This window comes from Rhizobium sp. BK491 (assembly GCF_014194925.1).
GTDB lineage: Bacteria > Pseudomonadota > Alphaproteobacteria > Rhizobiales > Rhizobiaceae > Rhizobium.
Genome location: NZ_JACIAR010000001.1, coordinates 905336 through 962093 on the forward strand (window position 1 = coordinate 905336; position 56758 = coordinate 962093).

Here is a 56758-nt window from a genome sequence, read left to right on the forward strand (position 1 = left end):
ATCGCGTCGTCCATTTCGTTAACCGCGAACCCGGCATGACGGTTGCGGACCTTCTGGAAACATTGCAGATCACAAAACAGAGTCTGGCGCGGGTTCTCAAACAATTGATCGATTCGGGTTATATTCGCCAGGTCGCAGGTCCGGAGGACCGGCGGCAGCGCAAGCTGTACCCGACGCAAGCCGGCAGAGACTTGGCGCTGGCTTTGGCCGAGCCCCAATCGCGCCGCATTGAAAGGGCATTCGAAGGCGCGTCCGAAGCGACGCGCGAAAGCGTGAAGCGTTTCCTGAGAGGAATGCAGACCGTAAAATGACAGCACTCCAGTCTGCGGGGCCGGAATGGAATGCGTCAACGAAACCGACGGGTAGGACAGGATCGAGATTGATCGAATGACGACAAAAGCAGCAATTTCGGATGATGCAGCACATCTTCTGGTAGTGGACGACGATACCCGTATCCGCGCCCTCCTCAACCGCTACCTTATGGAGAAGGGCTTCCGCGTCACGGCCGCCGCCGATGGCGCCGAAGCGCGCCGCAAGCTGGAAGGGCTCGATTTCGATCTCATCATCATGGACGTGATGATGCCCGGCGAATCCGGTATTGCGCTGACGTCGAGCCTGCGCGCCATCAAGAACATTCCGATCATCATGCTGACGGCGCTGGCCGAAGCCGATTCCCGCATAGCCGGCCTTGAGGCCGGCGCGGATGACTATCTGCCGAAACCCTTCGACCCGCGTGAGCTGGTGCTGCGCATCAACAATATCCTGCGGCGCAATGCGCCCGCCGATTCCCCGAAGATCGAACTGGTCATGTTCGGGCCGTACACCTTTTCGCTCACCCGCAAGGAGCTCAAGAAGGCCGCGGAACTCATCCGGCTTACCGATCGCGAGCAGGAAATCATGCTGCTCTTTGCCAAGCGCGCCGGCGAGACGATCCCGCGCCATGAACTCATCGGCAGTGACGCCGAAGTGGGAGAGCGGACGATCGACGTGCAGATCAACCGGCTGCGTCGCAAGATTGAAGATGACCCCGCCAACCCTATCTGGCTGCAGACGGTGCGTGGTATCGGCTATCGCCTGAGCATAGATTGAGATCGGCCCGCGGGACCAGATTATGGTGACATTCGATTCCATCAGACGCGACCAGGATCACACGCCATCCAACGGATTGCGGTGGCTTTCGCGCTGGATGCGTCGCTATATCCTGCCGACCGGCCTCTACGCCCGCTCATTGCTGATCTTCATCCTGCCGATGATCATTCTGCAGGCGGTTGTTACCGTCGTCTTCATGGAGCGCCACTGGCAGATGGTGACGCAGCGGCTGTCGATGGCCACCACGCGCGACATCGCCGCCATCATCACCATCATCCAGACCTATCCGCAGGATGCCGACTATTCCGCCATAACGCAGATGGCGCGGCAAAAGCTCGACCTCAGCATATCGATCGAACCCGGGGGCGAATTGCCGCCGCCGCGCGAAAAGCCCTTCTTTTCGATCCTCGATGGCATTTTGAGCGACGAGATAAAGGAACAGATCAATCTACCCTTCTGGATCGATACCGTCGGCAACTCCAGTCTGGTCGAAATCCGCATCAAACTGCCGGACAAGGTGCTGCGCGTCTTCGCCAAGCGCAGCCAGACCTATGCCTCGAACACCCATATCTTCATTCTATGGATGGTCGGCACCTCGCTGGTACTGATCGGCATCGCCGTTCTGTTCCTTCGCGGCCAGATCCGCCCGATCCTGGCGCTGGCTCAGGCGGCGGAAAGCTTCGGCAAGGGCCAGCGCCTGGAAAACTACTCTCCCCGCGGTGCGGACGAAATACGCCGCGCGGGCCTTGCCTTCATCCTGATGCGCGAGCGCATCGAACGGCAGATCGAGCAGCGCACGGCGATGCTTTCCGGCGTCAGTCACGACCTACGCACCGTTCTCACCCGCTTCAAGCTGCAGCTCGCCCTTGTGGGCGAAAATCCGGATCTTGTCGGCCTAAGCGAAGACGTGGAGGACATGCAAAGCATGCTCGAGGGCTACATGGCCTTCGCGCGCGGCGAAGCCGAAGAAGATGTCGGGCAATTCAAGCTCAGCGATATCCTCGAAAAGATCCGGCAGGACTTCACGCTGCATGACAAGTCCATGAGCTTCTCCATTGAAGGGGATGACGAAATCTCCGTCCGGCCGAATGCATTCAACCGTCTGGTGACGAACCTCGCCACCAACGCACGACGCTATGCCAACAGCCTCCGCGTGGAAGCCAGGCACAGCGCCAAATGGCTGACGATCATTTTCGATGATGACGGCCCCGGCATTCCCGTCGCCGCGCGAGACGACGTCTTCAAACCGTTCTTCCGGCTGGATTCAGCCCGCAATCTCGATAAATCGGGCACAGGTCTCGGCCTTGCCATCGCGCGCGACATCGCCCGCAGCCATGGCGGCAACGTCACGCTCGGCGACAGCCCGCTTGGGGGCTTGCGCGCCACCATCCGCATTCCTGCCTGAGGGAGAGAGCATATGCCGATCGATATCGAGGGCATGCACTGGTTGAACACGCCGCCTATGTGGGAAGTGAACCAGGGACGCCTGCTCGTTCAATCCGGCAACAAGACCGATTTCTGGCAGGAAACCTATTACGGCTTCCACCGCGACGACGGTCATTTTCTTGGGGTGCCCCGCCGGGGCGATTTTACCGCCGAAGTCACCTTCGTCGGGCATTATCGCGAGCTTTACGATCAGGCCGGCCTGATGGTCCGCCATGATGCCAGGCACTGGATGAAATGCGGGATAGAATATACCGACGGCGCCAGGCATTTCAGCGTCGTCGTCACCAATGGCAATTCCGATTGGTCCGCCTTCCGCCTCGATCACGAGTTCGATGCCATGTCGGCACGGGTCACCCGCAACGGCGACGCCCTCTTTATCCAGTACCGCACCGACCGCATGAGCGAATGGCGCATGGCAAGGCTCGCCTGGTTCGATCCGACGCTCGAGGAAGTGTTGGTTGGCCCGGCCTTCTGCTCGCCGCAACGCGAAGGCTTCGAAGCGGAATTCCTCGACTTTAGCCTAACCGACCCGGTATCACGGGATATTCACTGACGCCTTCCCCTCCTATTGCGAAAGGGAAAGGCTCACATCATCCTTTTGCCATTCGGCACCGGCTGGGTCACCGCGGCCAGAACGATCGCGCCGGATTCGTCTTCGAAGCCCAGGGTCAGCACTTCGGAGCGCACCGGACCGATCTGACGCGGCGGAAAATTGACGACCGCCAGCACCTGCCGGCCGACAAGGGTTTCCGGCGTATAGTGCGCGGTGATCTGCGCGGAGGAACGCTTGATGCCGATCTCCGGCCCGAAATCGATCCTGAGCTTGTAAGCGGGCTTGCGCGCTTCCGGAAAAGTCTCCGCTTCGATGATGGTCCCGACACGGATGTCCACCCGCTCGAAATCGCCGTAAGTGATCTCTTCCGCCATATCCTGCCTTTTTAGAAAACTCAGCCGGCCAATTCCTGTGCCCGCTTGCGCGCCGCTTCGAGGGCCGCATCAAACAGCGGCTGCATGCCATCCTCCGCCATCAGGACGCCCAGCGCCGCAGCTGTGGTGCCGCCGGGAGAGGTCACGTTCTGGCGCAGGCGCGAAGCGTCGTCGGGAGACTGGTGCAACAGTTCACCAGCCCCCGCGACGGTCTCCCGTGCGAGCCGCATGGCGAGGTCCGCCTGCAGGCCAAGCTTTCGGCCCGCCTCCGCCATGCATTCCACGAGATAGAAGACATAGGCCGGGCCGCTGCCGGAAACGGCGGTTACCGAATCGATATCGGCTTCGCCGGGCACCCATTCGACCGGACCGGATACCTTCAACAGGTTTTGAACCAGCTGCCGCTGGCCGTCGTTCACGCGTGCATTGGCAAAAGCGCCCGTCACACCACGCCCGACCATAGCGGGCGTGTTCGGCATGGCGCGCACCATGGCCGCTTTTCCCAGATGCGTTTCAAGCGCGGACAGCGTCTTGCCGGCCGCGATGGAGACGACGACTGTCGTCTCGCCCACAAGCGGCTTGAACGGCGGCAGGACTGCGTCCATCAGTTGCGGTTTGACGGCGATGAAGAGAACCCCCGCCGTCACGCCTTTCGGCACTTCGGTGACGTGGCTTGCGCCGGCATCCGCAATCATTTTCCGCATCGCTTCGGCAGGGTTTGGATCGACAACGATGACGGATGATCCCGGCACGCCGTTTTTCAGCCACCCCGTCAGCAATGCCCCGCCCATGTTACCGGCGCCGATCAGGACGATCGGCCCGGAGGCTGCAAATGCATTGGCGGATTGTTCGCCTGTCATGTCACGCTTCGCCTACCGTTTCAAAAAGTACGGCTTCCATGGCGCGGTTCGCGTCAAGGCCGGACCATACAACGAATTGGAAAGCCTGATAGTAAGCTTCGCAGGTGTCAAGCGCGTTGGAAAGCAGCACTTCCACCTGACGGTTGGTGGGCTCCGCCCCACCCGACAAGAGAAGCGATTGGCGGAAGATAACGATGTCTTCCTGACGCCATAGATCGAAGTGACCCATCAGCACCTGCCCATTGATGCAGGACAGGAGCTTGATCACCTCGTTGACCCGGGGATCCGGAACCTTGACGTCGAACGCGCAGGCTATGTGCAGCGCCTCGAACTCCTCCATCCAGGAGAACGAGACGTGATAGTCGGTCCATCGTCCCTCGACGGTCATGGCGAGTTCGTCCTCGCCGGACCGTTCGAACGACCAATCGTTATTGGCAGCGACGAATTCGATCATGTCGACCGGGTTCGATTGTCGTTCGGCTTCCATTTCCATAAGGCTCATGCAGCACCTTCTTGACCGGATCGGTTGCAGTTTTCCCGTGGCTCGACACTGAAAGAACGCAAACAATTTTACTCCGGAAACATCCTCGGGATGATGTTGAACGGCTGCCAGACTAACGCTTCCACCATGCCCGGGGCTTACCAAGTCCGTTTCGAATCATCATTTAAAATCAGTGTATAGCGGCATGCCCGGCATGCCAGCCCCTGAACGGTGATTTTGGAAACGGCACTGTGGAAAGCTCTTCCGACGCCTATTCAGAAGGGAGTCATAACCGACTCTGGCGATTGGCTTTTTTGCCTATGTCCACAGGTGGAAAAACAAACGCAAATTTTCAGAGGAAAAAGGCACGGCAAACGGGTGCCGTGCCGATCTGCAAACGTAAGACCGGGCTTATTTGCCCTTGGAAGCAAGCTTGGTTTCAAGCGCTTCGATTCTCGCCAGCAGCGCCTCGTTTTCGTCGCGCGCCTTGATCGCCATTTCGCGGACGGCTTCGAATTCCTCGCGCTTGACGATATCCATGCTGTTCAGCCAGCGCTCGGCATGGGCATTGAAGGCGGTCTCGATTTCACGGCGCACGCCTTGGGCAGCACCGGCGGCATCGGTCATCAGCTTGGCGAATTCATCCAAGATTCGGTTCGGTCCAGTGCTCATGGCAATCTCCTTGCAGCCGTCGGCCCTCAACGGTCAGGCATCGATATGGGCCAGATAGTGCTGAGGTAGGATTTCCAAGGGGCCGATGCAAGCAAATTGAGATAGGACTGGACAACCGGAGCCCCATCTCGGCCGGATCAACAATCGACTTGACCGTTTCGACAGCGAACGCCATGTTCCGCGCACATTTAGCTATATAGCATGATCCCCGTTCCGGAATGGCACGGTGCTTTCGGGAACATGCTGAAACGGGCCTGACGATCTTGCTGACATCCGCCAATCTCGCCGCCATCCTGCCGTTCCCGGACATCAACCCCATCGCCGTATCCCTCGGCCCGATCTCAGTGCATTGGTATGGGCTTGCCTATGTCGCAGGCATCCTGCTCGGCTGGTTCTATGCAAGGCGGCTGGTCGACAATGGCAAACTCTGGCTGAACGATACTGCACCGATGACGCGCCAGCATCTGGATGACTTTATTCTCTGGGTCGCCTTCGGCATCGTTCTCGGCGGCCGCATCGGCTACATCCTTTTCTACGATCTCGACCCGGTGCTCGCCAATCCGATCCGCGCTATCGAGGTCTGGAATGGCGGCATGTCCTTCCACGGCGGATTAATAGGCACGACTATCGCCATGATCTTGTTCGCAAGGCGCAACCAGATCCCCACCTGGAGCCTGTTCGATATCGTCGCCGCCGTCGCGCCGATCGGCCTATTCTTCGGCCGTATCGCCAATTTCATCAACGGCGAACTTTGGGGTCGGGCCAGCGACGTTCCTTGGGCGATGGTCTTCTGCAGCCCACATGTGATCGCCGCCCATAATGGCGTATGCCCTGCAGGCCCAGACCCGCGGCACCCGAGCCAACTTTATGAAGCCGGCATCGAAGGCATCATCCTCTTCCTTATTCTCTTTGTGCTTACGCGCTGGGCGCTGGCATTGAAAAAGCCGGGTACGGTCAGCGGTATTTTCGTCATCGGCTATGCCTTCTCGCGTATTTTTGTCGAATTCTTCCGTCAGCCTGACCAGCAGCTCGGCTATCTGCTCGGCACGAACTGGCTTACGATGGGCATGGTGCTGTCGCTTCCGATGGTCGCCATCGGCCTATGGGCTGTCATCCGCGCCCGGCAGGCCGCGGCAAGGCAGATGGCTTGAGGTGGAGTTCAATACGCGGGATCCTTTCAGGATCACGCATTAGCGAAAGCAAAGAATGACGACGGCGCTCGGGGAAAAAATCAAAGCCATCATCCGCACCAACGGACCATTGAGCATCACGGATTATTTTTCGTTGTGTCTCGCCGACCCCGTGCATGGTTACTACAAGACACGTGAACCCTTCGGCCAATCCGGCGACTTCGTCACCGCACCCGAGATAAGCCAGTTGTTCGGCGAAATGATCGGCGTCTTCATGGTGCATGCCTGGCAGCGGCATGGCATGCCGGCCCAGGTACGCCTTGTCGAGATCGGCCCCGGCCGCGGCACGATGATGTCCGACATGTTGCGCGTCATCGGCAAGCTGGCGCCGCCGCTTTACGATGTCATGACAGTGCATCTCGTCGAGACCAGTGAACGCCTGCAGGGCTTCCAGCGGCAAAACCTGGAAGCGTATGGCGCCAAAATTTCCTGGCATACCGATTTCGGCGAGGTGCCTGAGGGTTTCACCCTGCTCGCCGCCAACGAGCTTTTCGACGCCATTCCGATCCGCCAGTTCGTGCGCACCGCCAATGGTTTTCGCGAGCGGATGGTCGGTCTCGACATCAGCGACGAGCTGACCTTCACGACAGGCGTCGCGACTCTCGACCCCTCGCTTCTTCCCGACGGTGGCCCGCCGCCGATCGGCACGATCTTTGAGATTGCGCCCGCCCGTCAGGCCGTCATGACGACGATCTGCGACAGGCTTGCCGCCCATGGCGGCACGGCGCTTGCCATCGACTACGGTCATATGGCGACAAGCTTCGGCGATACGCTGCAGGCCGTCCGCATGCATGAATACGATTCGCCGCTGGAGCACCCCGGCGAAGCCGACCTGACCAGCCATGTCGATTTCCAGCATCTGGCCCAGACGGCGCTCGCCTCCGGCCTCCATATCAACGGCTGTTGTCATCAGGGCGATTTTCTTGTCGGGCTCGGTCTGCTGGAGCGTGCAGCCGCCCTCGGCCGCGACCAGGATGCAGCAACACAGGAGAATATCAGCGTCGCCGTAGAGCGGCTTGCCGGCGCCGGCGAAGGCAAGATGGGGGAGCTTTTCAAGGTGCTGGCAGTCTCCAGCCCTGCGATCGATCTCCTGCCCTTTCGTCCCGTCAGCTGAGACTTGACCATCATGGCTGCGGATTGACAGCGCGCGGCGGACTGGGCCAACATTCCTCAACGATCGAACTGCTTCGCCGCGACTGCGTTATCTCAAGCACGATAGGTCAATCAAGATTATCAAGGGACATCTCGTTGCCGACACCACTTGCAAGCACATTGCTGAGCGCCGCCGAGGCTGCGGGCATTCGCCACGGCTATTTCACCCGCGCCGGCGGCGTGTCGGAGGGCCTTTATCGCGGGCTGAACGTTGGGCTCGGTTCGCATGACGATCGCGAGCGCGTGCAGGAAAACCGGCGCCGTGTTGCCGGCTGGTTCGGCTTGCCGGTCGAGCGGCTCGCCACCGTGCATCAGATACATTCGCCCGATGTCGTGACCATCGGTGCGCATTACGACGGCAGCCGGCCGCAGGCCGATGCGATGGTGACGGCCACACCGGGCATCGCAATCGGCGTGCTCGCCGCCGATTGCGGCCCGATCCTTTTTGCCGATCCCGAAAACCGGGTTATCGGCGCAGCCCACGCCGGTTGGAAGGGCGCGCTGACCGGCGTGCTTGAAAACACCATCGACGCGATGGTGGCGCTCGGCGCAAGGCGTGACGCCATCATTGCCGGTCTCGGCCCATCGATCAGCCAGGCGAGCTATGAGGTCGGCCCCGAATTCGTCGAACGCTTCCTTGCTCACGATCCCGGTTATGCCAAATATTTCACCTCTTCGGAGCGCGACGGCCATGCCATGTTCGATCTGCCGTCCCTCACGGTCGATCGCCTGCGCAAGGCGGGCGTCACCGCCGAAAGCCTGAACCTCTGCACCTATCCGGACGCGGAGCGTTTCTTCTCCTACCGCCGCACGACGCATGCGAAGGAGCCGGATTACGGGCGTCAGATTTCCGCCATCGCTATCGGGGAGGCAAGTTAATATGGCCCTGCATTTCGAACGCAGCGAATTCGATGCTCGTCTGGCACGCCTGCTGGCGAGAATGCAGGAAGAAAAACTCGATGCCATGCTGCTCTTCGCACAGGAGAGCATGTATTGGCTCACCGGCTACGATACGTTCGGCTTTTGCTTTTTCCAGACACTGGTCGTCAAGGCGGATGGATCTCTGACGCTGATGACGCGCTCGGCCGATCTGCGCCAGGCGCAGCTGACTTCCGTCATCACCGACATCCGCATCTGGGTCGATCGCGTCAACGCTGATCCGACACTCGATCTCAAGGAACTATTGTCGGATCTCGATCTTCTCGGTGCCCGTATCGGCATCGAATATGACACCCATGGCATGACCGGACGCATCGCCCGGCTGCTTGACCAGCAATTGGCGAGCTTCGGCCAGATCGTCGACGCCTCCTATCTCGTCAGCCGCCTGCGTCTGACGAAGAGCCCGGCGGAAATCGTCTATGTCGAACGCGCCGCAGCATTGGCCGACGACGCCTTGGACGCTGCCCTGTCTCTGGTTAAGGCGGGCGCGGATGAGTCAGACATTCTGGAAGCCATGCAGGGTGCCGTCTTTGCCGGCGGCGGCGATTATCCCGCCAATGCATTCATTATCGGCTCTGGCGCGGAGGCCCTCCTCTGCCGCTATAAGTCCGGCCGTCGCAAGCTCGATGCGGACGACCAGCTGACGCTCGAATGGGCCGGTGTCGATGCCCATTATCACGCAGCCATGATGCGCACAGTCGTCATCGGCACTCCCAGCCATCGCCATCGCGAGCTTTACAGCGCCTGCCTTGAAACCCTGCAGGCGATCGAGACAATCCTGATGCCGGGGCACACCTTTGGCGACGTCTTCGACATGCACGCCATGATCATGGACGAGCGCGGCCTTAGCCGCCACCGGCTGAACGCCTGTGGCTACTCTCTCGGCGCCCGCTTCTCGCCTTCATGGATGGAGCACGAGATGTTCCACATGGGCAATCCGCTTGAGATCCAGGAGAACATGTCGCTCTTCGTGCATATGATCATCATGGATTCCGACAGCGGCACCGCCATGACACTCGGTCAGACCTATCTGACGACCTCGCAGGCCCCAAAAGCCCTTTCCCGCCACCCTCTCGAATTTCTTAACCGTTAGGGGCGTAAGATAGCGATCCTGGACGGTCAGACCGTCGGGAGAAAGGATCGCGTCAATGGGAGTGGTCAGGATAACGTTGATTGTCGCCGGCTTTTGCCTGGCGCTCTCCGCCTGCAACACCACGGACGCCCTGACGCCGCCCGAAGCCATCGGTGATGCCGGCTCCAGCCCGGTAACCCAACGGGATGTCGAGCGTATGGCTTCGACGCCTCAGCGCCGCCAAACCTTTCAAAGCGCGCAGGAGAGCTACGGCTATCAGCAGCAGACCTCGCAGCAGGCCTATCAGCCGCAAAACTACGGCGGCAGCGGCACGCTCGACGACCAGGCCTCGGCGCTGAGATCGAACGGCACCAATCCCTATGCGTCTCGCCCGCTCGACGGTTCCCGCACCGCCTCCATCGCTCCATCTAACAATCAATTTTCGGAAGCCGACGAGCAGCGCGAGGCCGACCGGCGCCTGTCGGACGATCCACAACCGCAGCAGCAGCAACAACAGACTGCCGACGACCCGCAGCCAGATCAACAGCAGCCGGATCAACAGGCGTCGCTGCCGCCCACAGCCGCAGCCGGCGGCAACAGCGTCCGCTTCTTGCCGATCATCGGCGCTCCAGTGGAAGCCGTCACGCCGCTGTCGCGCCAGCTTGGTGTCGACGCTCGCTCGCTCGGCCTGACGATCAAGAGCTCAAGCGATTCCAGTGCCGCCTATATCCTCAAGGGCTATCTTTCCGCCTTTGAAGATGGCCCGCAGATTTCCGTGACCTACGTCTGGGATGTATTGGACAGCAATGGCAACCGCGTCCACCGCATCCAGGGCTCGGAAAGCGCGCCTCTGAAGCGTGGCGATCCTTGGTCGGCCGTTCCTCCAACGGTTATGCAGAAAATTGCCACCAAAACCATGTCGGATTTCAATTCCTGGCGCGAATCCAACGGTGGATAGCTAAAAGCTTTTCAGAAATATGAAGCTAACGGGCCTCCCCCTCTTGCATTCGAGAGCAAGGCGGTTAAAAGCGCGGCTATCAGGTTGGTAATAGGCGGGCCACAATGAAGGTTTTCGCAGGCAATTCGAACCGGCATCTTGCCGAAGCGATCTGCAATTATCTCAACGTTCCCTTGGGAAGAGCTAGCGTCCGCCGGTTCGCCGACCAGGAGATTTTCGTAGAGATCCAGGAAAATGTACGCGGCGAGGATGTGTTCCTCGTGCAGCCGACGTCGTTTCCGACCAACGATCACCTTATGGAACTGCTGATCATGATCGATGCGATGCGCCGCTCGTCGGCGCGGCGCATAACGGCGGTCCTCCCCTATTTCGGCTATGCCCGTCAAGATCGCCGCGCCTCGGGGCGCACGCCGATCTCGGCAAAGCTCGTCGCCAATCTGATCACCGAGGCAGGTGCGGACCGCGTTCTTACGCTCGACCTGCATGCCGGCCAGATTCAGGGCTTCTTCGATATCCCGACGGATAATCTCTACGCACTGCCGATCCTGACGCGCGATATCAAGGCGAACTACGATATCGGCAATGTCATGGTCGTTTCTCCTGATGTCGGCGGCGTCGTACGTGCCCGCGCGCTCGCCAAGCGCCTCGACTGTCTGCTGGCAATCGTGGACAAGCGCCGTGATCGCCCCGGCGAATCCGAAGTCATGAACGTCATTGGTGACGTCTCCGGCAAGGATTGCCTCCTGATCGACGATATCGTCGATTCCGGCGGTACGCTCTGCAACGCTGCCGATGCCCTGCTCGCACGAGGCGCGGCAAGCGTCACCGCCTATATCACCCACGGCGTTCTCTCCGGCGGAGCCGTAACCCGCGTCGCAAACTCGCAACTGAAGGAACTGGTGATTACCGATTCCATCCAGCCGACGACCGCAGTGCTATCGGCTCCGAATATTCGCGTCATCACGACGGCTGGCCTCATCGGCGAAGCGATCAACCGCACCAGCCAGGAAGAATCGGTTTCGAGCCTCTTCGACTGAGCCTTCGGCCTGCCTCAGGTGGCCTTTGCTCCCGCAGGATGCGCCTGTTTCCATGCGAGCAGGCCAATGCCCAACAGCCCCGAGATGAAGACAGCCGCGCCCGATCCCATGATCGAAGGCCCGATGCCGAACCGCGCAAACAGCGTTGGCGACATCAGATAGGCCAGAAGCAGGCCGGTGAAGATCGCGCACATCGATAAGCGATAGACCTGCGCCAGACGATGCGGCTCGCTGCGCGTCTGCATCAGATGGAGCATGGCAAGGTTCTCGAAAGGTCCGTTGATCGCCGCAAAGCAGGCAACGATCATCAGCCCGATCCGATCATGCATCAGCGGCAACAGGAAAACGCCAGATCCGAAAATGAGCTTCGCCACGATAATCCAGACCACCGGCCGGCGCGGCTTGACGCTTCCGAGGATCAGATTGGTGGTCAGGTTGCCGACACCGTAAGCCGTCATCATCAGACTGTAGTCGGTCAGCGGGTCGGCGCTGGTTTCGCGCAAATGCAGGATCATGCCGAGCAGAATCCCCATCGCCCAGGCGACATTTCCCATCAGGTTGGCGAAGAGGCCATAGAGAATTGCCGCATGGCCACGCGCCGCGCGCCATCCGCCAAGAATGCCGTCCACGACGGCCGCCATTCCGGAGAAATTGCGGCGCCGCGACGCCGTCGGGAGTTTCGCCACTGCCAACCACACGGCAAGCGCTGAGAGTGTGAAGGCGGCGGCCGTGACCATGAAGAACTGAGATTTCGGCAGAAACCCGTTCACGAGCGCGATCAGGCTCGGACCGAGGATGCGCGCCATGCGGCGGGTTGCGTCAAACAAGCCGTTGGTCGCGTGCCGGACTTCGGCATCGACCGCAATCACCGATAGCGTCGCCTGCAACGAAGGGTCGAACGTTGACGTCAACAACGCGATGCTTCCTGCAAGCACCACCAACAACGGCAAGCTCATCAGATGCTGAAGACTTGCCAACGACAGCATCAGCAATAGAGCCGCACGCATCAGATCGGCCGTGATCATCGTCCTGCTGTGCCGCCAGCGATCCGTGACGATACCGCCGAACAGGCTGCCGAACAGCAGCGCGCCGGACTGCAATGCGGAAACATATCCCGCATTGCTGCCGATGAAATCAGCCGCAATCCAGACGACTGCGACCATGTAGAATTCGGAGCCTGTAGCCGCCAGCACCTGGCCGGCCCATAGGAGAGAGATCGAGCGCTGGCTCAGCGGCTTCAGGACAAACATGATCGCATTCTGATTTCAAATTGGCTTACTTCAGGGCCTGACCGTTGACCGACACGTGACCATCGTCTGAAAGATCGATATCCCAGCGCGAGCGCCCATCTGCATCCGTCTTGGCAAAGCCCTTGGCCATCATCAGGCCAAAGGAGAGCTGAGACAGATCCTCCTTGGTCTTTGCTGCCTCCTGGATGGCGGCGATCGTCTTGTCGAGATCGCGAGCAAGAACCGTCATCTTCATAGCGACGCGGTCCTTCTCGTTCAGCCAGCCGCGCAGGCTACCGGATGCCTCGACATCATAGAGACCCGATACGGCGCTGATCTTCGGGAAGTTGACGGTCATCGTCCCGTCCGGGAACATGGCCTTCTGCAGCTTCTCGTCCATGGCTGTGTCGCTCTCAGGATTCTTCAAATCGGCCTGCTGAAAAATATCCACGAGAGCGGAGAAATTCAGATTCGGCACTTGCACCTGGATATCGGCCGTATCGGGAATGAAGGCGACAAAGTCTTCGGGGATCAGGCCCGTTTCCAGTGCGAGCTTCTCGGCATTCAGCCCGAAGTCCGCATTCATGGCATTGGCTGGCCCGGCTACCTTGAAGAAATAGCCCATCTTCTGCAGGCTGCCATTACCGAAAGGCGTCGTGATCGCGATATCCTTGATGGCGACGGACTCGTCAAAGGAACCGACGATCGGCATGGCATCCATCAGCAAGGCCTTGATCGCCTTGCTATCGGCATCGGAAAGCGTCTTCTCATCCTTGTGTTCGGAGACGAACTGCAGCAGCGAATTCAGTGCCTTCAAGGGCAGCTTCGTCGCCCCCATGCTGAAATCAATCGCTGCAATCTTGACTTCCCCGAGCGTCGCATCGTCGGCCGAAATCTTGTCATAGAGCGATTGCAGGCTGCCGTTCATCTTGAGATCGAGCCTGCCCGGCTCGCCGCTGTCTGCCGACGACACGGTATAGGTGATGCTGTCGGCGGTCGCGTCATTCTTCTGGACGCTCTTATCTTCGTCGGTGGTCTTTGTCGCGATGGTGATGCCGTTGCCCTTCATATCCATGGAACGCAGATAATGAAGTGCCGGATCGAAAACGCCCTGAAAGGTCGATGATGCCAAGGCATAGCGAAATTCGGTATCGGGGCCGCTGCCAGGCTTCGAACGGGCCGTCACATCGAAGGCGTTGTTGCCTTCAATGTTCCAAAGGCCGCTATCAAGCGGCGTTGCCAGCATCATCAGCGGCTTGAGGCCACTGATGTCGAAACCGCTCACATTCAACTTATCGAGCAGCTTCTGCAAATCATAGGTGACTTCGTAGTGTGGGCTGACCGGCTTGACCGCGATCGCACCGCTCTTGGCGATATCATCGGGCAAGAAATAGGTCAGATTGCCGTAAAGGTCCTTGGCACCTTGCTCGCTGACGTCAGCCGCCTGCACAACGCCGGCCACGCCGACAGCGAGAACAGCCGCCGTGGCAACCGCTTTGAAACGCATAACTCACCCCCAAATATGATGGAAAAGAAACGTGGAAACCTGGAAGGCGCCGACCGGCCTTTTACATGGAACTTTATCATGGCCCTGATACATGGGCTTACCCTCAAACTTCAAGGCTTCTTCATCACCTGTCCGTTGACCGTCACCGTTCGGTCTTCATCCATGGTGACGTCCCAGCGCAGGCGGCCGTCCGGGTCGGTCTTGGCAAAACCCTTTGCAGCAATCAGGCTAAAGGAAACGCTGTTCAAGCGAGGCTGGGTCTTGGCAGCCTCTTGCATGGCAGCGACCGTCTTGTCGAAGTCGCGCGCCAGGATCGTCGCCTGCAGCGAAAAGCCGGAATGTGGCTTGGTCGAGGCCTTCAGCTCACCGGAAACTTCGACGTCGTAGACATCGGATTTTGCACTGATCTTCGGAAACTCCAGCGTTCCATAACCGCTCGGGAACATCGTGCGTTTCAGAGCCTCGCCGGAAACCGGCGTCGCCCGCGCGACAATTGAATCGAGACCAGCATCGATGAGGCCGGCGAAATTGATATTGGGCACGCCGAGCTGAACATCCACCATCGCAGGCAGGAAGGGCATAAAAGCAACCGGCACAAGACCCGCATCGGGCGTAAACTGCTCGGCCCTAAGCTCCAGATTGACATTGGACGCCTTGGTTAGGCCGTCCATCTTGAAACTGTAATCGATACGCTTGACGCCGACGTTGCCTTTCTCCGTTGCCACCAGCGCGTTGTTCACGGTCACGGTCTTGCCGAGCGAGCCGAAAACCGGCAGAGCTTGATGGACCAGCTGCTCGAACTTTTCGCTGCCACTTTGCGAAAGTTGCTTGGCCTTGACGTGTTGAACGAAGAACCGGATGAGCGCGCGCAGATCCTTCACCGGCAAGCTGGTGGCAGTAAGGTTGGTATCGACGCTGTCGGCGCTGAAAGTGATCGGCGCCGCATCCGGCCGCAGGGTCACCTGCTCATGCAAGCGCTGCAGCGTACCTTGCAATTGCAGATCGACCTTACCCGCTTCGCTGCTGTCGGGGACCGTGTGAGCGAATGAGGCGCTGTCGATGGTCGCATCGATCTTGCGCCCGCTTTTCTGACCGCCGCCGGCGCTCGAAAATTTCAGGCCGCTGCTCTTGATACCCATCGACCGCATCATTTCGATGGCAGGATCGAAAACACCGTCAAAAGAGCTGGAAGCGATGGAATAGGCAATGTCCGAGGTCGGCGAATGCAAGGCGACATCGAGACTGTTGTCGCCCGTCAGATGCCACCTTCCCTGCTCGACGGGCTGTGCGAAAAGGGAGAGCGGCTTGAAACCCGTCACCGAAAACGCGCTCGAATTGATCTTGTCGAAGAATTTCGCAAGATCATAGGTGATCTCATATTGATCGCCGGCCGGTTTTACGGTCACGAAATCGCTGCGGGCAAGGTCCTGCGAAAGCGAATGCGTCAGAACATTGCGGAGTTCCTTGGCACCTTGCTCGTTCACGTCGGCTGCGTGTGAGACACCAGCAAGACCCATGGAAAAAACCGCGGCGGCGATAACCCTGGAACGCATGCCCGATCTCTCCTTTTGATCCGGAACGATTGCATTCGACTGTTGATGGGGCTGAGGATATATGTCAAGCCGTTGATAGAGGCCCAGTCGCAGGCTTGTCGGCGGCAGTTGCAATGTCATCACAAGGCCCCGATTCCAGGGGTGCTTGCACCTTCGGCCGCTTTGTATTATACGCCACGCGTCCGCGTAGACACCCTTGGAGGCAACGCGGATGAGGCAGGGCATGCCCTCCTCCAGTTCAATCGATGCGGCGTAGGCCGACCGACTGAACTCTCCAAATAACCTCGAAAGGAATAGCTATGAGCCACGAAAGCTACGAGCTCAAGGCCGAGGCGCGCGAACGGGTTGGTAAGGGGTCCGCCCGTGAACTTCGCCGCAATGGTCTGATCCCCGCTGTCATCTATGGTGACAAGCAGGCCCCCGTTTCCATCGCCCTCAACACCAATGAGGTGACGAAGCGCATCCACGCCGGTGGTTTCCTCACGACGATCGCCACGATCGACGTCGACGGCAAGAAGATCAAGGTTCTGCCGAAGGACTACCAGCTCGATCCGGTCCGCGACTTCACGCTTCACGTCGATTTCCTGCGCGTTTCCGGCAACACGGCGGTTACCGTCGAAATCCCGGTTCACTTCGAAAACCACGAGAAGTCGCCTGGCCTCAAGGCTGGCGGCGTGCTGAACATCGTTCGCCACGAAGTCGAAGTTCATTGCCCGGCCGATGCGATCCCGGAATTCTTCACCGTTGACCTCACGGGCCTGAAGAGCGGCGACAGCATCCACATCTCCGCCATCAAGCTGCCGAAGAACGTGACCCCGGTCATCACCGACCGCGACTTCACGATTGCAACGATCGTTGCCCCGGCTGCCGGCCTTGCTGAAGACGAAGCTGAAGGCGGCGAAGAAGCCAGCGCCTGATTGGCATCTTCAAGCCCGCACATTGAGACCCGCCGCCCTCCGGGACGGCGGGTTTTTTATGCCTAGAAATAAATATTAGAGAAAGTAAAACTAAGAACGATTTGGAATCTATACTATTGGTTGATTTCCATTAACCCCACAGTTTCAGCAACATTTAACGGATTCATGAAAACCTACGCGAAAGAGTTGTAGAATGCGGCCCCAAGATCTGCTGGTCTATGGCTGGGGAGCTAACGGAATTATGAGTCATTCGGTCGAAAACAGGTTTTTCGCGATCGTCTGCGGTGCGCTACTGATTTTCGTGGCGCCACTCTTCGTCCTATTCCTTTTTCTGTCGTCTGAACGCGCGGAAAAGGAAATCAAGGATCACATAACCGTTCTCCTCGTCGCCAATGCCCAAGCCCTTGCAAAACCGCTATGGGATCTGGACGAAGACAGCGTGACCCAGATCAGTGCGACGACCGTTGCGGAAGGCGCGATCGTCCGTGTCAATGTCCGCGATCTTTCCGGCCAGCTCGACGTCACGCAATCGACCATTCCGAAATCATACAAGGGCGATCTCGAGTCCATTGACCGGCCGATCATCTATAACGGCATCGATGGTGCGAAACGGCTTGGGACCATCACGGTCTATTATCCTAAGCTCGGCCTCTTCGACGGCCTGAAGAGCGAGGAGATCGTCTTCATCTCCATCTTCATCTTCGCCGTCCTGACTGTGTTCGGCGCGGCGCTGATCGGCAATCGCATCTTCGTCATCCAGCCGCTGATGCGGTTGACGCATGCCATCGAGGCGACGCGAAGGCTCGGCTCGCGCCATCATGTCGACTGGCAGTCGAATGATGAAATGGGCCGGCTTGCAAGCAGTTTCAACGACATGCAGAGCAAGCTGCAACGAGAGGAAAACGAACTTAAGCTTGCCCACCGCCGGGCAACCGACACCTATAATCTAACGCCCGCCATGCTCTTTTCGCTCGACAAGGACGAGTGCATCGCGGCCGTCAGCGACTATTGGCTTGCCACCACGGGCTATGATCGTGCCGAAGTGATCGGACGCGAGTTTGCGAGCCTGGTCTCGCTGGATTCGCGCACGCAATATGTCGAGCGCAAACGCGGCAACACCCACAGCGCCGCCCGCATCGACGTCACGGTAAAATTCCTCTGCCGGGATGGGAGGGTCATGGATGTCCTTATCCTTGAGACAACAGCGATCCAGGATGGCCTGTCGCTCTCCGTCATGACCGACGTCACCGAACTCAAGCAATCCGAAGACCGTATTCTGCGGCAGGCGATTACCGACCATCTGACCGGCCTTCTCAACCGCCAGGGCTTCGAGAGCGCGCTGGATGCCAAGATCAACGAAGCCGACCTGCGCAAGCGCGAACTCGCCTGCCTCTTCGTCGATCTCGACCGTTTCAAATGGATCAACGACAATATGGGCCATGCTGCCGGCGACGCTGCACTGCGCGAATTGGTATCGCGCCTGCAGAAATGCATGACGCCGGGCGATATTGCCGCCCGCCTCGGCGGCGATGAATTTGCCATGCTGCTTCTGGCCGAGAATGCCGAAGCAAGAGCAATCGAAATGACCGCCCTCATCGCCGAGGTCTTCGAGGCGCCCTTCGTCGGCGATGCGCGCCTCAGCGCCAGCATCGGGATCGCGATCTACCCGCGTCAAGCCGCCAATGCGGCCGAACTGCTGTTGAAATCCGATATCGCCATGTATGCCAAGAAGCGCGATGGCAAGAATGGCGCACAGATTTTCGACAGCGGCATGCTGGACGACTCCCGCCGCCGCGCCGAACTCGAGAGCCATATCGAAACCGGCCTCAACGAAGACTGGTTCGAGGCCTATCTGCAGCCCGTGGTGAATATAGATGACCGCTCTATCGCCGGCTTCGAGGCGCTGATGCGCCTGCATCACCCGCAGAAAGGTATCCTGCCCCCTGGCCGCATCATCGAGGTCGCAGAAGAGACCGGCTCGATCATTCGCATCGGCAACCGCATCATGGAGAAGGCTATCGCCGATTTTGCCCGTCTCTCGCGGATCGAGGGCATGCAGGATACCTATCTCGCCATCAACTTCTCGCCGCTGCAATTCGAATCCGAATTGCCGCTGCGCATGGCGGCTCTGTTGTCACGCTACGAAATCGCACCCCGGCGCATCGTCGTGGAAATCACCGAGGCCGTGCTCATGGACGACAATCCCGAGACACGCATGGTCATCAACGAGATTTGCCACTATGGCTGCCGCATCGCGCTCGACGACTTCGGCACGGGTTATTCCTCGCTGAGCTATATCAACCGTTTCCCGGTCGATATCATCAAGATCGACCAATCCTTCATCCGCGCGATCAACGATACCGCCTCCGATGTCAGCGCCAAGAGCCGCATGCTGGTCGAAAGCATTACCACTCTGTCGCACAAGATGAACTGTACGGTGATTGCCGAAGGCGTGGAAACGGAAGAGGAATGCGCAACCCTTCGTACGATGGGTATCGACTACGGCCAAGGCTATCTTTTCTATCGCCCGCTGCATCCCGACAACCTCATGAAGACGCTGGCGAGCCTGCAGGAAGACCGCCCTTCCCCCGTGGCGCAGGCGTCATAGCAATGGAGAGCCGGATGCGAGGGCTGCTGTTCATAATCGCCACCAGCCTGCTTTCGTTTTCATGTCTCTTTCCGGCCCGCGCCGAAAGCGTTCATTTCACCACCGAGGAATATCCACCCTTCAACTATCGTGAAGGCAAGACGCCCGTCGGCGCAGCCACCGAGCAGATACAAAAGCTTATGGCCGATATCGGAGTCGACTACACGATCGATGTCATGCCGTGGGCGAGAGCCTACAATCAGGCTCTGGCGGAGCCGATGACCTGCGTATTCGTCACTGCGCATAATGAGGAGCGCGACAAGCTCTTTAAATGGATACAGCCGCTACTGATCGATCGCAACGTTCTAATCAAGCATAGCGGCTCCAACGTTGCCGCAACGACCATCGCCGAAGCCAAGAAATATATCGTCGGCACATGGCGCGAAGACTATACGGAAGCGATCCTGCGCCGGAATAATTTCCCGCGCATCGACATCGGCAGCGATTTCAAAGCTACCCTGAAGAAGCTGATGAACGATCGTATCGACTTGATGCCGATCTCGGAATTTTATTTCGACAAGCTGCGCAAAGAAGGCAATGCCGTCGAGAAAGTGACGATCCTTTCCCAGCAGCCCATGGGCATTGCATGCCAGAAGGATTTTCCTGCCGAACTCCAAGGCCGAATGCAGACGGCGCTCGACATGCTGATCGCAAACGGCACGCAGCGCCAGATTTTCCTGAAGTACGGCCTTCACCTGGGCGACTGACCGCATGCCGCCTTGACTTTGCCGTCAAATCGCTGTGGTGAAGGCCATCGGTATTTTCCAAGGGATGAAGCGCATGCTTCTCATCGCGGGCCTCGGCAATCCGGGCGCCAAGTATCAAGGCAACCGCCACAATATCGGCTTCATGGCCGTAGATGCGATCTATCGTCGCCACAGCTTTTCGCCCTGGTCGAGGAAATTCAAGGCGGAGATTGCCGAAGGCGAGCTCGGCGGCCAGAAGGTGCTGCTCATCAAGCCGCAAACCTTCATGAACCTCTCCGGCGAAGCCGTCGGCGAAGCCATGCGCTTCTACAAGCTGCAGCCGTCCGATCTCGTTGTCATCTACGATGAACTGGATCTGCCGGCCGGCAAGGCGCGGCTGAAGACGGGCGGCGGCCATGGCGGCCACAACGGCATCAAGTCGATCGATGCCCATTGCGGCAAGGAATATCGCCGTCTGCGGCTGGGCATCGGCCATCCCGGTGCCAAGGAATTGGTGCATAACCACGTTCTCGGCGATTTCGCCAAAGTGGACAAGGACTGGCTGGACCCGTTGTTCGATGCGCTCGCCGACAATGCCGACATGCTGGTGCGCGGCGAGGATTCGCAGCTGATGAACAAGATCGCGCTTGCCCTCGGCGGCAAGCCGGAAGAAGACGCACCAAAGCCGGAAAAGAAAGCGCCCGCCAAGTCCCACATTCATCAGGCGCGCAATCAGATCAAGCCAAAGGTTCCGGAAACCGGGCCTATGGCGGAAATGCTGAAGCGGATGTTCGGCAAGAAGGACGATTGAGGTGCCGCAGCCAGCAGTCGCAGACGCCCCAAACCTCCCAATCCGTTCGGTCGCAATGGCGGACCTTCCGACGCTGCTTGCCCTTTATCGGCACCTGAACACGGAAGACCCGGTGTTGGATCTGCAACTGGCGCAAAGCCGCCTCGCAGAAATCCTCACTCATCCCGGCATGACGATCCTCGCCGCCTTTGACGGCGACAAGGCCATCTCATCCGTGACGCTGGTCGTCATTCCCAATCTCACGCGCGGCGGTGCGCCCTATGCTTTGATCGAGAACGTAGTAACCCACGCCGATTACCGTCAGCGCGGCCTTGCCGGCGCAGTCATCCGTGCGGCATTCGCAACTGCCTGGGAAAAGAACTGCTACAAGGTCATGCTGCTGACCGGCTCGAAGAACCCGGCAACGCTGCGCTTCTACGCCAATTGCGGCTTCAAGCAGGATAAGACCGGCTTCCATATCCGCCGCCCCGCGCGGTGAGAACGGCCAATCCTATTCTTCCGGCTCTGTCGTGAACATCAGCGGGAATCCAGCGCTTTTAGCAAGATCGACCGCCTCTTGCGCCTTCGTCTCGGCGACATCCCGCGCGCAGACCATGACCACGCAGGTTCCGAGCTTGTGTGCAGTCATCATCACCCGGTAGCCGGTCTCCTCGCTCATACGGAAGACGGCCTTCAGCACCATGATGACGAATTCCCGCGGCGTATAATCGTCGTTCACGAGAATGATCTTATAGAGCTTCGGCCTTTCGACCTTCGGCTTCGTTTTAGGCTTTGGCTTCAGGACAACATCATTGTCACTCATCGGCATCACCGTTGACGACAGGGGAAAGGGTTTTGGGCTAATGAGAGGATTATAGTGCAGCGCACCACATCCTTCAAGGACAGTTGCGTCAGGGGACAATGCCGCCCAGCATCCACCCGGAAGCCCAGCTTTCAGCAGAAAATCGGCTCAGCTTCCGCACAAGACTTGACCCGCAACGGCCCTTCCCCCATAGGCACTGCAAAGATTTTCAAGATATGGACAAGATGCCATGGGTTTCAAATGCGGTATCGTCGGGCTGCCGAATGTCGGCAAGTCCACTCTGTTCAACGCGCTGACCAAGACGGCGGCAGCGCAGGCGGCGAATTATCCGTTCTGCACGATCGAGCCGAACACGGGTGAAGTCGCGGTTCCCGATCCACGCATGCGTAAGCTTGCCGACATCGCCAAGTCGAAGGAACTGATCCCGACGCGCATCTCCTTCGTTGATATTGCAGGTCTCGTCCGTGGCGCCTCGAAGGGGGAAGGCCTCGGCAACCAGTTCCTTGCCAATATCCGCGAAGTCGATGCCATCGTGCATGTGCTGCGCTGCTTCGAAGACAGCGACATCACCCACGTCGAAGGCCGCATCAATCCGGTCGCCGATGCCGAGACGATCGAGACCGAGCTGATGCTCGCCGATCTTGAGAGCCTTGAGCGCCGCACCGAGCAGACGCGCAAGCGCGCCACCGGTAAGGACAAGGAATCCATGGCGATGCTGCCGATCATGGATGCGTCGCTCGCATTGCTTCAGGAAGGCAAGCCGGTGCGCACGCTGCTGTCGAAACTCGACGCCGAAGAGATCCGCATCCTCAAGAGTCTGAACCTTCTGACCTCGCACCCGGTGCTCTACGTCTGCAACGTCGCCGAAGGCGATGCCGCAACCGGCAACGACCACACGGACGCCGTCGCCGCCATGGCCAAGGAGCAGAATTCGGAAGTCGTCATCATCTCCGCCGCCATCGAGGCGGAAGTGGCGCAGCTGCCCGACGAAGAAGCGAAGGAATTCCTCTCCGCGCTCGGCCTCGATGAAGCTGGCCTCGATCGCCTGATCCGCGCAGGCTACAAGCTCCTCCACCTCATCACCTACTTCACCGTAGGCCCGAAGGAAACGCGTGCCTGGACGATCGAACAGGGCACGAAGGCTCCGCAGGCCGCCGGCGTTATCCACTCGGATTTCGAGCGCGGCTTCATCCGCGCCAACACGATAGCCTATGACGACTACGTTGCCTATAACGGCGAAACCGGCGCGAAAGAAGCCGGCAAAGCCCGTGACGAAGGCAAGGAATATGTCGTCCAGGACGGCGACGTCATTCACTTCCGCTTCAACACCTGATCGCTTTTCGGATGCCGGCGCCTAAGCAATTTCAGGAAAAGTGCGAAGCGGCTTTCCGTCCGGAATTGCGTTAAAACAAAAGGATAGAGCGTTTTCCCGATTCGAGGAAAAAGCGGAAAAGCTCTATCTCAGCGCTGGCAATCTCGCTTGCATGCCGGCGGGCAGGCGCCGCACGATAAGGCGGCGCAGATCGGTCCAGCCGATGCCGATCACGAGGACGACCAGACCTACAATCATCAGCACCAGGAAGCCGACCTTGTCGAGCCCGGCATTGTTGTGCCTGAGGATGGCCGCCGTCGCCAAGCCCAGCGATACGAGGCCGGCGGTCACGAAAGCGCGGCGATCGATGATAAGCCCAATCAGCATCATCACCAGCACCGCCACGAGGACGGTCACCGCCTGCAGATAGCCCCCGAAGAGGGCATCTGTGAGATTGGTGAAGACGATGCCGCTGCTGGCGAGCTCGAGACGCAGGGCCAAGAGGATCATCGAATAAAGTAGAGCCGGCGCCGTTGCGAGATGCAGCCAGAAGGCCACGTCGGAACGGCGCGTAACCCTCTGCGGATCGCTGAGATCATAACGCATTGCCAATGCAAAGCTGCCAAGAGCAGTCACCAGCAAGATCATCATCGTCTGGATGGGGTAATCCGCCGGCACATTCGAAGAGCCAGTTACCGTGCCGGCGACATAGAAGACCGCGGCGAGAAACAGGCCGAACAGTGAAAACAGGAACAAGGCCAGCGACAGCGGCACGCGGTAGCGCCAGTAAAACAATGCCAGCGACAGCGGGAATGGCGCCACCAGGACGATTGCGCCGATCGTAAAATTATCGCTCAGCGTCGGTGTGGAACTCACATAGCTGACCACCATGTAGAAAACCCAGACAACGAGCGCGACGGTCAAGACCACGGCCGGAAGCGCCAGCCGCTGTCGGCGCACCAGGATCTCGGCCAGGACGACGATCGCCAGCAAGGGCGCATAGCGGTTCGCGAGCCCCCATAGCCCGATGAGCAGAACGACGAGACCGATGGTGATGAGCACATCATGAAAGCCTCGCACGAAACGCGGCGCTTCCGTATCTTCCAGAGGGTTGGGATCATCCGGAAAACGCGGTGCCGGGAGACCCTGTCCGGTCGGCAACGCACCGATGTTCTTGTCCGCCAGATAGGGCAGCAATCTCTCGGCCTGACTGGAGGAAATGATCCCCGCGCCTGCTGCTTCTTCCAGTGCGACTTTGAGTTCGCTCATTCTAGCTCTCATACCATCTTGCCACGACCCAAGCCTCAACATATCGCCGGCATACAATCAAGGGCTGTCGGCGGCCAATAGACAGTCATCGTCGTCCCTTCCTTATATTGACCGTGAAAATGCTTGCGCCACCACGGCCGGCCATGCGATTTGCCGATAAACGAGACGTGGAGGAGGAGAGAAGACATGACGAAATTCGTCTACGAAGACTTCCAGCCGGGGCGAGAATTTCCGCTCGGCCCGAAACATGTAACGGCGGGGGAGATCATCGAATTCGCCAGGGAATTCGATCCGCAGCCGATGCATCTGGATGAGGAAGCGGGCCGCGCCAGCATTCTCGGCGGCCTTGCCGCTTCCGGCTGGCACACCTCGGCGGTGTTCATGCGCATGATGTGCGATTCCTATCTCCTTGCCACCGATGCGCAAGGCGCGCCGGGCATCGATTTTATGGAGTGGAAGAAGCCGGTTCTGGCTGATGATACCCTGTCGGGCCGATCGATCGTCGTCGAGGCCCGTCCCATGCGCTCCCGTCCGGGTATCGGCATCGTCAGGTTCCGCCATGAGGTCGAAAACCAACGCGGCGAACTGGTCTGCCTCGGAGAGAACGCGGTCATGATCCGCATGCGCAGCGTCTCGGAGGTTTCGGCATGAAGATGAACGAACTCTATGCCGTCGGCGAACGCATCGATATCGGCAGCCATACGTTTACGCCTGAAGGCATCGTGCACTTTGCCTCGCGCTTCGATCCACAGATCTTCCATATGGATGCGGAAGCGGCCAAGCACTCCCTGTTCGGCGGTCTCTGCGCTTCCGGCTGGCATAGCTGCTCTATGTGGATGCGCAGCTTCGTCGATTTTTGGAAGTCCGAACAGGCCCGGTTGATTGCCGAAGGCAAGACGCCGCCCATCCTCGGCCCCTCGCCTGGCTTCAAAAACCTGCAATGGCTGCGGCCCGTCTTCGCCGGTGATACGATCAGCTATGGCGTCACGATCCTTGACAGCCGCCCATTGGCCTCGCGCGCTGGCTGGACGCTCTATACGCTCGCCTGCGATGGAGTGAACCAGGACGGCGCTCCGGCCCTGCGCTTCGAAAGCAGCGTTCTGGCTTTTGAATAGCGAGCTGCGGGGCCGTTCGGAGCGGCCCCAACAGTCCTTTCGGCCATTTAGTGGCCGGCGAATTCCACCAGCGTATGTACTGGCACGTCAAGCTCCTCGAGCTTCCTGCGGCCGCCAAGATCAGGCAGGTCGATGACAAAGCAGGCGGCGACCACTTCGGCACCGATCTGGCGCAGAAGCTTCGTCGCGCCGACGGCGGTGCCGCCCGTCGCGATCAGATCGTCGACGAGAATGACCCTCTCACCCGGATTGACCGCATCACGGTGCATCTCCATTTCGTCGACACCATATTCCAGGCTGTAGGCGATGCGGACGATGTCGTGCGGCAGCTTGCCCTTCTTGCGGATCGGCACGAAGCCGGACGACAGCTGGTGCGCCACCGCCCCTCCGAGAATGAAGCCCCGTGCCTCCATGCCGGCAACCTTGTCGATCTTCGTGCCGGCGTAAGGCTGCACCAGCGCATCGACGGCACGACGGAATGCCCTGGCATCGCCAAGCATCGTCGTGATGTCGCGGAAGATGATGCCGGGCTTGGGATAGTCCGGAATGGAGCGGATGCTGGCGGCAAGCTCCGAAGCAATAGTGTTCATCAAATATAGTCTCTCAGGCTGTGATAGGGCCGGCTGCACCCTATCAATACCAGGGCGCTATACCAACAAAAAAGGCGGCCTCGCCGGGCCGCCTTTTCTCGATCATTGTGCGATGCTCAGTGAGCGCCGGCCTTGGCATAGACGGAACGCTTGGTGAGATAAATCAAGATTGAGAAGATCAGCAGGAACACCATGACCATGAAGCCGAGGTGCTTGCGATCTTCCAAATGCGGCTCGGATGTCCACATCAGGAAGGCAGATACGTCGCGAGCGTATTGGTCCACCGTCTGCGGCGAACCGTCGTCGTAGGTCACCTGACCATCCGAAAGCGGCTTCGGCATCGCAAAGGTCGCGGCCGCATCGAAATACGGATTGTAGTGCGAGTTTTGCGGCACCTTAAAACCGGCCGGCGGCTCTTCGTAACCGGTCAGAAGCGAGTAGATATAGTCCGGCCCACCTTCCTGATACTGGGTGAAAATATCGAAGATGAACTGCGGGAAGCCGCGCTCGATTTCGCGTGCCTTGGCAAGCAGCGACATGTCGGGCGGCACGGCCCCGTTGTTGGAGGCTGCGGCCGCTTCGTCATTCGGGAACGGCGAGTTGAAATGGTCAGACGGAAGCGCCTTGCGGGTGAACATTTCACCCTGAGGGTTCGGGCCGTCCTGCACTTCGTAGTTGGCAGCAAAGGCCTTCACCTGTGCTTCCGTATAGCCAAGGTCTTCCAACGTGCGGTAAGCCACCAGCTTCATCGAATGGCAGGCGGAACAGACTTCCGTATAGACCTTGAGGCCGCGCTGAAGCTGAGCCTTGTCATAATAGCCGAATGGGCCGGAGAAGGTCCAATGCTGCTCGCGCGGCTCCTTCAGCGGATAGTGCGGCGTCTCTGCTTCTGCGGCAGGCTTCGTTTCCGCAGCGATCACGGCGGCGGTCGAGAGGCCTCCGATGAGCGTCAGGGATAGAAGGCCGACAACAAGTTTTTTCATCGTTTTCTTCCTCTATCGCCGGTTATGCTTGAACCGAAGCGGCAACTTTACCGCCTTGTTTCTCAAGAACCGCTTCCGTAATCGAATTTGGAATGCGCCTCGGTGTCTCGACAATGCCGAGAACCGGCATGATGACGAGGAAGAAGAGGAAGTAGAACAGCGTCGCAAACTGCGCAGCCGTGGTGTAGATGCCTTCCGCGGGCTGCGAGCCCAGCCAGCCGAGCAGGATGGCATCGGCGATGAACAGCCAGAAGAACAGCTTGTACCACGGGCGATAGACAGCCGAGCGGATCTTCGACGTATCGAGCCAGGGCAGGAAGAACAGCACGATGATGGCGCCGAACATCGTCAGAACGCCGCCGAGCTTGGAGTCGATCGGGCCAATGTTGAAGGTGATCGAGCGCAGCATCGCGTAGAACGGCAGGAAGTACCATTCCGGAACGATGTGAGCCGGCGTCTTCAGCGGGTTGGCCGGGATGTAGTTATCGGCATGACCAAGGAAGTTTGGCAGGTAGAAGACGAAATAGGCGAAGACCAGCAGGAAGATGGAGACGCCAAGCGCATCCTTTAACGTCGCGTAGGGCGTGAAGGCAACAGTGTCGGTCTTCAGCTTGACTTCGACGCCGGTCGGGTTCGTCTGGCCGGTCACATGCAGCGCCCAGATATGCAGGATGACGACACCTGCAATCATGAACGGCAGCAGATAGTGCAGCGAGAAGAAGCGGTTGAGCGTCGGATCATCGACGGCAAAGCCGCCGAGCAGGAAGGTCTGGATCCAGTCGCCGACCCATGGAAAGGCCGAGAAGAAGCCGGTGATGACGGTCGCACCCCAGAAGGACATCTGGCCCCAGGGCAGAACGTAGCCCATGAAGGCGGTTGCCATCATCAGGAGGTAGATGATCACGCCGAGAATCCAGAGGATTTCGCGCGGCGCCTTGTAGGAGCCGTAGTAGAGGCCGCGGGCAATGTGCAGGTAGACGGCCACGAAGAAGAAAGATGCGCCGTTGGCGTGCATATAGCGCAACAGCCAGCCGTGATTGACGTCGCGGACGATCTTTTCGACCGAATTGAAGGCGATCGCCGTATTGGCCGCATAGTGCATGGCCAGCACAACGCCGGTCAGGATCTGCAGGACCAGCATGACCGCCAGCATGGCGCCGAACGTATAGGCATAGTTCAGGTTGCGCGGAACCGGATAGGCGATGAAACTATCATAGACCATACGTGGCAGCGGAAGCCGCGCGTCGACCCATTTTTCGAGCCCTGTGGATGGCTCGTAAGACGAATGACCACTCATGTTTCAGCTCCCCCTCAACCGACCTTGATCTTCTTTTCCGACGTGAACGCATATTGCGGAATCGCAAGATTCATCGGCGCAGGCCCGTGGCGTATGCGGCCGGCGGTGTCGTAGACCGAGCCATGGCAGGGACAGAACCACCCGCCATATTCGCCCGCTTGACCGAGAGGAATGCAGCCGAGATGAGTGCAGACGCCGATCATGACGAGCCAGTTTTCCTTGCCCTCGCCGGCCGAACGGGCAACGTCGGTTGCCTGTGCATCGGACGGTAGATTGGCGTTGCGAGCGACCGGATCTTTCAGGTCCGAAAGCTGCGTGCCCTTGGCATCGTCGATTTCTTTCTGCGTGCGGTTACGGATGAAGACGGGCTTACCGCGCCATTTCACCGTCAACGACATGCCGGGCTCAAGGCTCGACACATCGACTTCGATGGATGCAAGAGCGAGTGTCGATGCGTCGGGCCGCATCTGGTCGATAAACGGCCATGCGACGGCAACTGCACCCACCGCACCGGCCATACCTGTCGTCAAATAAAGGAAATCCCGGCGAGTAGGTTCGCCGGTGGACTCAACTGTCGTACTATGCTCGCTCAAAGCTGCACATCCTCTTCCCGCAAACCACGGCAAAAACCGCGGTACCCCTCTCACTAACGGCGAATCAATGCGACCATAATTCCGCCATAGATTCCTCCGTAACCCGCTGCGTTCTAAGCTTGATCGCAAATTATGTCCAGTCTTGGCAAGGGGTCAGGGCACAATGTCGCGGCAAAACTGCGTTAATGCGTCGCAAGGCTGGAGCTCAATCTTCCCCTTCTCCGCGGAGGGAAGTTAAGCATATGAAAAACTAGGGAATTCCGCAGCGTTTTTCTCTGGCGCGACGCAAAATAGGCGATCAGCACATACCGCGCAGCAACAAAAACAATGAAAATTCCTCGAAATTCCGATCTCAACCTCTCCTTCCTCACCTGAACGCAGACCGAATTTCGTCCGCGATTTATCAGTGAACGCCATATTCCCTGCAACCCTACAAGAACTGTAAAACGGAGCCGGGATCGACCGGTCAAGTTGCCAACGGTCGTGAGCGACGCATTGAGCGTCGAGCGCAAAATGCCGGTTGAACTGCAATTTCATTCAAGACCGGAAAACGCGATGCCTCGATATTGCCGCAAGCCATTATCGAGTGAGAGTCATGCACGCTACCCAAGCCGACGCCATGTATCGACAGCATCCGTGGTTGCTCGACACCTTGCCCGCGACAAACCTAACAGTCGGATATTTCACCGCGCGAAATCGTACGGCGACGGCTCACGTCGTCGAGAAAGCTTCCCCGAGAGTCCATCAGGACACCTCGCGTGGATCAGCCGCCGAAACAGGCATCTCGACTCAGGCCTTACCGCCGATATTCCCCTCCTCCGTGGGGGCTGTCGCATGAACATCGAGTTTCTGATCACGACCTTCATCATCGTTGCCTCTCCCGGCACGGGCGCGATCTACACGCTTGCCGCCGGATTGTCTGGCGGCACGAGGGCGAGTGTGGTCGCCGCATTCGGCTGCACGCTTGGCATCATCCCGCATTTGCTTGCGGCGATAAGCGGCCTCGCCGCACTCCTGCACACCAGCGCCGTGGCGTTTCAAGCGCTCAAATGGCTGGGAGTGGCCTATCTGCTCTACATGGCTTGGTCGATGTTTTTGGAAAAGGGTATTTTGCGCATTGACGGCGCACCGACCGACAAGAGCATGCGACAGGTGATTGGCTCGGCAATCCTGATCAATTTGCTCAATCCCAAATTGTCGATCTTTTTCTTCGCCTTCCTGCCTCAATTCGTGACGCCGGATCAGACAAGCCCGATCATGCTGATGCTGAAGCTCAGCCTGGTCTTCATGGCGCTCACCTTCATCATTTTCGCAGCCTATGGCGTATTCGCAGCTCGCCTGCGCCGCCATATCGTCTCGAATCAAACGGTGCAATCATGGATGCGGCGAAGCTTCGCGACTGCGTTCGGATTGCTCGCGGCGCAACTCGCTCTGGCGAGCCGCTAGCCCGCAACATCGTCTTCCAGACTTCTTCGTTACGTTTTGGATTTCTGAAAAATAGCCACTCAGGAAACAACGACTGGGGCACCTTGGCGCCCCAGTCGTCCGTCTCATTATTGTGCCGCCGTCTCGACCTCTTCATGGTCGGCGAGGAAGCCACCCGACTGCCGGCTCCAGAGTTCGGCATAGATGCCGCCCTGCTGGACCAGCGCCTGATGTGTGCCCATCTCGATGATCCGGCCCTTGTCGAGAACGACGAGGCGATCCATCTCGGTCAGCGTCGACAGGCGGTGGGCGATGGCGATCACCGTCTTGCCATGCATCAGCGCGAAGAGGTTTTCCTGGATCGCCGCTTCCACTTCGGAATCGAGCGCCGAGGTTGCCTCGTCGAGCACCAGGATCGGCGCGTCCTTCAGGAAGACGCGGGCGATGGCGATACGCTGCCGCTGGCCGCCTGACAGTTTCACACCCCGCTCGCCGACCTGAGCGTCGAGCCCGGTGCGGCCATGCATATCCACCAGACCTTCGATGAAGTCCCAGGCATTGGCGCGCTTGGCCGCCTGGATGATGTCCTCATCGGTGGCGTCCGGACGGCCGTAGGCGATGTTGTCGCGGATGGAACGGTGCAGCAGCGAGGTATCCTGCGTCACCACACCGATCATCGAGCGAAGGCTGTCCTGCGTCACACCCGCGATATCGTGGCCGTCGATGGTAATGCGACCGCCCTCCAGATCGTAGAAGCGCAGCAGCAGGTTCATGAGCGTCGTCTTGCCGGCGCCGGAACGGCCGACAAGGCCGACCTTTTCGCCAGCGCGGATATCGAGGGTCAGATCCTCCATGACACCCTTCGCCTTGCCGTAATGGAAGCGAATGTGGTCGAAGCGGATCGCGCCCTGCTTGGCCACGATCGGCGATGCCGCGGGCTTGTCGACGATATCGTGCGGCTTCGTCATCATCTCCATGCCGTCATAGACGGTGCCGATGTTTTCGAAGAGCGCCGAAACTTCCCACATCACCCATTGCGACATACCGTTGACGCGCATCGCAAGGCCGATGGCGATGGCGATGGAGCCGACCGAGATCGAGCCGCTGAGCCAGAACCAGATCGACAGAGCCGAGACGATGAACAGCGCCGCGCAGTTGTTGAAATAGACCGAGGCGTGGAACAGCGTGACCTTGCGCATCTGCTTGTGCACGGTATTGAGGAATTCCTCCATACCCGCCCTGGCATATGTCTCTTCGCGGCCCGCATGCGAGAACAGCTTCACCGTGGCGATGTTGGTGTAGCTGTCGACCACACGGCCCGTCATCATCGAGCGCGCGTCGGCCTGCTGCGCGGCGATCTTGCGCAGCACCGGCACGAAATAGGCGACGATGGCGATATAGACGCCAAGCCAGACCAGGATCGGAATCATCAGCCGCCAGTCGGCCGCCGCGATGACGAGGATCATCGACAGGAAATAGGTGACGACGTAGACGAAGACATCGAGGATCTTCATGACCGTTTCGCGCACGGCAAGCGAGGTCTGCATTACCTTGGTGGCGACGCGGCCTGCGAACTCATTGGCAAAAAAGGTCATGCTGTGGCGCAGCAGGAAGCGGTGCATCTGCCAACGCGCGATCATCGGATAGTTGCCGAGCAGCACCTGGTGCATGATGAAGCTGTCGAGGATCGCCGCAGCCGGCAAGCCGATCAGCACCATCGCCCCCATCCAGAACAGCTTGTGCCATTCCGTCTGCAGGAAGGTCGCCTTATCCGCATGCGTCAGCCAGTCGACGATATCGCCGAGGAACTGGAACAACGCCACCTCGCCAATCGCGATCGACATGGTGAGAATGCTCATGGCGATCAGCCAAGGCAGGGCCGGCTTGGAATAATGCCAGCAGAAGGCGAAGAGGCCACGCGGCGGCGTATCCGGCACCTCACTCGGAAATGGATTTAGTCGGCGTTCGAACCAGCTAAACATGGAAATGCTCCAAAGACTCGACCCTTCGACCACCCACTGCGCTGAAAGATCGCAGATTCATATGGTGGCCGGGCGGTAAAACGACGAGGCCATAGTGGCCGCGCAATGACTTAAAGAAGGGGGATACTTGCGAATATGCGCCTAGTAGCGCTCTTCAAATCCGTGGGTTCACGGCACCGAGGCGCAGCATCATAAACAAGATATCCATCTGAGCCTCCTTCTTTCGCAAGTTGTAGAGCAGGCGTCTTTTAGCGCGACTTTTTCTGTTTGAAAAGCGAAATATGCCTGAAAAATGGGCTAAATCCTTCAATTCTGCTGATGGGAGACATCACAGAAATGAAGGACACGCGAAAAATCTGGGACAAATCCAGGCGATTTCGCTAGTTGCAACATATGACCAAGCTCCGCATCGCCCTCTACCAACCCGATATTCCCGGCAACACTGGCACGATCCTGCGGCTTGCCGCCTGCCTCGGCCTCGGCGTCGACATTATCGAGCCAGCCGGCTTCGACATATCCGACCGCAATCTGAAGCGCGCCGGCATGGATTATCTTGCCGCCGTCAACCTGACCAGGCACGTCAATTGGGAGCGCTTCGAGGCATGGAGACGGGAAAGCGGACGTCGGCTGGTGCTGGCCTCCACAAAGGCCGCGCAGCGCTACACGGATTTTACTTATCGCGACGACGATATTCTCCTCTTCGGCCGCGAAAGCGCCGGTGTGCCGGACCACGTGCATGACAGAACCGATGGCCGCATCCTGATCCCCATGGTCGAGGGTCAGCGCTCGATCAATGTCGCCATGTCCGCCGCTATGATTTCAGGTGAAGCACTGCGGCAAACACAATGGCCGTCGTCCTCGGCACCGAGCCTGAATGTCGCACCGGAATAGACGTTGGCACGCCGGATAAAGTGTGAGAAGCTTCGCTCTGGAATGCTCTAACTCAGGCAGCCTTGACGAGGTGACCCATGTTCCAGACGGCATTCACGCTTTCCCTTACGCAGTTCGCCCGTACACTAAGCCTCCCCGAACGGCTCCAGCACTCCCCTTTGCGCAACCTTGCGCTTGAAGGCCTTCGCCAGCGCAACCTCGCTCTCGATGCGCTGTTCTACGACGTCAAGGTCATCACACCCGAAGAAGCTTTCTACATCAGTGACTCGCTCGCCGCCGAAGGCGCGATCCTGATCGTGCCGCCAAGCGGTCTTGGGGCGCTCACCCTCTGCGAAACCATTGATGAATTCGTCTTGCGCGGCGGCGGTAATGCCCGGGCGCTCGCAGTCGCCGGCATCGGCGGTTCCGCGCTCGGTGCGGCCGCCTTTGCCCGCAATGTGGCCGATGCGATCGACGCGCCGGTCGCGGTCGTCGTCTCAGGCTACGGCATAGCCGATGCCATCACCGAAGCCTTCGGCGGATCGTTTTTCTTCGGTCATTTGAGGGGGCTGCGGCCGCTGCTTGAAAGCCTGGATGATCTTGCCGGCCGGCCCAAGGTTGGAGCGCAGCGCGATGGAACTGCGGCCCGCACCAGCCTGGACACCAGAACGGTGCAGGCGCTTCTTGCCGATCCCCGCCTTTCCTTCCGTCTGCTGACCGGCCACTCCAAGGGAAACCTCGTGCTGTCGGCTGCACTCCATAACCTCTGTAAACAGGATGAAGCGCGGATCACCGAGTTGGCGCGGCATGCAAAGATCGTGACGATCGGCGCACGCATCGCTATGCCGCCTGTTTTCACGGATGTCGTCGACGTCATGGGGGAATGGGACTGGTTCGGCGAAATCAACTCCCGAGCATTCATTCATGCCGATCGGCGTGTTGCGCAAGCGTGGCATCACACGAACACCGACTTGGGCGGGCACCTGCCGGTGACCACCACGCTGATGGAAATTCTCGCGGCATCGCCCATCGCCGGAAATCAGAAAGCTGGAGAACACCAAGCTGCAAGGCTCGGTGCCGCGGCCGAACCGGCGGCAATACCAGAGACAAAGTCTCCTCCGGCTCCGGCCGGCGGCACTACGACTGCAATCGAGAAGGTCAAGAAAGCTATCTCCGCGAGGCCGATGCCAAGCGCTCAGCCGCCCGCATTCGGCCCGTCGGATGATACGCCACCGCCCGTACCGCATTGAACTCGCAGCACATCGCCAACGCGCCTCGGAGAAACGGGAACGCACTTCGAGAGCCATCACCCGTCGATGCGGGCCATGTCGCCCAGTTCAGTCCGCCGATGGCAGACGCCGCATGGTGAACTCGATGCGATCGCCGTCGACCTGGCGCCAGCTTTCCACTTCAGTCCAATAGGCAGCCTTGGGGAATTCGTTGAACCATTCACGCGCCTTTTCGCGCGCTTCCGGGCGACTGAGACAAAAGGTCTCGCGAACGAATTCGCTCTTTCCACCGGCGGGATGGTCCTGCCGGTAACGGAATATTCTGTTTCTCAACCCATCCAGGGGCGGCGGTCCGGGTATCTTCATGATAAAACCTCGCCTTTGAGAGAGGGAACATAATACCGCAGTGTGAAATTTGCGAGTCGATTCTCCTGCGGCGTTGCTGCACTGGCTGCGCCGCAATCTTGCTGATATTCCAAATCACGATACATACGGTGCGAATCGCGGGCCGCCGGCTGCTCGCATCGTCGGAGAGCGTGAATGGAACGACCCAATCTTCCCAAGGGATTACCCGAGGATATTGAAGAAAAGAAGGAGGCAGCGCGAAACTGGTTCGAAGGCCTGCGCGACACGATCTGCGCGGAGTTCGAGCAGCTGGAAAGCGAGCTGACCGGCCCTCTTTCCGACCAGGAACCGGGCCGCTTCATCGCCAAGGACTGGCAGCGCGACAAGGGCCAGGGCGGCGGTGGCCGCATGTCGATGATGGAGGGCCGCGTCTTCGAAAAGGTCGGCGTCCACACCTCGACGGTCTATGGCGAATTCTCTCCCGACTTTCGCAGCCAGATTCCTGGCGCCGAGGAAGACCCCCGCTTTTGGGCCTCGGGGCTCTCGCTGATCGCCCACCCCGTCAATCCGAATGTGCCGGCCGTGCATATGAACACCCGCATGGTGGTGACGACGAGCCAATGGTTCGGCGGCGGCGCCGACCTGACGCCGGTGCTCGATCGCCGCCGCACCCAGGAAGATCCGGACAGCGCCCTCTTCCATCGCGCCATGCAGATCGTCTGCGATCGTCATGCCGTCGCCGACTATCAGCGCTACAAGAGCTGGTGTGACGAATATTTCTTCCTGAAGCACCGCAACGAGCCGCGCGGCATCGGCGGCATCTTCTTTGACTGGCTGCATTCGACAGAGGAAGCCGGTGGCTGGAACGCGGATTTCGCCTTCACGCGCGACGTCGGCCGCGCCTTCGCGATGGTCTATCCGCGCATCGTCCGATCCAATTTCAACGAAACATGGACGGAAGAAGACCGCGATGAGCAATTAATTCGCCGCGGACGTTATGTGGAGTTCAATTTGCTCTACGATAGGGGTACAATATTCGGGTTGAAGACAGGCGGTAACGTCGAGTCGATCCTATCGTCTCTGCCGCCGGTGGTGCGTTGGCCTTGAGGCGTGTCGCGTAAGCTGGGCGGCAATTTTGCGATCGCGGCATGCGGGAAACCTCAAGCGCAGTAAACGATTGAAAGATCGCGATGCGCTTGAACGTTCAACATTAAATGATCGGACAACGCCCTGAAATCAGCGGGAGGAGTGCCTAAGTGACCTAATGCTCGTTCAATCGGAGGAGGTTGTAATGGCAGCAGAGAAACAAGTCACGGAAGCTTCGAAGGAACAGAAACTATCGCGCACCGTCGATAGTCCGGAGTTCATCATCCGACTGGCAGAGGATATGCGGACCCGCAGTGGATCCGATCTACCGCTCTCCTGCTTCCTGGAGCAGGTGAGGATGCAGCTGGCGGGCAAATCTCCAAGCGATATCGCCCGCTTCGCGGCCGATCGTTCGGCCAAGCAGGCGCCTATCACACGATATCAATCCTCGGATTGCTTCAAATCCTGGGCAATGCCGGATTAATGTCCGGAAGGCCGCCACCGGCAAGCGGAAGGCTTGCCGAACGGCAGAAACCTTTTCTCGTTCGTTGCGTTTAGGCCTTCAGGTCCTTTGTAGGGCGAGAATCCGTTGAAAGATGAGGAGGAAGATATGCGACTGTTCGAATGTGGTACGCTCGTGCCCGGTTGCGCCTGGCACACCCGCGCCAAGGATGACGCCGAGGTGGTGCGCCGCGCGGTCGAGCACATGCGCGAAGCGCATGGCGAAACCATCATCCGCGAAAACATGGTCGACAATATCAAGGCCCGGATTCGCGACGAGGCCAACGCGGCCTGATTGGCGGGCCCGCCAGTCAGGCCTCATTATCAGGCATTGGCCAAATCCTTTAGTCGGGCGAGAAGGCTCGCCCGGTTCATCGCAAAATTCCCGTCTAGCCACTCCTGCTCGATCTTGCCGAGAAGCTCGCCCACGCGCGGCCCGGCACCGACGCCCGCGGCAAGCGCATCCGCGCCATTAAGCGGGAAAGCAGGCTTCTTCCAGTTTGACGCTCGTTCCAGCAATTTCCCAAGCCGCGCCACGCGCGCCATTTCCTCGAAATCGCCCTCCGCCTTGCTGCGGGCAACGGCCAGCGCGAGCTTCAGGCGAACCGCAACGCCGGTTTGATCATGGCGATAAAGCAGGCGATCGAAGGCCACTTCCGAGATGTCGTCCTTGACGATCGGCGCATTCGCCCAAGCCTGCAGATAGGCGCCTTCCGCTTTCGAGAGGCGCAGCCGCTCGGCAAGCTTGGCAAGCCTTGCCGCATCGGGCGGTACGATGGCAGCAAGGCGAAGCAGAGCCTCCGCCGGCCAACCGAGAGCCTGTTCGACGGCAATCAATCCAGGAATGGCGTCGATTCCCCATTTCTCGGTTTCCGGCAGCACTTCGGTCAAAATGCCGATCTGGCGCATCCAAAGCAGCGCCCTGCCCGGGTCTGGAGCCGCCAGCAGCTTCTTCATTTCCGACCAGACACGCTCTGCCGAGAGTGTTGAAATCTTTGATTTTGCCGCAGCACAGGCGCGCAAGCCCTCCGCATCCGGACGGCCGCTGCCGTAATAGGCGAAAAAGCGGAAGAAGCGCAGAATCCGCAAATGATCCTCGGCAATCCGCGTCGCCGCATCGCCGATGAAGCGAATGTTGCGGCGCTCCAGATCGGCCAGCCCGCCGACAAGATCCACGACCTCGCCGTCGGCGGATGCATAGAGCGCGTTGATGGTCAAATCGCGCCGCTCGGCATCAGCCTGCCAATCCCGGCTGAAGGCCACGACGGCACGGCGCCCGTCTGTTTCGACATCACGCCGCAAGGTCGTGATTTCAAACGGTTTTCCATCAATGACCAAAGTGACCGTGCCATGCGCGATGCCCGTCGGCACCGCCTTGATCCCTGCGGCTTCTGCTCTCTCCACGACCGTTTCGGGCAGGAGGGTCGTCGCAATGTCGATATCGGCGACTGGCAGGCCCATCAGACTATTGCGGACGGCGCCGCCGACCACGCGCCCCTCGCCGCCATCGGCATCGAGCAGCGCCAGCACCCGCTGCAATGCCTCATCGCGAAACCAGGCCTCATCGGCAACGGACATCATGTGTAAAGCCTTTCATAAAGCGTGCGGACGATGCCGGCGGTAATGCCCCAGATCATGCGCTGTCCATAGGGCATGCGGTAGAAATGGCGTTCAGTCCCCTGCCATCGCATCGTGTCGGTCACATGATGGTCGGGGTTCATCAGGAAGGAGAGTGGCACCTCGAAGGCATCCTCCACTTCGGTCGGATTGAGGGCCAGATGAAAACCGGGTTTTACCACGGCAAGAATGGGTGTGATGCGAAAGCCGGTCGCCGCCAGATAATGCGGCAGCCGCGCCACCGGCTCGATGAAGATGTCGGCAAGCCCGATTTCCTCCCCCGCTTCGCGCATCGCCGCCATTTCCGGCGACGCATCTTCCGGATCGATGGCCCCGCCCGGAAAGGCGATCTGGCCGGAATGCTTGCGGAGCGTCGATGTCCGGAGCGTAAAAATCACCCTGGCATCGTCGCCGTTGTCGACGACGGGCACAAGCACCGCGGCATCCTTGAGCTTCAGGTCCGCGACCTGCGATATGGTCTCGGGATTGAGGAGATGATCGCCGTGATCGCGCCAGGCAAGCTCCACCGGCCCACCACTTTGATGGAGGGCGCGACGGCGGAACTCGTCCGCGGAATAAAGGGGAAATTCATTCATCGAGTCAGTGCATCCAATTCGGCAACCGGCATGACGGGAAAGATGGAGCTGCCGGAACGCACGCAGAAGATCTCTCGCCCGGCAATCTCCACCGGTTCGCCGAGTTCGATGAGATCGTACATGACCGCACGCGTCACCAGAGCCTCGAGCCGCCCGCGGACATGCAGATAAGGCTTCAGCTCGTCGTTCTCGCCGCGTATGACGAAGCGGATCGGATGGTCCCTGCCCGCCTCGACGACATCGCCGACATTCGTGCGGAAGGTCAGCACCCGTCTGCCCTCACGCTCCGTCACGCTCATCTCGACGGCCACGAAAGGCGCATCGACGACGCGAATGCCCACCTTTTCCACAGGGGTGACGAGATAGGTCTTGCCGTCGTCATCCTTGCGCAGAACTGTGGAAAACAGCCGCACCAAAGGCGCGCGGCCGATCGGCGTGCCGAGATAGAACCAGGTACCGTCGGCGCGGATCTCCATGTCGATATCGCCGCAGAACGGCGGATTCCAGCGATCGACCGGCGGCAGACCCTTCTTGGAGCCGCCGCTATCACCGGCGGCGCGCGAAATCAGCGCCGCGAGGCTTGCGGCATCGCCCGTTGTCCTGATTTCCTCGGTTGCCATTCTTCTGTCCCGGTTGGTCGTTAGTCCCGAATATGACAGTTCTCACGAGATAGTCATTTGAAACGTGCTTGTCAGCGGTCTTGCTGGCGATAAGTTGTATTGATTATGAGGCAAATGTGTAACGTCTGCGAATCGCGCGCACCGTTTTTCTGCCATTGGAGACGCAAATGGGCATGATCAAATCGACCGAAACGAGCCTCGACGAGCAGGCCATCATCGCCTCGGCCGAAAAGGCACTGGACGATATCGCCGCCGTTCGCCAGGAGGTGTCGAAGGTCATTTTCGGTCAGGAAAGCGTCGTTGAAAACACGCTTCTGGCCGTTCTTGCCGGCGGTCATGCCCTGCTGGTCGGCGTGCCGGGTCTTGCCAAGACGAAGCTCGTGACGACACTCGGCGCCGTCCTCGGCCTTGCCTCCAACCGTGTGCAGTTCACGCCGGACCTGATGCCCTCGGATATTCTCGGCTCCGAAGTCATGGACCAGGATGAAACCGGCCGCCGCTCTTTCCGCTTCGTCAAGGGACCGGTCTTCGCGCAATTGCTGATGGCCGACGAAATCAACCGCGCCTCGCCGCGCACGCAGTCCGCCCTTCTGCAGTCCATGCAGGAATATCACGTCACCATCGCCGGCCAGCGTCATGACCTACCCGCGCCCTTCCACGTTCTCGCAACGCAGAACCCGCTGGAGCAGGAGGGCACCTACCCGCTGCCGGAAGCCCAGCTCGACCGTTTCCTACTGCAGGTCGATGTCGATTATCCCGAACTTGCCGACGAGCGCCGCATCCTGCTCGAAACCACAGGCTTGAGCGAAGTGACGCCGCAGGCTGTTATCGACTCCGAACGCTTGCTGGAAATCCAGCAGCTCATCCGCCAGATGCCCGTCAGCGACGGCGTTGTCGATGCGATCCTGTCACTCGTGCGCTCTGCCCGCCCGGGCCAGGGCAATGCCTCCACAGACAAGCATGTCGCCTGGGGTCCAGGTCCACGTGCCGGCCAGGCGATGATGCTCTGCGCCCGTGCCCGCGCCCTTTACGAGGGCCGGCTTGCCCCGTCGATCGACGATATTCACGCACTTGCCGAGCCAATATTGGAACACCGCATGGCGCTGACTTTTGCAGCCCGCGCCGAAGGCATGTCCGTACGCGATGTCATTTCAGGGCTGGTCAAGCAGTCGAAATCGTGACCCGGATGTCGAGGAGAGTATAGCGCGTGGCATCCATCGGACAGACAGTCAGACCGACCTCAGGCAATAATGCCCTCTCCCGAGCCCGCAGCCGTGCCGCCCTCGTGCCGGATTGTCTCGTCGAGGCCAAGCGCATCGCCAACACGGTCATTGCCGGATGGCACGGCCGCCGCAAGCGCGGCATCGGCGAGAATTTCTGGCAGTTCCGCCCCTATACCGAAGGTGAAAGCCTGTCGCGCATCGACTGGCGGCGCTCGGCCCGCGACGATCATACCTATATCCGCGATCATGAATGGGAAGCCGCCCACACGATCTGGCTCTGGGCCGATCTCTCGCCATCCATGATGTATAAGTCGACCTATGGCCATGTGTCCAAGGAGGGTCGCGCGCTCGTCCTGATGCTGGCGCTGGCAGAAATTCTTTCCCGCTCCGGCGAGCGTATCGGCTGCCCCGGCATCATGGAGCCGGTTTCGACCCGCAATGCTGCCGAGCGCCTGGCCGCAGCGTTGATGCATACGCCGCTCGAAGGCGGCCTGCCGCAGACGGCGATGATCCGCGGCTGGAGCGATATCGTGCTGATCGGCGATTTTCTCGACGATGCCGATAGCGTCATGGGCAAGATCGGACCATTGGCACGTCGCGGTCTGCGGGGTCATGTGATCGAGGTTGCCGATCCCGCCGAAGAACTCTTTCCCTATAGTGGACGCACCGAATTCAGCGATCCCGAAACGGGCTCGAAGCTGATCGCCGGCCGCGCGGAAAACCTGCGTGACGACTATCAGCGCGCCTATGTCGCGCGGCGCGAAAATCTCGGCCAGTCGCTGCGCCATCTCGGCTGGACCTTCGTCAGCCACCGCACGGACCGGCTGGCTTCCGAAGCCCTGGTCGCCGTGCATATGTATCTCTCAGGCATGCCCGCGAGGGTCGCGTCAGGAGGCCAGCTTTGAGCGGCCTCTCCTTTGCATTCGCTTCGCCGGCCATCTTGGCAGCGCTCATTCTGCTTCCCGCGATCTGGTGGCTGCTGCGCTTGACGCCGCCGCAGCCGCGCACGGAAGTGTTCCCGCCGCTGCGCATTCTGGCGAGCATCCTCAAGCGCGAGGAGACGCCCGCCCGCAGCCCTTGGTGGCTAACGCTGCTGCGCATGCTGCTTGCCGCCCTCGTCATTCTCGCCATCGCCAATCCCATGTTCAATCCGCGCACCAACACGCTGTCGAGCGGCGGCCCGCTGGTGCTGATGATCGACAATAGCTGGGCGAGCGTCTCCGACTGGGAACGCCGTGTGCGTACGGCCGACGCTCTGATCGACGATGCCGACGCCAAGGGCATTCCCGTTTCGATCGCCTTCACCGCCGAACAGGGCAACGATGCGACCCCGAGTGCGGCAATAGCTGCCCGAGACAAGCTGCATGCAATGAACCCGAGGCCGCTGGTGCCGGATCGGCAACGCGCCACCGATGCCGTCAAGGCGGCGCTCAATGGCAGCAAGCCCGGCACCATCGCCTTCATCTCCGACGGTATCGAGAGCAAGGCCAAGGACGATATCGTCAGCCGCCTTGCTGCCCTGCAGCCAAGCGAGCTGCGGCTCATCGAGGGCGATGGCCGCGATATCATGGCGCTTACCGGCGCAGCCAATACCGCCAGCAACATGACCGTCACGGCCACACGGCTGGACGGCAGTGGCCCGATGCGCCTCGGGCTGACGGCACAGGACAATCAGGGACGGCCGATTGCCGTCGGTTCGCTCGATTTCTCGGGCGGGCAGACAGTTGCGACCGGGTCCATCGCCGCGCCCTTCGAAATGCGCAATGATTTCGCCCGCATCAGCATCGACCGCCAGGCAAATGCCGGCAGCGTCTATCTGCTGGACGACGGTTTTCGCCGCCGCCGCGTGGCGCTCCTCTCCGGACAGGCCGCCGACGAATTCCAGCCGATCCTGTCGCCGCTCTATTATATCCAGCGTGCGCTTCAACCCTATGCCGATCTGACCCAGCCCAACAGCGCCGATCTGGCGAAGTCGATCCCGCAACTGCTCGCGGGCAATCCCTCCGTCATCATCATGGCCGATGTCGGCCGCCTGCCGCAGGAAACCTATGCGCCGCTGCAGAAGTGGATCGAAAATGGCGGCACGCTTGTCCGCTTTGCCGGCCCGCGCCTTGCCGCGGCACCCGCCGACGATCCCTTGGTCCCGGTCACACTGCGGCAGGGCGAGCGCACATTCGGCGGCGCCCTTTCCTGGGCCGAACCGCAGCCGCTTGCCGATTTTCCGTCGTTCGGCCCCTTCGCCGGCATGCCGAAGCCGAACAACGTCCTGATCAAGCGGCAGGTCCTGGCCGAGCCGACACCGGATCTGGCCGAGCGCACCTGGGCAAGCCTTGCCGACGGCACGCCGCTCGTCACGGAAAAGCAGATGCAGGCCGGCCGCATCGTGCTCTTCCACGTCAGTGCCGAGCCGCAATGGTCCGATCTGCCGATATCGGGTGATTTCGTTGAGATGCTGCGCCGTATCGTTCAGCTGTCGCGCGCCGGCGGCGTCGCGTCGGGACAAGGAGTTGCCAAGGCAAGCGAAGCGATGCCGCCCTACCGGCTCTTGACCGCCAAGGGCGTGTTGACCAGCGAGATCGGCAGTGCCCGCCCGCTGGAACCAAACAACAAGGGAGCCGCAGTCGCAAGCTTCGACAATCCGCCCGGCCTCTATGGTTCCGAAGAGGGTTTCAGCGCGCTCAATACCCTGCCGAGCGGCACAGCGCTCAAGCCGCTGGATGCCTCGGCAGCTGGTGCGGTCGCACGCGAGGGCCTGATCGGCGGCGAGGCCTGGTCGGCAAAGCCGATCCTCTTCACCCTCGCCTTCCTCCTCCTGCTGGCGGACAGCATCATCGTGCTGTTTATGAACGGCGCCTTTCCGCGCCTGGGCCGATCGGCAAAGACGATCGCGGGTGGTGCGGCAATGCTGCTGCTGGCCGTCTCGCTCGCCATGTTCTTACATCCGGTAAGCGTCCTGGCCGACGATTCCAAACCGGGCGACGACACCATCTTCTCGCGGCTGGACAAGACACACCTTGCCTATGTCGTGACAGGAGAAACCGACGTCGATCACATTTCGGAGCGCGGGCTTGCAGGCCTCTCCGACTATCTCACCTATCGCACGACGCTCGAACCCGGCCCGCCGGTAGGGGTGGATCTTGCCAAGGATGAACTCGCCTTTTATCCGCTGATCTACTGGCCGATTTCTGCAACCGCACCGATGCCGTCCAGTGACGCCATCAATCGCATCGATGCCTATATGCGCAATGGCGGCACCGTGCTCTTCGACACCCGCGACGCCATCGATACGATGGGTGACACCTCGTCACCAAGTCCGAACGGCCAGCGGCTGCAGCAAATCCTTGCCAATCTCGATATCCCTCCCCTGGAGCCGGTGCCTGCGGGCCATGTGCTGACCAAGTCCTTCTATCTGCTGTCGAGCTTCCCCGGGCGCTATGCCGACAGCCCGCTCTGGGTGGAGGCGCGCCAGGATGCGCGACGCGACGCGAATGCGGTCGCGACCTCAGACGGGGTAACGCCGATCATGATCACCGGCAATGATTTTGCCGGGGCCTGGGCCGTGGCCGACAATGGCTCGCCGCTGCTGCCGACCGTGCCTCCGGACGAGACCCAGCGCGAATATGCCTACCGTACGGGCGTCAACATCATGATGTACATGCTGACCGGAAATTATAAGTCCGATCAGGTCCACGTTCCCGATATCCTGCAGCGCTTGGGGCAATAATATGAATATCGGCTTTGCCCCCTTCCTCCCCTGGCCCGTGCTTGCCGCTTTGGCGGTGCTGACGCTCGCCATTGCGGCGCTCGCAATCTACAGGCGCCTGCGGGGCGGCTGGATTCGCGCTCTGGCGGGCATCGCTCTGCTTGCGGCACTCGCCAACCCGGTGCTGATGCAGGAAGATCGCGATCAACTGTCGACGATCGTTCCCGTTGTCGTTGACCGCAGCCTCAGCCAGCAGACGCCGGAACGTACCAAAATGACGGACGAAGCTCTGGCGATGCTCAAGGATCGGCTGGCCCAATTCCCCCGTATTGAGCCGCGCATTGTGGAATTCCGCGATCCGGCGGAATCGGAATCGCCGTCGACAAGGCTTTTTTCCGCCCTCTCCTCGTCGATCGCGGACGTGCCGCCCGCCCGCATCGGCGGTGCAATCTTCCTGACCGATGGCCAGATCCATGACATTCCCGGCGTCAATCAGCAGCTCGGCTTTGACGCGCCCGTCCACGGGTTGATCACAGGCAAGCCGGACGAATTCGATCGCCGCATAGAGATCGTGCGCGCCCCGCGCTTCGGCATCGTCAACGATGAACAGCAGCTGGTCTTTCGCGTCGTCGACGACGGCAAGAGCCCTGGCGGTACCGCAGCAGTCACAGTCAAGATGAATGGCGACGAGATTGCCACACTGCAGGCCACGCCCGGCCAGGACACACCCTTCAGCTTCAAGGTGCCGCGTGCCGGCAACAATGTCCTCGAATTTGCGGTCGCCGAAGTGCCTGGCGAAGTCACCGGCATCAACAATCAGACGGTCCAAGTGATCGAAGGCATCCGCCAGAACATGCGCGTTCTCCTCGTTTCGGGTGAACCGCATGCCGGCGAACGTGCCTGGCGCAACCTTTTGAAATCGGACGCATCGGTCGATCTCGTGCATTTCACCATCCTGCGTCCGCCGGACAAGCAGGACGGCACGCCGATCAACGAGCTGTCGCTGATCGCCTTTCCCACACGCGAGCTCTTCGTCGATAAGATCAATTCTTTCGACCTGATCATCTTTGACCGCTATCAGGACCGCCAGAACGTCCTGCCGACGATCTATTATGATTACATGGCTCAATATGTCGAAAATGGCGGCGCCTTGCTTGTCGCGGCCGGCCCCGAACATGCCGGCGGCAGCTCTATCGCTCTGACGCCGCTTGCCTCGGTCCTGCCGGCCGAGCCGACGGGCCAGATGATCGAGAAAGCCTTTTATCCGCGACTTTCGGACCAGGGCAAGAAACACCCCGTCACGCGGGGGCTGGACGGCTCTGAAACCGAGCCACCGCATTGGGGCCGCTGGTTCCGCAGCGTCGATGTTGAAAGACCTCAAGGCCAGACCGTGATGGTCGGTGCCGATAACAGTCCCCTGCTAGTGCTGAACCGCGTCGGCCAGGGTCGTGTCGCCATGCTGCTCTCCGACGAAGGCTGGCTCTGGGCACGCGGTTTCGAAGGCGGCGGCCCGCATGTGTCGCTTTACCGCCGCATTGCCCATTGGCTGCTGAAGGAGCCGGCGCTGGAAGAAGAAGCCCTGACCGCCAATGCTGCCGGGCGCACGCTGCAGGTAACGCGCCAGACGATCGGCAACGATCCCGGTCCCGCCACGATCAAAACGCCATCGGGCAAGACGGACACCCTGCCGCTGAAGCAGACGCAGCCGGGCCTCTATCAGGCGGAGAAGCATATGGGCGAGATCGGCCTCTACCAGATCGCCAGCGGCAATCTGTCGACGCTGGTCCATATCGGCGCCATCGACGCTCCGGAATTCAAGGCCATGATCTCGACCACCGAAACACTGAAACCGCTCGCACAGAAGACCAAGGGTCTCGTTACCCGCGTTACCGGTGCAAATGGCGGCGTGACGGTGCCGCAGGTTCTGCCGGTTCGCGGCGCCGTTCGCGTCGCCGACGGTCAGCGCCTGACCATCCGCATGACCGACGAAACCGTGCTGAAGGGGATCAATACCCTGCCCTTGTTTGCAGGCTTTGCCGGTCTCGCCGCCCTCCTCTTTGCTTTCTCCGCCACGTGGTGGCGCGAAGGACGGTGACCATGAAGATCGACGTGACCGATACGCCATCGGAAAGCGACCTTGCGGCTATCAGCGAAGGATTGACGGCGTTCAACACCGCGGACGTCGGGCCATCCGCTCGGCAATCCCTGGCTGTTCTGATCCGCGACGATACGGGCAAGACCATCGGCGGCATATCCGGCTATACCGCCTGGGGGTGGCTGTTCACGCAATGGCTTTTCGTGCCGGAAAGCCTGCGCGGCCAGGGCATGGCCGGAAAGCTTCTGGACGCGGCGGAGGCGGAAGCAAGCGCGCGTGGCTGTTTCGGCGCGTGGATCGATACCTTCAATCCACAGGCGCTGAAAGCCTATCAGCGGCAGGGTTATGCCGTCTTCGGCGAATTGCCGGATTTCCCGGCCGGTCGCAGCCGGTTCTTTCTGCAGAAGAAATTGTCGCCCCGCTGAGATTCGAGCGGGGCAATCTTTCGATGATAACGCCCTAGACGGCAATCGCCGTGAGCTGCACGACATCGTCCAGATCGTCGTCTTCGGCTTCCACAGCTGCAGTGGAATCATCGCGCCATGCGATCGAGCCTTGCAGCCGCGCATGCGTGTCTGCGGCGATCGGCACCACCAGCACCCGATTGGGATCGACAGGCCCCGGGAAGGTCAGTGCGTTGTAGGCAACCTTTTCGAAACCGAGCGGGCAATAATAGGGCGGATCACCGATCAGGATGACGGCTTCCGATCCCTTGCGCTGAGCAGCGGCCACCGCGATCCGCACAAGCTCGCGGCCGATCCCCTTGTTCTTGTGCGACGGACGTACGGCGAGCGGACCGAGGAGATGTCCCTTGACCGATCCGGCCAGCACCGGCGTCATCCGCACGGAGGCGATCGTTTCGCCATCATCGGCGCAGATGAAGGACAGCGAATGGTCATGCGGCCCTTGCTCGCGAATGCGAGCAGCGGCACGGGTAAACCGTCCCGGACCGAAAGCTTCTTCGTTGATGAGTTCGATTGCAGCGTCGTGCGACGCATCCTCAGTGAGGTAGACCAGATCGTGCTTGTACATTAGCCCAGACAACCAGTAGACGGACGATATTGTTCCCGAAAGCGCTCATCGAGCGTTCAAGATCATCGGCGTCGTCGCAGGCTTCTGGTTACTTTCATGACAAGGGGTCCTTAAACTGTGAAAAGCCCGATAGCAGGAAATATTCGGCGCGTCCAATGCAAAATGCATCCAGCTGTTCATTCATGCAAGATCGGTCGACATCGCGTCTTTTCTCGACCTTGACGGCACCTATGACGCAGTGTTCATCATTTGCCGTCTCGAAATCCGGCGTGCATGCCGTATCTCTGGAGATAGAGTTCGGCAGTTTCCCGAAAGGATGAAGCAATGGGCATGTTGGTGGACGGCGTTTGGCATGACGTCTGGTACGATACCAAGGAGACGAAAGGCCATTTCAAGCGCGCCGCCTCGCAGTTTCGAAACTGGGTGACCGCCGATGGCAGCGCCGGCCCCACAGGCACCGGCGGCTTCAAGGCAGAGGCCGGTCGCTATCATCTCTATGTGGCACTTGCCTGCCCCTGGGCGCATCGCACCCTGATCTTCCGCAAGCTCAAGAAGCTGGAGGAGCTGATCTCCGTCTCGATCGTCGATCCGCTGATGGTTGAAAACGGCTGGGAATTCAAAGGAACGGACGGCGGCACCGTCGACCATCTCTTTGGCGCAACGAAGCTTTGGGAGGTCTATGTCAAAGCCGATCCGCATTATTCCGGCCGCGTGACCGTTCCCGTTCTCTGGGACAAGCAGACCGGCACGATCGTCAACAACGAATCTGCCGAAATCATCCGCATGTTCAACACGGCCTTCGACGGCCTGACCGGCTCCACGGCGGATTTCTATCCTACTGATTTGCGGGCCGAAATCGATGCATTGAACGAGCGCGTCTACGATACGGTCAACAACGGCGTCTATAAGGCCGGCTTCGCGACCTCGCAGGAAGCCTATCAGGAAAACGCGCTCCGTCTCTTCGAAACCCTCGACATGCTGGACCAACGACTGGCAACGCAGCGCTATCTATTCGGAGATCGCCTGACGGAGGCCGACTGGCGGCTGTTCACGACACTCGTCCGCTTCGATGCCGTCTATGTCGGGCATTTCAAATGCAACATCCGCCGCATCGCCGATTATGCCAACCTCTCGGCCTATCTGCGGGATCTCTACCAGGTCGCCGGCGTTGCGGAGACCGTCAATCTCGACCACATCAAGAACCACTATTATCGCAGCCACAAGACCATCAATCCGACAGGCATCGTGCCGATCGGGCCGGAACTGGATTTCGATCGCCCGCACGGGCGCAAGCGGCTGGCAAAAGTCGCCTGACCCAAGCCTCGGAGGCTACCAGTAGCTGGAGGGAGCCGATGCACCTTCCAGCTCCTTCAGCCGGCGATAGGTTGCCTTCGTCGTGCCTGGCGGCAGCGCATCGACCGGAAAGAAGCCGCTTTCGACGATCTCGCGATCCGGTTTGCGCGGCGCGGTCTGGGTCACCTCGACGCGATAGAAGACGACGTGGTCGCGTTTGCTGGTGTGATTGTTGAAATAGACGTGGAAGAGCTGCGGCTTGCCTGCGATCACCAGATTGCCTTCCTCGCGCAGCTCCTTTTCAAGCGCCTGCGCCACAGTCTCATGGCGTTCGACGCCGCCGCCGGGCATATGCCACCCGGCGATATAGGAATGCCGAACCAGAAAAATCCGCCCTTCGCCATCGAAGCAGGCGGCGCGCACGCCGATCGTCATGCTGCGGGTCAGCACGAAATAGACATGCAACGCGCGGCCGAACAGACGCACAGCCAAACCCTGCCTTTCATCGCGTCGATTGTCTTCACTCATGCCTGAACCCCGGCATCGTGATCTGCAATCGGATCGAGGATGTATTTGTTTTGACAATAGAGTGGGCTATGTCTCATCCCATGTTCAAGCTCGCGCATATTTCCGATGTTCACCTTGGTCCGCTGCCACGTCTTTCGATCAGAGAACTCGCCTCCAAACGCATTACCGGATTTGTGAACTGGCACCGGAACCGGCGCAAGCATCTTTTTGGCGATACGCTTGATCTCCTTCTTGACGACATCAAGGCGAAACAGGTCGATCATCTGGCCGTAACCGGCGATCTCGTCAACCTTGCGAGCGGCATGGAGATCCAGACAGCTGCCGCATGGCTGAAGACTGTCGGCGATCCCTTTCACACATCCGTCGTTCCCGGCAACCACGATGCCTATGTGCCGGGCGCATACGAAAAGGCCATGCGCTCCTGGTATCCCTATGTTCGCGGCGACGAGGCTCCCGCCGAATGGCAGGAGGACCAGCGCATTTTCCCTTATCTGCGTATCCGCGGTCAGGTTGCTATTGTGGGATGCTCCACAGCCGTCGCCACCCCACCCTTTGCCGCAAGCGGCTTCTACTCCTCACGCCAGGCCCGCGAGACGGTGAATATACTGCGCGCCGCCGGGGATGCCGGGCTCTTTCGTGTCGTCATGATCCATCACCCGCCGATTCGCGGCGCGACCAGCTTCTACAAGCGGATGATCGGCATTCGCCGTTTCGCAGCCGTCATCTCCACCGGCGGCGCCGAACTCGTCCTGCACGGCCATACACATCTCAACACCCTGCACTGGCTGCGGGGGCACATGGGTTCGGTTCCCGTCGTCGGGATCGCCTCCGCATCGCAAGGGGTCGGCGGATTGAAGCCGCGCGCCGCCTATAATCTCTTCACCATCGCCGGCCGTCCCGGCGCCTGGGAACTGAAAGCGGAGCGTTATAGCCTCAGCGACAATGGCAGCGGCGTCGACCCCGAAGGCTTCGATATTCTGGCGACATGACGAGCTTTTTGCGTCGTCGCGCGCATCGTTTCGGTAGCGTTTTCTAAGATACGGAGCTACAATCTAAGCACTGAAATTCCGAAATAAGGGATGCATTGTGAGGAGCGACGCATGCCAGCTTTCGAAGCCTGTATCTGACTAGTTTACTGCTCCTTGGAGAGCTTGGGCCAACATTGGTGCAGTACGGGTTGGGACATTGTGGGATAGCGCATTAAGGATGACGGTCAAACGCGCGGGTGCTTTTGAAGACTTGCGAAACGGCAGGAAAATGGTTCATACCAGCACAGGACGATTATTCCGCTCGCATCACCTTTCTTACGGGGAAGGCCGTCGATCGCGGAAGCAAATTGCCGATCTGACAACCTCCAACGCCTTCCTGGAACCATCATGCCAACGCCGGTAGCAGCCATCGATATCAGACGCGATCTGGTCGGTCTTCTTCCGAAGCTTCGCCGCTTTGCTGTGACGCTGACCGGCGATCTTGCCGAGGCGGACGAGCTTGTCCAAAACGTCTGTCAGCGCGGCATAGCCAAGTTCCACCTCTGGAACAGCGGCGGCAAGCTGGAAAGCTGGCTCTATACCATGGCCCGGCACCAATGGGTTGACGAAGCGCGACGTCACAAGCTGCGTCCCGCCGGCAAGGGCAATGCGCTGGAACAGGGCGATCCGGCATCACAAACCCATTTAAATCCGGTGGAAGCCGGTGAAGCGCATCGCCTGGTCACATCTTTGCCAGAAGGACTTGCCAGTGTCTTCCTGCTGGTCGATGTCGAAGGACACAGCTACAAGCAGGCGGCCGATGTTCTCGGCATCCCGTTGGCGGCGGTGACATCAAGGCTCTCCAGCGCACGCCTTTACCTCGCCTCCCAGGGTCATAGCCGCTCGTCCCGAAGGTTTTAAGCATTGCAAGATATGAAGAAAACGCCGCTCGAAGTCCGCTTGTCCGCCTTCATGGATGGCGAGACGAGCCGCGAAGAAAAAGAAGAGCTGGAAAAGCTCATTGCTTCCGACGCGGACGCCCGGCGTATTTTCGATGAGCTGAAACACGGCTCCGATGTCGGCCGCAAGGCTTTCGATGAGGTTCTGAAGGAGCCGGTACCGCTGGCCCTTGTTCGCTCCATCAAGAGCGCTCAGCCTCCGAAGACCCGAGAGCCATCTCCGCGTATTACCAGGCATTCGCTGAAACTGGCGCCGACGGGTAAGCAATCATTGGCCGCGGCCCTTATCCTGTTCGCCGTCGGCGGCGGCATCGGCTATCTTTTCGGTATGCAGCCCGCTGACGTCCCGGCGAGCCCTCCGCCGACCCCGTCACAGCTTATGACTCGCAACTGGCTGGACGATATTGCCGCCTACCACCGCATCTATGCGCGCCAGCCGCAGCATATGGTAGAGTTGCAGGCAAGCCAGTTGGACGAGATCACCAAGTGGCTGGCAAGCACCGCCGGCGTCAAATTCAACTTTCCGGATCTCGCAGCTGATGGTCTCGTCTTCCAGGGCGCGCGCATGTCCATCGCCGCCGGTAAGCCTGTTGGCCAGCTGATCTACAAGAACCTCGATGGCGATGTCGTCGCCATCTGCTTTACCAAGACGGACGGCATCGCCGACGACGATTTCAGCGAAACCATCAAGGACGATATCAGCATCGTATCCTGGCATCGCAACGGCACTACCTATGCGATCGTTGGCCCCTCCTCGAATGCGATGCTCGATCAGATCGCCAATCGGGTATCCTCGGAGATATGACTGATATCCCATCCGTTTTGCCGCTTGCAGCCACCAGCCGGTCGATGGATAATGGATGCGGTAATCGCGTGGGGTCCGATAGTCTTGCTGGAGTTTCAACATGTCCGACGTTCTGCTGACCATTCCTGAAATCGACAGGCGTATTGCGGCGATCAGGGAAAATCTTCGCAAACTGATTGAGCAGGCAGCAGCCTTTTCCGGCGCCGCCGACGAAGAGCGGGCGTCCGAGCGGATAGCCGAACAGGAAGAAGAGCTCGAGCGTCTGACGAAGCGACGCGATGAACTTGCCAAAGGCCAGGCCTGAGCAAAATTCACCATTGAAACATATATATCCTCGGACGGCCTCGACGCGAGCCGTGTAAAGGACGGTATTCGCTCATCTATGTCGAACGATCCCCGATACAATTGCTGCTGACATCGGCACCGATACAAGCTATGTAGGTTGCAGCGACCAATGAGGAGAGCACTCTGATGAAAAATCACGGCACAGGAAATCACCGCTGAAAAGCAGTGCCGTGAAGGGCTGCTTTATCGGCCCGACCATCAGATTGATATCTTTGCCCGTGGAGGGCACTCATGTTTCGTCGCTTCGAAGAGCTTGTCGATCCATTTCAGGATCATGACGAGCCGCAGCCATCACTCAAGGCCTGGCGCTATCTCCTAATTAACCTTCGTCCGTTTCGCACAGTCATGGCGATGAGCCTCAGCCTGACTGTCATCGGCGCGTTCATCGAGATCTGGCTCATCGGCTATTCCAGCAGGCTGGTGGATAATCTGGCCGTCGCCCGGCGGGAAGACTTTTGGGTATCCGAAGGGTTGGGCCTGCTCGCTGCAGCCGTCCTCGTCCTGATCGGAAGGCCGCTTGCCGGTTATCTCCGCGAAAGCCTGGATGACATCGCGTTCCGGCCAAATGCCGAGACCCTGTTCCGTTGGCGGGCTCATCGTCACGTTCTTCGGCAATCAGTCGGCTGGTTTCGCCAGGATTTTTCCGGGCGTATCGCGAGCCAGGTGCGCGACATCGGTACGGCGGCAACGGGCGCCGCCTATGCTGTGCTGCACACGCTGTCTTTCGTCACGATCTATGTGGCCGGCTCGCTCTGGCTGATGGCCTCGATCGACTCGCGCCTGATCTGGCCCCTCGCCGTCTGGCTTCTCTGCTATCTCGCACTGATGGCCTACGTCATCCCTCGCCTGCAGAAGGCCTCCGCGCAATATCAGGGAGCCTATGCCGAGCTGACGGGAATGCTGGTGGACAGCTATGCCAATATCGACCTCATCAAGCTTTTTGCCGATGCCAAGGCGGAAGACAAGGAAGCCCGTCGTCGTTTCGCTCAAACCCGCGAGACATTCGTTCGGGTGCAGAAGCTTGAGGTGCTTGTCAATTCGAGCATGCTGTTCCTCGGCAGTTTCCTCATCGTCGCGCTTGTCGGCTATGCGGTCGTCCTGTGGCAGTCCGGTGGCGCGCCGCTAGGGCTGATCGCGGCATCACTCGCCTTGAGCTTCCGCATAACCGGCATGGCCGAATGGATGCTGGATGCCGTTTCCTCGCTCTTTGCCCATCTCGGCGCCATGCGGCAGTCATTGATGACCGTCTCGCAGCCGCTTGCGATTACCGATGCGCCGGACGCCGAGCCGCTTGCCATCGCCAAGGGCGAGATCGTCTTTCGGCAAATCACGCATCACTACGGCAAGGGAGATGGCGGGCTCGACGGCGTTTCGCTTCGAGTTGCGGCGGGCCAGAAAGTCGGTCTTGTCGGCCGCTCCGGCACCGGGAAATCGACGCTGGTTAATCTGCTGCTTCGTTTCTTCGATCCGGAGGGTGGCATCATCGAAATCGATGGACGGGATATTCGGCAGGTGACGCAGGATAGCCTGCGCCGGCAGATTGCCGTGGTCGGCCAGGAGGCATCGCTCCTTCACCGCTCCATCCGCGATAACATCGCCCATGGCAATCCGCATTTTTCGGAAAATGCGATTCTGGCTGCCGCCGAGAAGGCTGCCGCCAGCGATTTCATAGCAAAGCTGCGGGATCAGGAGGGGCGTACGGGCTTCGACGCTCACGCCGGCGAACGCGGCGTCCAGCTCTCGGGCGGTCAGAAGCAGCGCGTTGCAGTTGCGCGCGCTATCCTGAAGGATGCCCCGATCCTGGTGCTCGACGAGGCAACCTCCGCCCTCGATTCGGAAGTCGAAGCCGAAATTCAGGATACGCTTTACGGCATCATGGAAGACAAGACCGTGATCGCCATCGCGCATCGCCTGTCGACCATCGCGCGGATGGACCGCATTGTCGTGCTCGACCAAGGCCGTATCGTCGAGGACGGCACGCATTTAGAGCTGATCGCCCGGAACGGCATCTACGCGACGCTGTGGTCGCATCAATCCGGCGGCTTCATCGAAGGTGACGAGCCAGCGGCCGGCTGATGTGCAATAAAAGTGCCCCCTCAAAAACCGAGGGGGCTTTCAAACCAGAACTGGAAGCCAGCCAGAACCTTAGGCCGCCTTGACTGCAAGCACCCGGTTCGCCGCCGATACGATCGCCTCGAGGGATGCCGCGACGATATTGGTGTTGATGCCGGCGCCGAAAAGCTTGCCGCCCGGATAAGAGACCTCGACATAGGAGATCGCCGCAGCGTTGGAGCCGTGCTGGAGCGAATGCTCGGAATAATCCTCGACCGACATCGGAATGCCGAGATAAATCGAGAGCGCATTGATGAAGCCGTCGATAGGGCCATTTCCCCTGCCCTCGATGCGCTTTACCTCGCCATTGTCGGTGATCTCGGCCGCGACGATGCGCTGTCCCTTATGCTCGGGATCGGCGAAAGTGTGGTGATCGACGAAGCGGATCCGCGCGTCCGGCTGCGTCACATAGCGCTCGATGAAATGCTCATAGATGCGCTTGGACGGCAGTTCCTTGCCTTCCTCGTCGGTGATGCGCTGGATCTCCTCGCGATATTCCACCTGGAGATTGCGCGGCAGGTTCAAGCCGTAGTCCTGCTGCATGATATAAGCAATGCCGCCCTTGCCGGATTGCGAGTTGATGCGAATGATCGCCTCATAAGTGCGGCCGACATCCTGCGGGTCGATTGGCAGATAGGGCACTTCCCACACCGGATCGTTGGCGACCTTGGCAGCCTTCATGCCCTTGTTGATCGCATCCTGATGCGAACCGGAGAAGGCGGTATAGACCAGCTCGCCGACGTAAGGGTGACGTTCGCCAATCGCCATCTGGTTGGAATATTCGAAGACTTCCTTCATGCGCTCGATGTTGGAGCAATCCAGCTCCGGATCGACCCCTTGCGTGAACATGTTCAGCGCCATGGTGACGACGTCGACATTGCCGGTGCGCTCACCATTGCCGAACAAGGTGCCTTCGACGCGATCGGCGCCCGCCATCAGCGCCAGCTCGGCGGCGGCGATGCCGGTGCCGCGGTCATTGTGTGGATGCAGGGAGATGATCAGGTTTTCGCGGTTGTCGAGATTGCGGCACATCCACTCGATCTGGTCGGCATAGATGTTCGGCGTCGCCATTTCGACCGTCGACGGCAGATTGATGATCAGCTTGTTATCAGGCGTCGGTTTCACGACGTCGATGACGGCGTTGCAGATCTCCAAAGCCACGTCCAGCTCGGTGCCGGTGAAGCTCTCAGGCGAATATTCGAAGCGATAGCCGCCGCCGGCCTTGGCCGCCATGTCGGTGATCATCTTGGCCGCATCGACGGCGATCTGCTTGATGCCCTGCACATCCTTGGCGAACACAACGCGGCGCTGCAACTCGCTGGTGGAATTGTAGAAATGGACGATCGGCTTATTGGCGCCTTGCAGAGCCTCGAAGGTGCGGGTGATCAATTCCGGGCGGCACTGGACCAGAACCTGCAGCGATACGTCGGCAGGCACATTGCCTTGCTCGATGCACCAGCGGGCAAAGTCGAAGTCGGTCTGCGAAGCCGACGGGAAGCCGATCTCGATTTCCTTGAAGCCCATATCCAGCAGCAGCTGGAACATGCGCGCCTTGCGGTCATGGCCCATGGGATCGACAAGCGCCTGATTGCCGTCGCGCAGGTCGACCGAGCACCAGATCGGCGCCTTGGTGATGACCTTGGACGGCCAGGTCCGGTCGGGAATGTTGATCTGGGGATAGGCGCGGTATTTCACCGCTGCCTCGGGCATGCCTTTGGGGGAATGGCTGTTCGCGTCCATGGTCTCGTCTCTTCCTTTCCCGTCATTTCGTCCCGCGTCTTAGCCGATCGGATGCGGCTTGGCGATGACAAATGCGGACCCTTTGCGGGTAAGCTGTCGATTTTAGGGTAAGTCGCGAGGAGCGATGGCCAGCGGGCTTTTCGGCCGCCGGGCGCTCCTCAAAGGACCCGGCAACCGCGCGTAAGGCCGAGGAGGAGAAGCGAGGTAAGGGCGCGCGTATTGTCACGCAGGGTAACGCGCCCACGTGCAATCTGTTCGGAAATCTTTGCGCCATTCAGCTTCATGGCCGCGCTTATAGCCGCCGGATCAAAAAGAAGCAACCCCTCGCCTACTTCTTCAGCATCTGCACGCCACGCGACAGCGTCAGCATCAATCCGCCCGCGATCAGCCCCCAGAAGGCGCCGGAAATCCCGCCGAACGAAACGCCCGATGCCGTCACCAGAAAAGTGATGGCGGCGGCCTCGCGTGATTCCGGCTGCTGGAAAGCATTCAAGGCGGAGTTGGAGAGCGCACCGACCAGCGCCAGGCCGGCCACCGCCTCGATGAGAAC

Annotated in this window: 57 protein-coding genes (2 of these 57 cut by a window edge); 35 read left to right on the plus strand and 22 right to left on the minus strand. The window is 59.8% G+C overall.

The window, feature by feature from the left end; all coding sequences use genetic code 11:
* From FHX05_RS04535 to FHX05_RS04550, 4 genes are all read left to right on the plus strand, one after another.
* Positions 1-311, plus strand: the 3' portion of a protein-coding gene (locus FHX05_RS04535; RefSeq protein WP_181476084.1) for a MarR family transcriptional regulator. It extends 160 nt beyond the left edge of the window; only the last 311 of its 471 coding nucleotides appear in the window; its start codon lies beyond the left edge, outside the window; it ends in the stop codon at positions 309-311.
* A gap of 76 nt (positions 312-387) precedes the next feature.
* Positions 388-1089, plus strand: a complete 702-nt coding sequence (locus tag FHX05_RS04540; protein ID WP_015340597.1) for a response regulator — start codon at positions 388-390, stop codon at positions 1087-1089.
* A 22-nt stretch (positions 1090-1111) separates the two neighbouring features.
* Positions 1112-2494 carry an ATP-binding protein gene (locus tag FHX05_RS04545; RefSeq protein ID WP_112399072.1) on the plus strand — a complete coding sequence of 461 codons (1383 nt, stop codon included), beginning with the start codon at positions 1112-1114 and terminating at the stop codon, positions 2492-2494.
* Between the two features lie 12 nt (positions 2495-2506).
* Positions 2507-3088, plus strand: a complete 582-nt coding sequence (locus FHX05_RS04550) for a DUF1349 domain-containing protein (RefSeq protein WP_183870790.1) — start codon at positions 2507-2509, stop codon at positions 3086-3088.
* A gap of 32 nt (positions 3089-3120) precedes the next feature.
* Here the strand turns inward: FHX05_RS04550 and FHX05_RS04555 are convergent, their stop codons facing one another.
* The 4 genes from FHX05_RS04555 to FHX05_RS04570 form a co-directional block, all read right to left on the minus strand.
* Entirely contained in the window at positions 3121-3462 is a 342-nt protein-coding gene (locus tag FHX05_RS04555; protein ID WP_183709489.1) for a tRNA-binding protein, read from the minus strand.
* Positions 3463-3482: 20 nt separating this feature from the next.
* Positions 3483-4322, minus strand: a complete 840-nt coding sequence (gene proC, locus FHX05_RS04560) for a pyrroline-5-carboxylate reductase (protein WP_183870791.1) — start codon at positions 4320-4322, stop codon at positions 3483-3485.
* A 1-nt stretch (position 4323) separates the two neighbouring features.
* On the minus strand, positions 4324-4824 hold the full coding sequence (locus FHX05_RS04565; protein WP_041677603.1) for a YbjN domain-containing protein: 501 nt from the start codon (positions 4822-4824) through the stop codon (positions 4324-4326).
* Between the two features lie 390 nt (positions 4825-5214).
* Positions 5215-5475 carry an accessory factor UbiK family protein gene (locus FHX05_RS04570; protein WP_015340603.1) on the minus strand — a complete coding sequence of 87 codons (261 nt, stop codon included), beginning with the start codon at positions 5473-5475 and terminating at the stop codon, positions 5215-5217.
* Positions 5476-5738: 263 nt separating this feature from the next.
* Here FHX05_RS04570 and lgt point away from each other — a divergent pair, with 263 nt between their 5' ends.
* From lgt to FHX05_RS04600, 6 genes are all read left to right on the plus strand, one after another.
* Positions 5739-6626, plus strand: coding sequence for a prolipoprotein diacylglyceryl transferase (lgt, locus tag FHX05_RS04575; RefSeq protein WP_183871185.1), 888 nt, complete (start codon positions 5739-5741; stop codon positions 6624-6626).
* Positions 6627-6681: 55 nt separating this feature from the next.
* Positions 6682-7779, plus strand: coding sequence for a class I SAM-dependent methyltransferase (locus tag FHX05_RS04580; RefSeq protein ID WP_183870792.1), 1098 nt, complete (start codon positions 6682-6684; stop codon positions 7777-7779).
* Positions 7780-7913: 134 nt separating this feature from the next.
* The gene (gene pgeF, locus FHX05_RS04585) at positions 7914-8696 is read left to right on the plus strand and encodes a peptidoglycan editing factor PgeF (protein WP_183870793.1); all 783 of its coding nucleotides are present in this window, start codon (positions 7914-7916) and stop codon (positions 8694-8696) included.
* A gap of 1 nt (position 8697) precedes the next feature.
* On the plus strand, positions 8698-9849 hold the full coding sequence (locus FHX05_RS04590; protein ID WP_183870794.1) for a Xaa-Pro peptidase family protein: 1152 nt from the start codon (positions 8698-8700) through the stop codon (positions 9847-9849).
* Positions 9850-9904: 55 nt separating this feature from the next.
* Positions 9905-10786 (plus strand): hypothetical protein, encoded by an 882-nt coding sequence (locus tag FHX05_RS04595; protein WP_183709480.1) that lies wholly within the window; start codon positions 9905-9907, stop codon positions 10784-10786.
* A 104-nt stretch (positions 10787-10890) separates the two neighbouring features.
* A complete protein-coding gene (locus FHX05_RS04600) occupies positions 10891-11823 on the plus strand; it encodes a ribose-phosphate pyrophosphokinase (RefSeq protein ID WP_015340609.1) in 933 nt (310 codons plus the stop codon).
* Between the two features lie 14 nt (positions 11824-11837).
* Here FHX05_RS04600 and FHX05_RS04605 read toward each other — a convergent pair whose 3' ends face one another.
* From FHX05_RS04605 to FHX05_RS04615, 3 genes are all read right to left on the minus strand, one after another.
* The gene (locus FHX05_RS04605) at positions 11838-13073 is read right to left on the minus strand and encodes an MFS transporter (protein ID WP_183870795.1); all 1236 of its coding nucleotides are present in this window, start codon (positions 13071-13073) and stop codon (positions 11838-11840) included.
* Positions 13074-13098: 25 nt separating this feature from the next.
* On the minus strand, positions 13099-14559 hold the full coding sequence (locus FHX05_RS04610; RefSeq protein ID WP_183870796.1) for a hypothetical protein: 1461 nt from the start codon (positions 14557-14559) through the stop codon (positions 13099-13101).
* A gap of 110 nt (positions 14560-14669) precedes the next feature.
* Positions 14670-16112 carry a hypothetical protein gene (locus FHX05_RS04615; protein ID WP_183870797.1) on the minus strand — a complete coding sequence of 481 codons (1443 nt, stop codon included), beginning with the start codon at positions 16110-16112 and terminating at the stop codon, positions 14670-14672.
* Positions 16113-16411: 299 nt separating this feature from the next.
* Between FHX05_RS04615 and FHX05_RS04620 the strand changes: the two genes are divergently transcribed.
* From FHX05_RS04620 to FHX05_RS04640, 5 genes are all read left to right on the plus strand, one after another.
* Entirely contained in the window at positions 16412-17029 is a 618-nt protein-coding gene (locus FHX05_RS04620; protein ID WP_015340613.1) for a 50S ribosomal protein L25/general stress protein Ctc, read from the plus strand.
* Between the two features lie 241 nt (positions 17030-17270).
* On the plus strand, positions 17271-19637 hold the full coding sequence (locus tag FHX05_RS04625) for an EAL domain-containing protein (RefSeq protein WP_183871186.1): 2367 nt from the start codon (positions 17271-17273) through the stop codon (positions 19635-19637).
* A gap of 14 nt (positions 19638-19651) precedes the next feature.
* Positions 19652-20383 (plus strand): transporter substrate-binding domain-containing protein, encoded by a 732-nt coding sequence (locus tag FHX05_RS04630; protein WP_183870798.1) that lies wholly within the window; start codon positions 19652-19654, stop codon positions 20381-20383.
* 73 nt (positions 20384-20456) lie between these two features.
* A complete protein-coding gene (pth, locus tag FHX05_RS04635; RefSeq protein ID WP_183870799.1) occupies positions 20457-21173 on the plus strand; it encodes an aminoacyl-tRNA hydrolase in 717 nt (238 codons plus the stop codon).
* 55 nt (positions 21174-21228) lie between these two features.
* Complete coding sequence (locus FHX05_RS04640) at positions 21229-21651, plus strand: GNAT family N-acetyltransferase (protein ID WP_183871187.1); 423 nt, start codon at positions 21229-21231, stop codon at positions 21649-21651.
* 12 nt (positions 21652-21663) lie between these two features.
* Here the strand turns inward: FHX05_RS04640 and clpS are convergent, their stop codons facing one another.
* Positions 21664-21975, minus strand: coding sequence for an ATP-dependent Clp protease adapter ClpS (clpS, locus tag FHX05_RS04645; RefSeq protein ID WP_112334317.1), 312 nt, complete (start codon positions 21973-21975; stop codon positions 21664-21666).
* A 229-nt stretch (positions 21976-22204) separates the two neighbouring features.
* On the opposite strand from clpS, the gene ychF reads away from it, so the two are divergent.
* Positions 22205-23308, plus strand: coding sequence for a redox-regulated ATPase YchF (gene ychF, locus FHX05_RS04650; protein WP_183870800.1), 1104 nt, complete (start codon positions 22205-22207; stop codon positions 23306-23308).
* Positions 23309-23431: 123 nt separating this feature from the next.
* Here ychF and FHX05_RS04655 read toward each other — a convergent pair whose 3' ends face one another.
* Positions 23432-24556, minus strand: a complete 1125-nt coding sequence (locus tag FHX05_RS04655; protein ID WP_183870801.1) for a hypothetical protein — start codon at positions 24554-24556, stop codon at positions 23432-23434.
* A gap of 186 nt (positions 24557-24742) precedes the next feature.
* On the opposite strand from FHX05_RS04655, the gene FHX05_RS04660 reads away from it, so the two are divergent.
* Together FHX05_RS04660 and FHX05_RS04665 are read left to right on the plus strand one after the other, a co-directional pair.
* A complete protein-coding gene (locus tag FHX05_RS04660; protein WP_112399086.1) occupies positions 24743-25207 on the plus strand; it encodes a MaoC family dehydratase in 465 nt (154 codons plus the stop codon).
* Complete coding sequence (locus FHX05_RS04665) at positions 25204-25671, plus strand: MaoC family dehydratase (RefSeq protein ID WP_112399087.1); 468 nt, start codon at positions 25204-25206, stop codon at positions 25669-25671. Before FHX05_RS04660 ends, FHX05_RS04665 begins: the two co-directional genes overlap by 4 nt.
* A 47-nt stretch (positions 25672-25718) precedes the next feature.
* Here the strand turns inward: FHX05_RS04665 and FHX05_RS04670 are convergent, their stop codons facing one another.
* The 4 genes from FHX05_RS04670 to petA form a co-directional block, all read right to left on the minus strand.
* Entirely contained in the window at positions 25719-26261 is a 543-nt protein-coding gene (locus tag FHX05_RS04670) for an adenine phosphoribosyltransferase (RefSeq protein WP_112334312.1), read from the minus strand.
* A gap of 116 nt (positions 26262-26377) precedes the next feature.
* Positions 26378-27244, minus strand: coding sequence for a cytochrome c1 (locus FHX05_RS04675; RefSeq protein ID WP_112334311.1), 867 nt, complete (start codon positions 27242-27244; stop codon positions 26378-26380).
* A 22-nt stretch (positions 27245-27266) separates the two neighbouring features.
* Positions 27267-28541 (minus strand): cytochrome b N-terminal domain-containing protein, encoded by a 1275-nt coding sequence (locus FHX05_RS04680; protein ID WP_112413580.1) that lies wholly within the window; start codon positions 28539-28541, stop codon positions 27267-27269.
* A 14-nt stretch (positions 28542-28555) separates the two neighbouring features.
* Complete coding sequence (gene petA / locus FHX05_RS04685; RefSeq protein WP_112413579.1) at positions 28556-29134, minus strand: ubiquinol-cytochrome c reductase iron-sulfur subunit; 579 nt, start codon at positions 29132-29134, stop codon at positions 28556-28558.
* An 834-nt stretch (positions 29135-29968) separates the two neighbouring features.
* Here petA and FHX05_RS04690 point away from each other — a divergent pair.
* Positions 29969-30580 carry a LysE family translocator gene (locus FHX05_RS04690; protein WP_183871188.1) on the plus strand — a complete coding sequence of 204 codons (612 nt, stop codon included), beginning with the start codon at positions 29969-29971 and terminating at the stop codon, positions 30578-30580.
* 107 nt (positions 30581-30687) lie between these two features.
* On the opposite strand, the gene FHX05_RS04695 is transcribed toward FHX05_RS04690, so the two are convergent.
* Entirely contained in the window at positions 30688-32541 is a 1854-nt protein-coding gene (locus FHX05_RS04695) for an ABC transporter ATP-binding protein (RefSeq protein ID WP_183870802.1), read from the minus strand.
* 393 nt (positions 32542-32934) lie between these two features.
* Here FHX05_RS04695 and FHX05_RS04700 point away from each other — a divergent pair, with 393 nt between their 5' ends.
* Positions 32935-33432, plus strand: coding sequence for a tRNA (cytidine(34)-2'-O)-methyltransferase (locus tag FHX05_RS04700; protein ID WP_183870803.1), 498 nt, complete (start codon positions 32935-32937; stop codon positions 33430-33432).
* 77 nt (positions 33433-33509) lie between these two features.
* Positions 33510-34661 (plus strand): hypothetical protein, encoded by a 1152-nt coding sequence (locus tag FHX05_RS04705; RefSeq protein WP_183870804.1) that lies wholly within the window; start codon positions 33510-33512, stop codon positions 34659-34661.
* A gap of 87 nt (positions 34662-34748) precedes the next feature.
* Here the strand turns inward: FHX05_RS04705 and FHX05_RS04710 are convergent, their stop codons facing one another.
* Entirely contained in the window at positions 34749-35009 is a 261-nt protein-coding gene (locus tag FHX05_RS04710; protein WP_041677939.1) for a hypothetical protein, read from the minus strand.
* Between the two features lie 171 nt (positions 35010-35180).
* On the opposite strand from FHX05_RS04710, the gene hemF reads away from it, so the two are divergent.
* The 3 genes from hemF to FHX05_RS04725 all read left to right on the plus strand — a co-directional run bounded on the left by hemF (position 35181) and on the right by FHX05_RS04725 (position 36867).
* The gene (gene hemF, locus FHX05_RS04715; RefSeq protein ID WP_183870805.1) at positions 35181-36092 is read left to right on the plus strand and encodes an oxygen-dependent coproporphyrinogen oxidase; all 912 of its coding nucleotides are present in this window, start codon (positions 35181-35183) and stop codon (positions 36090-36092) included.
* A 184-nt stretch (positions 36093-36276) separates the two neighbouring features.
* Positions 36277-36555, plus strand: coding sequence for a hypothetical protein (locus FHX05_RS04720; protein ID WP_015340633.1), 279 nt, complete (start codon positions 36277-36279; stop codon positions 36553-36555).
* 126 nt (positions 36556-36681) lie between these two features.
* Positions 36682-36867 (plus strand): DUF1059 domain-containing protein, encoded by a 186-nt coding sequence (locus FHX05_RS04725; RefSeq protein WP_075851104.1) that lies wholly within the window; start codon positions 36682-36684, stop codon positions 36865-36867.
* A gap of 29 nt (positions 36868-36896) precedes the next feature.
* On the opposite strand, the gene FHX05_RS04730 is transcribed toward FHX05_RS04725, so the two are convergent.
* From FHX05_RS04730 to FHX05_RS04740, 3 genes are read right to left on the minus strand one after another with little or no spacing between them, the layout of a single operon-like run.
* Entirely contained in the window at positions 36897-38153 is a 1257-nt protein-coding gene (locus FHX05_RS04730; RefSeq protein WP_183870806.1) for a CCA tRNA nucleotidyltransferase, read from the minus strand.
* Positions 38150-38785 carry a CoA pyrophosphatase gene (locus FHX05_RS04735; protein WP_183870807.1) on the minus strand — a complete coding sequence of 212 codons (636 nt, stop codon included), beginning with the start codon at positions 38783-38785 and terminating at the stop codon, positions 38150-38152. Before FHX05_RS04735 ends, FHX05_RS04730 begins: the two co-directional genes overlap by 4 nt.
* The gene (locus FHX05_RS04740; RefSeq protein WP_112604882.1) at positions 38782-39405 is read right to left on the minus strand and encodes a DUF1285 domain-containing protein; all 624 of its coding nucleotides are present in this window, start codon (positions 39403-39405) and stop codon (positions 38782-38784) included. The genes FHX05_RS04735 and FHX05_RS04740 overlap by 4 nt, the downstream gene beginning before the upstream one ends.
* Positions 39406-39572: 167 nt before the next feature.
* Here FHX05_RS04740 and FHX05_RS04745 point away from each other — a divergent pair, with 167 nt between their 5' ends.
* From FHX05_RS04745 to FHX05_RS04765, 5 genes are read left to right on the plus strand one after another with little or no spacing between them, the layout of a single operon-like run.
* Positions 39573-40586, plus strand: coding sequence for a MoxR family ATPase (locus FHX05_RS04745; RefSeq protein WP_183870808.1), 1014 nt, complete (start codon positions 39573-39575; stop codon positions 40584-40586).
* A 26-nt stretch (positions 40587-40612) separates the two neighbouring features.
* Positions 40613-41533 (plus strand): DUF58 domain-containing protein, encoded by a 921-nt coding sequence (locus tag FHX05_RS04750; RefSeq protein ID WP_183870809.1) that lies wholly within the window; start codon positions 40613-40615, stop codon positions 41531-41533.
* Positions 41530-44352, plus strand: coding sequence for a DUF4159 domain-containing protein (locus FHX05_RS04755; protein WP_112604873.1), 2823 nt, complete (start codon positions 41530-41532; stop codon positions 44350-44352). The genes FHX05_RS04750 and FHX05_RS04755 overlap by 4 nt, the downstream gene beginning before the upstream one ends.
* Before the next feature lies 1 nt (position 44353).
* Positions 44354-46426 (plus strand): hypothetical protein, encoded by a 2073-nt coding sequence (locus FHX05_RS04760; RefSeq protein WP_183870810.1) that lies wholly within the window; start codon positions 44354-44356, stop codon positions 46424-46426.
* Positions 46427-46428: 2 nt separating this feature from the next.
* A complete protein-coding gene (locus tag FHX05_RS04765; protein WP_112334296.1) occupies positions 46429-46851 on the plus strand; it encodes a GNAT family N-acetyltransferase in 423 nt (140 codons plus the stop codon).
* 34 nt (positions 46852-46885) lie between these two features.
* On the opposite strand, the gene FHX05_RS04770 is transcribed toward FHX05_RS04765, so the two are convergent.
* Positions 46886-47458: an N-acetyltransferase gene (locus FHX05_RS04770; protein ID WP_183709450.1), complete on the minus strand. Its 573-nt coding sequence runs from the start codon at positions 47456-47458 to the stop codon at positions 46886-46888.
* 324 nt (positions 47459-47782) lie between these two features.
* On the opposite strand from FHX05_RS04770, the gene FHX05_RS04775 reads away from it, so the two are divergent.
* Positions 47783-48772, plus strand: a complete 990-nt coding sequence (locus FHX05_RS04775) for a glutathione S-transferase family protein (RefSeq protein WP_183870811.1) — start codon at positions 47783-47785, stop codon at positions 48770-48772.
* 15 nt (positions 48773-48787) lie between these two features.
* Here FHX05_RS04775 and FHX05_RS04780 read toward each other — a convergent pair whose 3' ends face one another.
* Positions 48788-49279, minus strand: coding sequence for an NUDIX domain-containing protein (locus FHX05_RS04780; protein WP_183870812.1), 492 nt, complete (start codon positions 49277-49279; stop codon positions 48788-48790).
* 50 nt (positions 49280-49329) lie between these two features.
* Between FHX05_RS04780 and FHX05_RS04785 the strand changes: the two genes are divergently transcribed.
* The 5 genes from FHX05_RS04785 (at position 49330) to FHX05_RS04805 (ending at position 54432) form a co-directional block, all read left to right on the plus strand.
* Positions 49330-50268, plus strand: a complete 939-nt coding sequence (locus FHX05_RS04785) for a metallophosphoesterase (RefSeq protein WP_183709446.1) — start codon at positions 49330-49332, stop codon at positions 50266-50268.
* A gap of 387 nt (positions 50269-50655) precedes the next feature.
* Complete coding sequence (locus FHX05_RS04790) at positions 50656-51168, plus strand: RNA polymerase sigma factor (RefSeq protein WP_112334292.1); 513 nt, start codon at positions 50656-50658, stop codon at positions 51166-51168.
* Positions 51169-51171: 3 nt separating this feature from the next.
* On the plus strand, positions 51172-52011 hold the full coding sequence (locus FHX05_RS04795) for an anti-sigma factor (RefSeq protein WP_183870813.1): 840 nt from the start codon (positions 51172-51174) through the stop codon (positions 52009-52011).
* A gap of 100 nt (positions 52012-52111) precedes the next feature.
* Positions 52112-52315 (plus strand): hypothetical protein, encoded by a 204-nt coding sequence (locus FHX05_RS04800; protein ID WP_183870814.1) that lies wholly within the window; start codon positions 52112-52114, stop codon positions 52313-52315.
* A gap of 272 nt (positions 52316-52587) precedes the next feature.
* Positions 52588-54432, plus strand: coding sequence for an ABC transporter ATP-binding protein (locus FHX05_RS04805; RefSeq protein WP_183870815.1), 1845 nt, complete (start codon positions 52588-52590; stop codon positions 54430-54432).
* Between the two features lie 69 nt (positions 54433-54501).
* Here the strand turns inward: FHX05_RS04805 and leuA are convergent, their stop codons facing one another.
* Together leuA and FHX05_RS04815 are read right to left on the minus strand one after the other, a co-directional pair.
* On the minus strand, positions 54502-56208 hold the full coding sequence (gene leuA, locus FHX05_RS04810; protein ID WP_183870816.1) for a 2-isopropylmalate synthase: 1707 nt from the start codon (positions 56206-56208) through the stop codon (positions 54502-54504).
* Between the two features lie 328 nt (positions 56209-56536).
* Positions 56537-56758, minus strand: the 3' end of a protein-coding gene (locus FHX05_RS04815; RefSeq protein ID WP_183870817.1) for a benzoate/H(+) symporter BenE family transporter. 963 nt of this gene lie beyond the right edge of the window; the window shows 222 of its 1185 coding nt (coding positions 964-1185); its start codon lies beyond the right edge, outside the window; the stop codon is at positions 56537-56539.

Bases quoted from the DNA above. Each gene is read 5' to 3' on its own strand.
- FHX05_RS04540 (WP_015340597.1), top strand. From the start codon at position 388: ATGACGACAAAAGCAGCAATTTCGGATGATGCAGCACATCTTCTGGTA.
- FHX05_RS04545 (WP_112399072.1), top strand. From the start codon at position 1,112: ATGGTGACATTCGATTCCATCAGACGCGACCAGGATCACACGCCATCC.
- FHX05_RS04550 (WP_183870790.1), top strand. From the start codon at position 2,507: ATGCCGATCGATATCGAGGGCATGCACTGGTTGAACACGCCGCCTATG.
- FHX05_RS04555 (WP_183709489.1), bottom strand. From the start codon at position 3,462: ATGGCGGAAGAGATCACTTACGGCGATTTCGAGCGGGTGGACATCCGT.
- proC (WP_183870791.1), bottom strand. From the start codon at position 4,322: ATGACAGGCGAACAATCCGCCAATGCATTTGCAGCCTCCGGGCCGATC.
- FHX05_RS04565 (WP_041677603.1), bottom strand. From the start codon at position 4,824: ATGAGCCTTATGGAAATGGAAGCCGAACGACAATCGAACCCGGTCGAC.
- FHX05_RS04570 (WP_015340603.1), bottom strand. From the start codon at position 5,475: ATGAGCACTGGACCGAACCGAATCTTGGATGAATTCGCCAAGCTGATG.
- FHX05_RS04580 (WP_183870792.1), top strand. From the start codon at position 6,682: ATGACGACGGCGCTCGGGGAAAAAATCAAAGCCATCATCCGCACCAAC.
- FHX05_RS04590 (WP_183870794.1), top strand. From the start codon at position 8,698: ATGGCCCTGCATTTCGAACGCAGCGAATTCGATGCTCGTCTGGCACGC.
- FHX05_RS04595 (WP_183709480.1), top strand. From the start codon at position 9,905: ATGGGAGTGGTCAGGATAACGTTGATTGTCGCCGGCTTTTGCCTGGCG.
- FHX05_RS04600 (WP_015340609.1), top strand. From the start codon at position 10,891: ATGAAGGTTTTCGCAGGCAATTCGAACCGGCATCTTGCCGAAGCGATC.
- FHX05_RS04605 (WP_183870795.1), bottom strand. From the start codon at position 13,073: ATGTTTGTCCTGAAGCCGCTGAGCCAGCGCTCGATCTCTCTCCTATGG.
- FHX05_RS04610 (WP_183870796.1), bottom strand. From the start codon at position 14,559: ATGCGTTTCAAAGCGGTTGCCACGGCGGCTGTTCTCGCTGTCGGCGTG.
- FHX05_RS04615 (WP_183870797.1), bottom strand. From the start codon at position 16,112: ATGCGTTCCAGGGTTATCGCCGCCGCGGTTTTTTCCATGGGTCTTGCT.
- FHX05_RS04620 (WP_015340613.1), top strand. From the start codon at position 16,412: ATGAGCCACGAAAGCTACGAGCTCAAGGCCGAGGCGCGCGAACGGGTT.
- FHX05_RS04625 (WP_183871186.1), top strand. From the start codon at position 17,271: ATGAGTCATTCGGTCGAAAACAGGTTTTTCGCGATCGTCTGCGGTGCG.
- FHX05_RS04630 (WP_183870798.1), top strand. From the start codon at position 19,652: ATGCGAGGGCTGCTGTTCATAATCGCCACCAGCCTGCTTTCGTTTTCA.
- pth (WP_183870799.1), top strand. From the start codon at position 20,457: ATGCTTCTCATCGCGGGCCTCGGCAATCCGGGCGCCAAGTATCAAGGC.
- FHX05_RS04640 (WP_183871187.1), top strand. From the start codon at position 21,229: ATGGCGGACCTTCCGACGCTGCTTGCCCTTTATCGGCACCTGAACACG.
- clpS (WP_112334317.1), bottom strand. From the start codon at position 21,975: ATGAGTGACAATGATGTTGTCCTGAAGCCAAAGCCTAAAACGAAGCCG.
- ychF (WP_183870800.1), top strand. From the start codon at position 22,205: ATGGGTTTCAAATGCGGTATCGTCGGGCTGCCGAATGTCGGCAAGTCC.
- FHX05_RS04655 (WP_183870801.1), bottom strand. From the start codon at position 24,556: ATGAGCGAACTCAAAGTCGCACTGGAAGAAGCAGCAGGCGCGGGGATC.
- FHX05_RS04660 (WP_112399086.1), top strand. From the start codon at position 24,743: ATGACGAAATTCGTCTACGAAGACTTCCAGCCGGGGCGAGAATTTCCG.
- FHX05_RS04665 (WP_112399087.1), top strand. From the start codon at position 25,204: ATGAAGATGAACGAACTCTATGCCGTCGGCGAACGCATCGATATCGGC.
- FHX05_RS04670 (WP_112334312.1), bottom strand. From the start codon at position 26,261: ATGAACACTATTGCTTCGGAGCTTGCCGCCAGCATCCGCTCCATTCCG.
- FHX05_RS04675 (WP_112334311.1), bottom strand. From the start codon at position 27,244: ATGAAAAAACTTGTTGTCGGCCTTCTATCCCTGACGCTCATCGGAGGC.
- FHX05_RS04680 (WP_112413580.1), bottom strand. From the start codon at position 28,541: ATGAGTGGTCATTCGTCTTACGAGCCATCCACAGGGCTCGAAAAATGG.
- FHX05_RS04690 (WP_183871188.1), top strand. From the start codon at position 29,969: ATGAACATCGAGTTTCTGATCACGACCTTCATCATCGTTGCCTCTCCC.
- FHX05_RS04695 (WP_183870802.1), bottom strand. From the start codon at position 32,541: ATGTTTAGCTGGTTCGAACGCCGACTAAATCCATTTCCGAGTGAGGTG.
- FHX05_RS04700 (WP_183870803.1), top strand. From the start codon at position 32,935: ATGACCAAGCTCCGCATCGCCCTCTACCAACCCGATATTCCCGGCAAC.
- FHX05_RS04705 (WP_183870804.1), top strand. From the start codon at position 33,510: ATGTTCCAGACGGCATTCACGCTTTCCCTTACGCAGTTCGCCCGTACA.
- hemF (WP_183870805.1), top strand. From the start codon at position 35,181: ATGGAACGACCCAATCTTCCCAAGGGATTACCCGAGGATATTGAAGAA.
- FHX05_RS04720 (WP_015340633.1), top strand. From the start codon at position 36,277: ATGGCAGCAGAGAAACAAGTCACGGAAGCTTCGAAGGAACAGAAACTA.
- FHX05_RS04725 (WP_075851104.1), top strand. From the start codon at position 36,682: ATGCGACTGTTCGAATGTGGTACGCTCGTGCCCGGTTGCGCCTGGCAC.
- FHX05_RS04730 (WP_183870806.1), bottom strand. From the start codon at position 38,153: ATGATGTCCGTTGCCGATGAGGCCTGGTTTCGCGATGAGGCATTGCAG.
- FHX05_RS04735 (WP_183870807.1), bottom strand. From the start codon at position 38,785: ATGAATGAATTTCCCCTTTATTCCGCGGACGAGTTCCGCCGTCGCGCC.
- FHX05_RS04740 (WP_112604882.1), bottom strand. From the start codon at position 39,405: ATGGCAACCGAGGAAATCAGGACAACGGGCGATGCCGCAAGCCTCGCG.
- FHX05_RS04745 (WP_183870808.1), top strand. From the start codon at position 39,573: ATGGGCATGATCAAATCGACCGAAACGAGCCTCGACGAGCAGGCCATC.
- FHX05_RS04760 (WP_183870810.1), top strand. From the start codon at position 44,354: ATGAATATCGGCTTTGCCCCCTTCCTCCCCTGGCCCGTGCTTGCCGCT.
- FHX05_RS04765 (WP_112334296.1), top strand. From the start codon at position 46,429: ATGAAGATCGACGTGACCGATACGCCATCGGAAAGCGACCTTGCGGCT.
- FHX05_RS04770 (WP_183709450.1), bottom strand. From the start codon at position 47,458: ATGTACAAGCACGATCTGGTCTACCTCACTGAGGATGCGTCGCACGAC.
- FHX05_RS04775 (WP_183870811.1), top strand. From the start codon at position 47,783: ATGGGCATGTTGGTGGACGGCGTTTGGCATGACGTCTGGTACGATACC.
- FHX05_RS04780 (WP_183870812.1), bottom strand. From the start codon at position 49,279: ATGAGTGAAGACAATCGACGCGATGAAAGGCAGGGTTTGGCTGTGCGT.
- FHX05_RS04790 (WP_112334292.1), top strand. From the start codon at position 50,656: ATGCCAACGCCGGTAGCAGCCATCGATATCAGACGCGATCTGGTCGGT.
- FHX05_RS04800 (WP_183870814.1), top strand. From the start codon at position 52,112: ATGTCCGACGTTCTGCTGACCATTCCTGAAATCGACAGGCGTATTGCG.
- FHX05_RS04805 (WP_183870815.1), top strand. From the start codon at position 52,588: ATGTTTCGTCGCTTCGAAGAGCTTGTCGATCCATTTCAGGATCATGAC.
- leuA (WP_183870816.1), bottom strand. From the start codon at position 56,208: ATGGACGCGAACAGCCATTCCCCCAAAGGCATGCCCGAGGCAGCGGTG.